The organism is Sporichthyaceae bacterium (genome assembly GCA_036269075.1).
Classification (GTDB): domain Bacteria; phylum Actinomycetota; class Actinomycetes; order Sporichthyales; family Sporichthyaceae; genus DASQPJ01.
Genome location: DATASX010000017.1, coordinates 1 through 41,046 on the forward strand (window position 1 = coordinate 1; position 41,046 = coordinate 41,046).

The 41,046-nt window shown below is 71.5% G+C and carries 39 protein-coding genes; 27 read left to right on the plus strand and 12 right to left on the minus strand.

Annotation, left to right across the window (positions count from 1 at the left end):
* Nucleotides 1-58: 58 nt before the first annotated feature.
* On the minus strand, nt 59-1,348 hold the full coding sequence (locus VHU88_03125; protein HEX3610655.1) for a coenzyme F420-0:L-glutamate ligase: 1,290 nt from the start codon (nt 1,346-1,348) through the stop codon (nt 59-61).
* On the minus strand, nt 1,345-2,337 hold the full coding sequence (gene cofD, locus VHU88_03130; protein HEX3610656.1) for a 2-phospho-L-lactate transferase: 993 nt from the start codon (nt 2,335-2,337) through the stop codon (nt 1,345-1,347). The genes VHU88_03125 and cofD overlap by 4 nt, the downstream gene beginning before the upstream one ends.
* Before the next feature lie 311 nt (nt 2,338-2,648).
* Between cofD and VHU88_03135 the strand changes: the two genes are divergently transcribed.
* The 3 genes from VHU88_03135 to VHU88_03145 all read left to right on the plus strand — a co-directional run bounded on the left by VHU88_03135 (nt 2,649) and on the right by VHU88_03145 (nt 7,851).
* Nucleotides 2,649-2,909: a WhiB family transcriptional regulator gene (locus tag VHU88_03135; protein ID HEX3610657.1), complete on the plus strand. Its 261-nt coding sequence runs from the start codon at nt 2,649-2,651 to the stop codon at nt 2,907-2,909.
* Nucleotides 2,910-3,145: 236 nt separating this feature from the next.
* Nucleotides 3,146-6,328, plus strand: coding sequence for a glycosyltransferase (locus VHU88_03140; GenBank protein ID HEX3610658.1), 3,183 nt, complete (start codon nt 3,146-3,148; stop codon nt 6,326-6,328).
* Complete coding sequence (locus VHU88_03145) at nt 6,325-7,851, plus strand: DUF5719 family protein (protein HEX3610659.1); 1,527 nt, start codon at nt 6,325-6,327, stop codon at nt 7,849-7,851. The genes VHU88_03140 and VHU88_03145 overlap by 4 nt, the downstream gene beginning before the upstream one ends.
* Here the strand turns inward: VHU88_03145 and VHU88_03150 are convergent.
* Nucleotides 7,836-8,207, minus strand: coding sequence for a metallopeptidase family protein (locus VHU88_03150; GenBank protein ID HEX3610660.1), 372 nt, complete (start codon nt 8,205-8,207; stop codon nt 7,836-7,838). The two genes, VHU88_03145 and VHU88_03150, sit on opposite strands and share 16 nt — an antisense overlap.
* Nucleotides 8,208-8,603: 396 nt before the next feature.
* Here VHU88_03150 and VHU88_03155 point away from each other — a divergent pair, with 396 nt between their 5' ends.
* The 8 genes from VHU88_03155 to VHU88_03190 all read left to right on the plus strand — a co-directional run bounded on the left by VHU88_03155 (nt 8,604) and on the right by VHU88_03190 (nt 16,627).
* Nucleotides 8,604-8,960: a DUF3499 domain-containing protein gene (locus VHU88_03155; GenBank protein HEX3610661.1), complete on the plus strand. Its 357-nt coding sequence runs from the start codon at nt 8,604-8,606 to the stop codon at nt 8,958-8,960.
* Nucleotides 8,961-9,098: 138 nt separating this feature from the next.
* Nucleotides 9,099-10,505: a phosphomannomutase/phosphoglucomutase gene (locus VHU88_03160; protein ID HEX3610662.1), complete on the plus strand. Its 1,407-nt coding sequence runs from the start codon at nt 9,099-9,101 to the stop codon at nt 10,503-10,505.
* A complete protein-coding gene (locus VHU88_03165; protein ID HEX3610663.1) occupies nt 10,502-10,690 on the plus strand; it encodes a Trm112 family protein in 189 nt (62 codons plus the stop codon). The genes VHU88_03160 and VHU88_03165 overlap by 4 nt, the downstream gene beginning before the upstream one ends.
* Nucleotides 10,683-11,804 (plus strand): SIS domain-containing protein, encoded by a 1,122-nt coding sequence (locus tag VHU88_03170; GenBank protein HEX3610664.1) that lies wholly within the window; start codon nt 10,683-10,685, stop codon nt 11,802-11,804. Before VHU88_03165 ends, VHU88_03170 begins: the two co-directional genes overlap by 8 nt.
* Before the next feature lie 261 nt (nt 11,805-12,065).
* Nucleotides 12,066-13,370, plus strand: coding sequence for an ABC transporter substrate-binding protein (locus VHU88_03175; GenBank protein HEX3610665.1), 1,305 nt, complete (start codon nt 12,066-12,068; stop codon nt 13,368-13,370).
* A gap of 35 nt (nt 13,371-13,405) precedes the next feature.
* Nucleotides 13,406-13,771 (plus strand): MerR family transcriptional regulator, encoded by a 366-nt coding sequence (locus VHU88_03180; protein HEX3610666.1) that lies wholly within the window; start codon nt 13,406-13,408, stop codon nt 13,769-13,771.
* Nucleotides 13,772-13,796: 25 nt separating this feature from the next.
* Nucleotides 13,797-15,275, plus strand: coding sequence for an adenosylhomocysteinase (ahcY, locus tag VHU88_03185; GenBank protein HEX3610667.1), 1,479 nt, complete (start codon nt 13,797-13,799; stop codon nt 15,273-15,275).
* A 77-nt stretch (nt 15,276-15,352) separates the two neighbouring features.
* Nucleotides 15,353-16,627 carry an adenosylhomocysteinase gene (locus VHU88_03190; protein HEX3610668.1) on the plus strand — a complete coding sequence of 425 codons (1,275 nt, stop codon included), beginning with the start codon at nt 15,353-15,355 and terminating at the stop codon, nt 16,625-16,627.
* Between the two features lie 26 nt (nt 16,628-16,653).
* Here the strand turns inward: VHU88_03190 and VHU88_03195 are convergent, their stop codons facing one another.
* Nucleotides 16,654-17,049, minus strand: coding sequence for a hypothetical protein (locus VHU88_03195; protein ID HEX3610669.1), 396 nt, complete (start codon nt 17,047-17,049; stop codon nt 16,654-16,656).
* Nucleotides 17,050-17,232: 183 nt separating this feature from the next.
* Between VHU88_03195 and proS the strand changes: the two genes are divergently transcribed.
* On the plus strand, nt 17,233-18,678 hold the full coding sequence (gene proS, locus VHU88_03200; GenBank protein ID HEX3610670.1) for a proline--tRNA ligase: 1,446 nt from the start codon (nt 17,233-17,235) through the stop codon (nt 18,676-18,678).
* 4 nt (nt 18,679-18,682) lie between these two features.
* On the opposite strand, the gene VHU88_03205 is transcribed toward proS, so the two are convergent.
* Both VHU88_03205 and VHU88_03210 read right to left on the minus strand, forming a co-directional pair.
* Nucleotides 18,683-19,501 carry a cupredoxin domain-containing protein gene (locus VHU88_03205; protein HEX3610671.1) on the minus strand — a complete coding sequence of 273 codons (819 nt, stop codon included), beginning with the start codon at nt 19,499-19,501 and terminating at the stop codon, nt 18,683-18,685.
* A gap of 130 nt (nt 19,502-19,631) precedes the next feature.
* Nucleotides 19,632-20,093 (minus strand): hypothetical protein, encoded by a 462-nt coding sequence (locus VHU88_03210; protein HEX3610672.1) that lies wholly within the window; start codon nt 20,091-20,093, stop codon nt 19,632-19,634.
* Between the two features lie 265 nt (nt 20,094-20,358).
* On the opposite strand from VHU88_03210, the gene mtnA reads away from it, so the two are divergent.
* The 7 genes from mtnA to VHU88_03245 all read left to right on the plus strand — a co-directional run bounded on the left by mtnA (nt 20,359) and on the right by VHU88_03245 (nt 28,147).
* Complete coding sequence (mtnA, locus tag VHU88_03215) at nt 20,359-21,408, plus strand: S-methyl-5-thioribose-1-phosphate isomerase (GenBank protein ID HEX3610673.1); 1,050 nt, start codon at nt 20,359-20,361, stop codon at nt 21,406-21,408.
* A gap of 70 nt (nt 21,409-21,478) precedes the next feature.
* Nucleotides 21,479-22,156 (plus strand): MtrAB system response regulator MtrA, encoded by a 678-nt coding sequence (gene mtrA, locus VHU88_03220; GenBank protein HEX3610674.1) that lies wholly within the window; start codon nt 21,479-21,481, stop codon nt 22,154-22,156.
* Between the two features lie 4 nt (nt 22,157-22,160).
* Entirely contained in the window at nt 22,161-23,819 is a 1,659-nt protein-coding gene (gene mtrB / locus VHU88_03225; GenBank protein ID HEX3610675.1) for an MtrAB system histidine kinase MtrB, read from the plus strand.
* Nucleotides 23,816-25,552, plus strand: a complete 1,737-nt coding sequence (locus VHU88_03230; protein ID HEX3610676.1) for an LpqB family beta-propeller domain-containing protein — start codon at nt 23,816-23,818, stop codon at nt 25,550-25,552. The genes mtrB and VHU88_03230 overlap by 4 nt, the downstream gene beginning before the upstream one ends.
* An 80-nt stretch (nt 25,553-25,632) precedes the next feature.
* Entirely contained in the window at nt 25,633-26,382 is a 750-nt protein-coding gene (locus tag VHU88_03235; GenBank protein HEX3610677.1) for a phosphoribosyltransferase family protein, read from the plus strand.
* A 345-nt stretch (nt 26,383-26,727) separates the two neighbouring features.
* Entirely contained in the window at nt 26,728-27,333 is a 606-nt protein-coding gene (gene raiA, locus VHU88_03240) for a ribosome-associated translation inhibitor RaiA (protein ID HEX3610678.1), read from the plus strand.
* A gap of 103 nt (nt 27,334-27,436) precedes the next feature.
* Nucleotides 27,437-28,147 carry a response regulator transcription factor gene (locus tag VHU88_03245; protein ID HEX3610679.1) on the plus strand — a complete coding sequence of 237 codons (711 nt, stop codon included), beginning with the start codon at nt 27,437-27,439 and terminating at the stop codon, nt 28,145-28,147.
* 58 nt (nt 28,148-28,205) lie between these two features.
* On the opposite strand, the gene VHU88_03250 is transcribed toward VHU88_03245, so the two are convergent.
* On the minus strand, nt 28,206-28,715 hold the full coding sequence (locus VHU88_03250; GenBank protein ID HEX3610680.1) for a DUF2505 domain-containing protein: 510 nt from the start codon (nt 28,713-28,715) through the stop codon (nt 28,206-28,208).
* Between the two features lie 306 nt (nt 28,716-29,021).
* Between VHU88_03250 and VHU88_03255 the strand changes: the two genes are divergently transcribed.
* A complete protein-coding gene (locus VHU88_03255) occupies nt 29,022-30,221 on the plus strand; it encodes a hypothetical protein (protein HEX3610681.1) in 1,200 nt (399 codons plus the stop codon).
* Nucleotides 30,222-30,301: 80 nt separating this feature from the next.
* Here the strand turns inward: VHU88_03255 and VHU88_03260 are convergent, their stop codons facing one another.
* From VHU88_03260 to VHU88_03270, 3 genes are all read right to left on the minus strand, one after another.
* Nucleotides 30,302-31,480, minus strand: coding sequence for a crosslink repair DNA glycosylase YcaQ family protein (locus tag VHU88_03260; GenBank protein HEX3610682.1), 1,179 nt, complete (start codon nt 31,478-31,480; stop codon nt 30,302-30,304).
* A gap of 21 nt (nt 31,481-31,501) precedes the next feature.
* Complete coding sequence (locus VHU88_03265) at nt 31,502-31,723, minus strand: HGxxPAAW family protein (protein ID HEX3610683.1); 222 nt, start codon at nt 31,721-31,723, stop codon at nt 31,502-31,504.
* 90 nt (nt 31,724-31,813) lie between these two features.
* On the minus strand, nt 31,814-32,356 hold the full coding sequence (locus VHU88_03270; protein ID HEX3610684.1) for a GNAT family N-acetyltransferase: 543 nt from the start codon (nt 32,354-32,356) through the stop codon (nt 31,814-31,816).
* Nucleotides 32,357-32,587: 231 nt separating this feature from the next.
* Here VHU88_03270 and secA point away from each other — a divergent pair, with 231 nt between their 5' ends.
* Together secA and VHU88_03280 are read left to right on the plus strand one after the other, a co-directional pair.
* Complete coding sequence (gene secA / locus VHU88_03275; protein HEX3610685.1) at nt 32,588-35,380, plus strand: preprotein translocase subunit SecA; 2,793 nt, start codon at nt 32,588-32,590, stop codon at nt 35,378-35,380.
* A gap of 135 nt (nt 35,381-35,515) precedes the next feature.
* Nucleotides 35,516-36,409 carry a pyridoxamine 5'-phosphate oxidase family protein gene (locus VHU88_03280; protein HEX3610686.1) on the plus strand — a complete coding sequence of 298 codons (894 nt, stop codon included), beginning with the start codon at nt 35,516-35,518 and terminating at the stop codon, nt 36,407-36,409.
* Between the two features lie 34 nt (nt 36,410-36,443).
* Here VHU88_03280 and VHU88_03285 read toward each other — a convergent pair whose 3' ends face one another.
* Together VHU88_03285 and VHU88_03290 are read right to left on the minus strand one after the other, a co-directional pair.
* Nucleotides 36,444-37,094 (minus strand): HAD family phosphatase, encoded by a 651-nt coding sequence (locus tag VHU88_03285; GenBank protein ID HEX3610687.1) that lies wholly within the window; start codon nt 37,092-37,094, stop codon nt 36,444-36,446.
* An 86-nt stretch (nt 37,095-37,180) separates the two neighbouring features.
* Entirely contained in the window at nt 37,181-37,705 is a 525-nt protein-coding gene (locus VHU88_03290) for an Rv3235 family protein (protein ID HEX3610688.1), read from the minus strand.
* A gap of 105 nt (nt 37,706-37,810) precedes the next feature.
* Here VHU88_03290 and VHU88_03295 point away from each other — a divergent pair, with 105 nt between their 5' ends.
* The 5 genes from VHU88_03295 (at nt 37,811) to VHU88_03315 (ending at nt 40,990) form a co-directional block, all read left to right on the plus strand.
* A complete protein-coding gene (locus VHU88_03295) occupies nt 37,811-38,296 on the plus strand; it encodes a hypothetical protein (GenBank protein ID HEX3610689.1) in 486 nt (161 codons plus the stop codon).
* Nucleotides 38,297-38,472: 176 nt separating this feature from the next.
* On the plus strand, nt 38,473-39,873 hold the full coding sequence (locus VHU88_03300) for an OFA family MFS transporter (protein ID HEX3610690.1): 1,401 nt from the start codon (nt 38,473-38,475) through the stop codon (nt 39,871-39,873).
* Nucleotides 39,870-40,007 (plus strand): hypothetical protein, encoded by a 138-nt coding sequence (locus tag VHU88_03305; protein HEX3610691.1) that lies wholly within the window; start codon nt 39,870-39,872, stop codon nt 40,005-40,007. Before VHU88_03300 ends, VHU88_03305 begins: the two co-directional genes overlap by 4 nt.
* Before the next feature lie 120 nt (nt 40,008-40,127).
* On the plus strand, nt 40,128-40,550 hold the full coding sequence (locus tag VHU88_03310) for a hypothetical protein (protein ID HEX3610692.1): 423 nt from the start codon (nt 40,128-40,130) through the stop codon (nt 40,548-40,550).
* Between the two features lie 62 nt (nt 40,551-40,612).
* Entirely contained in the window at nt 40,613-40,990 is a 378-nt protein-coding gene (locus tag VHU88_03315; protein HEX3610693.1) for a hypothetical protein, read from the plus strand.
* Nucleotides 40,991-41,046 lie beyond the last annotated feature (56 nt).

Below are 41,046 nucleotides of genomic sequence, written 5' to 3' on the forward strand. Positions count from 1 at the left end.
CTTCAACTCGTCGGTAGGGCGCGCGACACGACAGAAGATGGGGATTGGGCGGTGCCGCTCAGCGGTGGGACACGTAATCCGTGGGGTCCAGCGGGGGGCGGGGGCCGGCCGGTTCGGCCGGGACGCCGACGCCGACGGCGCCCATCGCCTGCCAGTGCTCCGGGACGCCGAGGGCGGCCGTGGCGAGCTCGGGGCAGAACAGGGTCGAGGAGACCCAGCACGAGCCCAGGCCCTCGGCTGACAGGGCGACCAGCAGGCTGCTCACCGCGGCCCCGGCGGCGGCAACGAACATGTCCCGCTCGGCCGCGCTGCGACGCTCGTCCGGGTAGGTGTGGGCGCCCTCGGTCACCAGGAACGGGACGATCACCAACGGGGCGTTGCGCAGCACGTCGCCGCGGGCCACCCGTCGATCGATCTGATCCGACGTCAGCTGATCAGCCGTCAGATCGGTGACCCAGGCCGCGCGCAGTTCGTCGAGGAACCCGGTGCGCGAGTCCGGCGACCACAGGCAGACGAACCGGAACGGGCGGGTGTGGTGCGGCGCCGGAGCCGTCAGTGCGGCCGCCAGCGCGCGGTCGACCGCGCCTCGGTCCACCGGCTCGGGCGAGAACTGCCGGACCGTGCGCCGGTTGGTGACCGCGGTGCGACGCGCCTCGGCGGTGCCCAACTCGAACATGTCCTCGGCCGCGGGGCGAACCAGCGCCCGGGCGCCGGGGCCGTCCGGGCCACCGACGCCCGCCAGCCCACGCACGATCGCCAGCGGCACCCCGGCCAGCTTGGTCTTCACGAGTTCCGCCGCGGCCGCGATCTCGTCGGCCACGGCCACCACGGTCACCTCCAACGGATTGCCGTAGTCGTCGGTGGTCCCCCGCAGATCGTGCATCGGCTCCAGCCCGGCGACGCCGATCGCCAGGTCCAGCACGCCCTGCCGCCAGGGCCGCCCCAGCGAGTCGCTGACGATCACGCCGACGTCGCGCCCGGTGCGCTCCCGGATCCCGGCCCGCAGTCGCCGGGCCGAGTCGTCCGGGTCGAGCGGCAGCAGCAGTACCGTGCCCGGCGCCACGTTGCTCGCGTCCACCCCGGCGGCGGCCAGCACCAGGCCGTGCCGGGTCTCCACGATCCGGGTACCGCGCCGGTACGCGACCACCCGGACGGCCTCCGCGTCGATGGCGGCCTCACGGTCCGGGGCCTGCATCGTCCGGCCCTCGGCCTTGCTGACGATCTTGCTGGAGACCACCAGCACGTCGCCGTCGAGAAGGTCCGCATGGGCTGCGGCCAGGTCGGCCAGGTCGGTGCCCGCGATCACCTCGCCGACGCCGCTCACCGGGATGATCTCGAGCCGATTCACCGGGCCGCGATCTCCGTGGCCAGGTCCAGGGCGGCCGCGGCCATCGCGGCGCTGTGCGCGACGTCGCGCATGAGCAGCGGCACGGCCCGGGTGGCGATCCCCGCCGCCTCCAGGCCCGGGACGGCAGCCGCGTCGACCGAGTCGACCAACCAGCCGTCGAGCAGCCCGCCGTGGCGCCGCGCCCCGTAGTGCAGCCCGACTGCCTCGGCCGAGGTCTCCACGCCGATCGCGGTCAGCATCCGGTCGGCCATCCCGCGCACCGGGGCGCCCCCCACGATCGGCGACAGCCCGACCACCGGGGCGTTGCGGTTCTGGCGCACCGCCTCGCGGATGCCCGGCACGGCCAGCACCGCGCCGATGCTGACCACCGGGTTCGACGGTGGCAACAGGATCACGTCGGCCTCGGCCACCGCCTCCAGTACCCCGGGCGCCGGGCTCGACTTGTCGGCGCCGGCCACGGTCACCGCCAGCGCGGGCGGTGCGCCCAGCCGCACCCAGTACTCCTGGAAGTGCAGCACCCGGACGCCGCCGGGCGCCGTCGCGTCGGCGATCGTCACCTGGGTGGCGATCGGGTCGTCGCTCATCGGCAGCAGCCGCACCCCCGGCTGCCATCGCGCGCACAGGGCGGCGGTCGCCTCGGACAGGGTCGCGCCGGCAGCCAGCAACTCGGTCCGCACCAGGTGCGTGGCGATGTCCCGGTCGCCGAGCGCGAACCATTCGGTGCCCGCCCCGTAGGCGGTCAGCTCGGCCTGCACGTTGCGGGTCTCGTCGGCCCGGCCCCAGCCCTGCACCGGGTGGATGCCCCCGCCGAGGGTGTACATGACCGTGTCGAGGTCGGGCGAGACATGCAGGCCGGACAAGGTGATGTCGTCGGCGGTGTTTCCGATGACGGTCACCTGGGACTCGACACCTGCCTGCGCGAGGTGCGCGAGCAGGCCGCGCAGGAACCTGGCGGCCCCGATCCCGCCGGCAGGCGCAACGATTCGCACGTCGGCATCGTCGCAAGTCGGGTTCCCGGAGCTGCGCGCGGGTCGGACCCGACGTCGACCCGCCGACCGCGCCCAGCCTGGCAAATCGCCCGAAATGCACAGACACACCGGCGGTTCATCTGATCTTAACGGCGTGTCGTCATCTGCTAGCACGCCCCGGGTTGACGGGAGCTGATTTTGACCGATGTAATTTCAATCGTGTCGTTTCGTTACAGTTCGTCCGGATCTGGCCGGGCTCGACGGAACGGCATGACGGGAAGTCAGGGGGCTCCCGTCAACGGGAAAGACAGAGCGGGTCGAGGAGGCAAGCGATGGGCGAGGTGTTCCTCCCCTTGCTGGGTGGCGTCGAACGCGAGTACATGTGGCAGGACCACGCGCTGTGCGCGGAAACCGATCCGGAGGCCTTTTTCCCTGAGAAGGGCGGTTCGACGCGAGAGGCCAAGCGGGTCTGCCTCTCGTGCAACGTCCGCGACGACTGCCTCGAGTACGCACTCGGCCATGACGAGCGCTTCGGTATCTGGGGCGGCATGTCCGAGCGTGAGCGGCGTCGACTGAAGAAGCGCGCAGTCTGACGCTGGCACGTCGCACAAACGGGGACGAAACAGGCGAAGCGCTCGGCGCTCACCGGTGTACCGGTGAGCGCCGGGAGTGGCTGACACGGTGACATTGGTTCACTCGCAAGCTCGCTCACATGGGGATTCCTCATCGGTGGTCCGCGAGGGAGCCGGGCGCGCCCGGTGCTTGGCCTAGGGTGACGAAAGCGCTGCGCAACCGCTGTGCGACCGCCGTCCCGCCCGAGGCGCCTTGCATGCCTGAACCAGACGAGCTTTCCGGGTCGGCCGTCCATCACGTGACCGCGGTACTGGTCACTCACGACGGTGAACGTTGGCTGCGGCCCGTGCTCGACGGGCTGTACGCGCAGAGCCGGCCCTGGCAGCAACTGGCGGTGGTCGACACCGGCAGCGCCGATTCGACCCCCGAGATCCTTCGCGAGCGGGTTCCGGACTCCTCGGTCACGCACCGGCCGCGGGACACCGGTTACGGCGCGGCCGTGAAGGCCGCGGTCGCGCAGGCCGGTCCGGCCGAGCCCGGCTCGCACGAGTGGCTGTGGCTGATTCACGACGACTCCCAGCCCGAGCCCGAGGTCCTGGAGCATCTGCTGGCGGCCGTGACCGCCGACCCGGGCCTGGGCGTGGTCGGGCCCAAGATCCGCGGTTGGTACGACCGCCGGGTGCTGCTCGAGATGGGCGTGAGCATCGACGGCGGCGGGCGGCGTGAAACGTCGCTGGAGCGCGGCGAGCAGGACCAGGGCCAGCACGACAACCGGCGCGAGACGCTGGCGGTGTCCAGCGCCGGGATGCTGATCCGGCGCGACGTGTGGGACGCGCTCGACGGGTTCGACCCGCATCTGCCGCTGCTGCGCGACGACGTGGACCTGTGCTGGCGGGCCTGGCTGGCCGGGCACCGAGTGGCGGTCGTGCCGGCAGCGGTGATGCACCACGCCGAGGCGGCGGCCCGGGAACGGCGGCGCATCGACACCGGCTCCGGTCGGCTGCACCTGCTGGATCGGGCCGGCGCGCTGCGGGTCCTGCTCGCGAACCTGTCCACGGCGGCGTTCGTGCTGGCGCTGCCGCGACTGCTGGTCGGCAGCCTGGTGCGGGCCGCGTTCTACCTGGCCGCCAAGGCCCCGCGCGACTCCGCCGACGAATTGCGCGCCGTCTGGACGGTGCTGCTGCGGCCCCGGGCGGTGCTGCGGATGCGTCGGGCCCGGCGCACCGACCACGCTGTCCTGGCCACTTCGCTGCGGCGGCTCTTCCCGCGGGCGGGCCACCAGTTCGGCCTGGCCGCGGAGGCGCTGACCCACGCCATCGGCGGTCGCCGCGTGGACCGCGAGTCGATCGGCCGCCACCGTGCCGCCGAGACCGGCGGCGATTCCGCGTTCGAGGACCTCGACACCGGGGCGGGCGGGATGATCCTGCGCCGGGTGATCCGCAGCCCGGCAACGATGCTCGTGCTGGGCCTGACGTTGCTCGCGGCCGTCGCCGAACGGCACCTCTTCGGCAGCGGCAAGCTTCTCGGCGGGGCGCTGCTGCCCGCCCCGGACTCGTTGCGGCAGCTGTGGTCCGCCTACACCTCGTCGTGGCATCCCGACGGCCTGGGCAGCCCGGCCGCGGCCCCGCCGTACCTGGGAATACTCGGCCTGGGTGGGATCCTGACGCTGGGTCAGGTAAGTCTGGTGGTCAGCTTCCTGCTGCTGGCGGCGATCCCGCTGGCCTCCTTCACCGCGTACTGGTCCAGTGGTGCGCTGTCGACCTCCCGGCCGTTCCGGCTCTGGGGCGCGGCGGCCTACGCGCTGGCCCCGGCCGCGACCGGCGCGATCGCAGCCGGTCGGTTGGGCTCGGCGGTGGTGGTGGTCCTGCTGCCGGTGGCCTGCCGGGTCGCGGTTCGGGTGGTGGGCACCGCGGGCCGCCCGCCCACCGACCGGGCGGCGTGGACCTTCGCGCTGCTGACCACCGTGATGATCGCCTTCGTCCCGCTGGTCTGGGTGCTGCTGCTGTTGCCGGGTGCGGTCGTGGCCGGGCGGGGCCGCTCGGACCCGGCGCTGCTGCGTCGGGTGGCGATCGCGGTCCTGGCGCCGATGGCCGTGCTGCTGCCCTGGTCGGCCCACGCGCTACGCCACCCGGCCCGGCTGTTCATCGAACCGGGCCCGACCGGCCCGGGCCTGTCCGACCGGGCGCACTCGGTGCTGCAGACGTTGGTCCTCAACCCCGGCGGCCCGGGGACCGGCCTCGGTTGGCTGGCCGTCGGCGTGGTCGGGGCCGGCCTGGTCGGGCTGGCCCTGGCCGCCGACCGGCGGACCGTGCTGCCGGCCTGGCTGCTGGCGCTCGACGCGTACCTGATCGCACTGGTCGCCTCGCGCGTCTCGGTGACCGCACCGGCGGGTGGACACCCGGCCGCTGCCTGGCCCGGGGTGGCCCTGGCGGCGGCGCAGCTCGCCGTCACCGTCGCGGCGGTCGTCGGCTGCCGCGACCTGCCGTCCCGGCTGAGCACCCGCGATTTCGGTATCGGCCAGCCGTTGGCCGCCGGCCTGGCCGCGGTGGCGATCGCGGCGCCGGTGCTGGCCGGGACGACGTGGTTGTGGCGCGGCGCGGACGACCCGGTGCGCCGGGGCTCGGCCGACACGGTGCCTGCCAACGTGGCCGCCGAGTCCGGCACCAGCGACCGGCCGCGGACGCTGGTGCTGCGCTCGCCCGGCAACGGCTCCGAACTTTCCTACGTGCTGGTCCGGGGCGCCGGTCCGCGACTCGGGGCGGTCGACGAGTCCGTGCCGGCCGACGCCTACGCCGAGCTGAAGGCGTTGGTCGGCGACCTGGTTTCCGGTCGCGGCGACGCCGTCGCACCCCGGCTGGCCGACTTCGCCATCCGCTACGTGGAGGTGCGCACGCCGGTGGCCGCCTCGGTGTCCGAAGCCCTGGACACCGTGGCCGGTCTGGAGCGGCTGGCCTCCTCCAGCGACCACGCGCTGTGGCGGCTGGCGCTGCCGACCGCTCGGCTGACCGTCGCAGTCCCGGGAAATCCGCCGACGACCGTCGCACTGGCCTCCGGGGCGACCTCGGCGACCGTCGCGTTGCCTGCCGGTCCGGCCGGGCGGGTGCTGCAACTGGCCGAACCCGCCGACTCGCACTGGTCGGCGCACCTGGCCGGCAGGCCCTTGCCCGGTACCGAACGTGCCGGTTGGGCGCAGTCGTGGGATTTGCCCAGCAGCGGTGGGGAACTGACGGTCCGTTACACCGATCATCTGCGTGGCCTCGGCCTGCTCTGGCAGGGCCTGGCGCTGCTGATCGTCACCGTGCTGGCCCTGCCCGCCGCGGCGGTCCGCGCGCCGGACGACGCCGAGCCGACCCCGGCCCCGGCCGGCGCCGGCCGGCACGCGCACGGCGAGGACCCGGCCACGGGCGAGTCGGCCGACGCCGTCGGTGCCGGGCGATGACGACTCCGAGCCGGTCGCACCGCCGGCGCCGCGCGCCGGCCGCGTCCAGTCGCCTGGCCCGGATCGTCGACCGGCTGCCCGCGAGCGGCCCGGCCCAGGCCGCTGTGATGGCCGGGGTGCTGCTGTTCGCCGCAGTCGTGGTCGGGTTGGCCGGCCACGCTGCCGACCCGGTTCGCGCCGGCACCGATGAGGTCAGCTCGGCCGACCTGGTCTGCCCCGGCGTGGTCGACCGACTGCCGGGCGCCCGGTCCACCCTGACGGTCGCGGCGCTGCCACCGGATTCCGCCGCGACCGGCGCGATGACGGTCACCGACCTGGCCGCCGGTGCCCCGGTGCGGGGAAGCTCGAGCAAGCCCGGAGTCAGCGTGATCGACACATCCAAGGACGGGGCACCGGCCGTCCTGATCCGCGGCCGTGACGGGCTGGCTCCGGGCCTGTCCGGGGAATCCGTCATCGAGCCGACGACGGGAGCCGGGAACGCGCTGTCGGCCACGACCTGCGCCCAGCCGGGCATCTCGCAGTGGTTCATCGGGGCCTCGACGGCGCTCGGCCGACGCGACCGACTGGTGCTGGCCAACCCGGCCCCGGTGCCCGCCTCGGTGGACCTGAGCTTTTGGGCCGACACCGGTCCGTTGTCGGTGCCGAACTCCGCCGACATCGCCGTCCCGGCGAACGGGGCGACGACGCTGCCGCTCGACGTGATGGCGCCGGGTCACGAACGGCTGGCGATCCAGGTGACGGCCTCGCGCGGCGCAGTGGCGGCCAGCCTGAACGACCTCGGCGCGGTCGGCGCAACCGTCAACGGCGACGACTGGCTGGCGCCGGTGGTCGGCCCGGACCGAAGCCTGGTGCTGCCCGGTCTGCCGGACCGGACCACCGCCCGCACGCTGTACCTGGCCACGCCGGGAGACCGGGACGCGATCGTCAAGGTGCGACTGCTGACCGCGGACAACGACGTCGCCCCGGCCGGTGCCGACACGGTCACCGTGCAGGCCGGTCGGGTCGGCGAGTACGACCTGTCCGCGGCCGCCGCCGGCCAGGCAGCCGCGGTGGTGGTCACCTCCGACCAACCGGTGCTCGCCTCGGTCCGCTCGACCCGGGCCGAGGGCGGCGGCACCGATTTCGCCTGGGCCGGTGCGGTACCGGCGTTGTCCGGGCCCGCGGTCCTGCCCGACGCGCGCAGCAACGCCGCCGGGGCGACCTCGCTGCTGCTGGCCGCGCCGCGGGGCGGCACGATCCACGTCGCCCTCCGGTTGCCCAACGGCACCACCCGGAGCACGGATGTGCGGATCCCGGCGGACCGAGCCGTCGCGCTCCCCGAGGCGACGGGTGGGACCGGGCGGTTCTCGGTGATCGTGACCCCGGCCGCCGGGTCCGGCCCGGTCTACGCGGCGAGCGTGCTGCGCCTGGGGCCCTCCGGCATCACGGTGGTCCCGCTGCTGCCGGAACGGGTCTCGGTGGTGGTCCCGGCCGTGGTGCCGGACGTCACGGTGGTCACTGCCGGTAATCAGTCCAGGCCGTAGTCCGGGTCGATCTCCTCGGGCTCGACCTCCAGCAATTCGGCAAGCCGTTCGGTGATCAGGTCGTGGACCAGCGCGGCCAACTCCGGGCCGCCGGTGGCCCGGGCCTCGACCGGGCGGCGGTAGAGCACGACGCGGGCGTTGTGCCCGGCGCCGCCGCGGTACAGCCGGCTCAGCGGCACGGTCTCGGAGTTGCGGGCCGCCTCGATCGCATCGACCGGGGGGACCGTCTCGACCGCGAACTCGACATCGGCCAACTCCCGGCGCCAGCGGCCCTCGAGGCGTTCCACCGCGTCGAGCACCAGGTCGGCGAAGCGGTCGGCCCGGGTCCGGCGCAGCGGGACCTCGGGCGGTGCCAACGGACCGCGCAGGCCGCGTCCCCGACGGTCGCGCCGGGGCCTACGACGGGCTGCTCCAGGCGTCGGTGCGCCTGCTCGGGAACTCGCGGCAAGTGGAGCTGAGGGCGCGTCGGAGCCGGTCGGGTCGGCCGCCCGACGCGGGTCCCGACCCTTTCGGCGGCTCAGTCGCACGCCGGAAGTGTATTCACGTCGCGACGGTTGCCAGCGTGGTCGCCAGATCATCGATGATCGGGCGGGGCTCTCTCATACGCGGGGCGGGGCTCTCTCATACGCGGAACGGGCAGGACACGCCGGGGCGGCGCGATCGGTGAATGGGCCTGCGGATGGGCGGCGCGGAGTAGCGTCCGGATCCGAGGCTCGCGTGGTCGCAGCGCGGCGGGTGAGGAGTGTCGTCGGGTGCTTAATTCGAGACGGTGTTCGCGTAACGCCTGCACGCGTGCCGCGGCGGCGACTCTGACATACGTCTACGCCGACTCCACTGCCGTGCTCGGACCGTTGGCCACCTACGCCGAACCGCACTGCTACGACCTCTGCTCCGAGCACGCCGAGCGGCTGACCGCCCCGCGCGGTTGGGACGTCGTCCGACTGGCTCCGGACCCGGGTTGGGCCGGCCCGTCCCCGGACGATCTCGAGGCGCTGGCCGAGGCCGTCCGCGAGGTCGGCCGGCAGCGGGCCGAGTCCGACGAGCCGGAGCCCGCGGGCACCGGCGGCCGTCGCGGCCACCTGCGGATCCTGCGCCCCCCGGTCGACTGACGCCCGCTCAGATCGCTCGGACACCGGTGCCCCCCGCGGAGGGCACCGGTGTCGCCCGGGCGGTCGGTGAACCGGTCGGCTAACGTCACTGTCGCCAGGGCCCGAGGTACCGGGGGAGTCCGCGGCGAAGGACGGGTCATGGACGAGCGAGTGGCTTCACGGGCGGTGGCACCAGGCGTCGACCTGACCCGGATCGTGCACGCCTACGACGTGCGCGGTCTGGTCCCCGAGCAGTTGGGCCCGGCCACGGCTGCCGCGCTCGGCGCGGCCTTCGCAGAGTTCTGCGCACCGGCGCCGGGCATCGTGGTCGGCCGCGACATGCGGACCTCCTCGCCGGAACTGGCCGCGGCCTTCGCGGCCGGCGCGTCCGCCGCCGGCGTCGACGTCCTCGACATCGGCCTGGCCTGCACCGACGCGGTCTACTACGCCAGCGGCAGCCTGGGCATGCCCGGCGCGATGTTCACCGCCAGCCACAACCCGGCCCGCTGGAACGGCATCAAGATGTGCCGGACCGGTGCCGCGCCGATCAGCCGGAACAGCGGGCTGGACCGCATCCGCGACCGGGCCGCCGAACTGCTGGCCGCACCGCCGACGCCGGTCGCGCGGCCCGGACGGGTCGAGCAGCGCGACCTGCTCGACGACTACGCGGCCCACCTGCACAAGCTGGTCGACACCTCGGCCTCGCGGTCGCTACGGGTCGCCGTGGATGCCGGCAACGGCATGGCCGGGCACGTGGTCCCGCGGGTCTTCGCGGGGCTGCCGTTCCAGGTCCTCCCGTTGTACTTCGAGCTCGACGGGTCGTTCCCCAACCACGAGCCGAACCCGATCGACCCGGCCAACCTGGCCGACCTGTCCGCCGCGGTGCTCGCCCAGGGCGCCGACCTCGGCCTGGCCTTCGACGGCGACGCGGACCGATGCTTCGTCGTCGACGAGCAGGGCCGGCCGATCTCCCCGTCGGCTGTCTCCGGCCTGATTGCCGTCCGCGAACTGGCCAAGCACCCCGGCTCGGCCGTCGTCCACAACCTGATCACGTCCCGCGCGCTGCCGGAGCTGATCACCGAGCACGGCGGGCAACCGGTCCGAACCCGGGTGGGCCACTCGTTCATCAAGGCTGTGATGGCCGAGCACGACGCGGTGTTCGGCGGCGAGCACTCCGGGCACTACTACTTCCGTGATTTCTGGTTCGCCGACTCGGGCATGCTCGCTGCGCTGCACGTGCTGGCCGCGCTCGGGTCGAGCCCGGCGGACACCACGTGCTCGCAACTGCTCAGCCGGTTCGAGCGCTACGCCGCCTCCGGCGAGATCAACAGCACTGTGGCGGACCCGGCGGCGGCGTTGGCCGACCTGCACCGGACCTGGGCCGGGCACGGGCGGCTGGACGACCTGGACGGCCTGACCGTGAGCCTGGCGGACGGCTCGTGGTTCAACGTGCGTCCGTCGAACACCGAACCGTTGCTGCGGTTGAACGTCGAGGCCGCCGACCGGGCCGCGATGGCGGCGCTGCGCGACCGGGTGCTGACCCAGATAAGGAAGGTTTCGTCGTGACCGACATCGACCCAGCGCTGCTCGCCGTGCTGGCCTGCCCGCAGTCCCGCGACCCGCTGCGCCACGACAGCGCGGCAGACGAGCTGGTCTGCACCGGAACGAGTTGCGGGTTGGCGTTCCCGATCCGCGACGGGATTCCGGTGCTGCTGATCGACGAAGCGCGCCCACCGCGGTCCGGTGGGTGACGTGCTGGCGCGGCCGGCGGTCCTGGACGACCCGGACGGGCTGGCCGCCGGCGACCCGGAGGACATGCTCGGCGCCGTAGCCGGCGCAGGAACCCAGTTGCGCGACGGCGCCGATGCGGCGACCCGGGCCCGGTGCCGCGCCCTGGCCGGGCTGCCCAGCCCGCGGGCGGTGGTGGTCGCCGGCATGGGCGGCTCCGCCGCGGCCGGCGACGTGCTCACCGCGGTGGCCGCGGCCGGTTCGCGGATCCCGGTGGTGGTGCATCGCGGCTACGGACTGCCGTCCTGGGTCGGGCCGGACGACCTACTTGTCGCGGTCTCCTGCTCGGGGCAGACCGAGGAGACGTTGAGCGCCGTCGGCGAGGCGGTGCGCCGGGGCATGCGGCCGGTCACGATCGGCTCGATCGGCTCGGCGTTGTCGGCCGCCGCGGCCAACTGCGGCGGCGTGCACCTGCCGGTGGACTCAGCCGGACGGCAACCCCGCGCTTGTCTGTGGGCGCTGGCCGCCCCGTTACTGTGTGTGGCCGACGCGGTGGGCGTCGTCCCGGTGCCGGCCGAGGCGACCGACGCGGCGGCGTTGGCGTTGGACGACGTCGCCCGGCGCTGCCGCCCGCAAAGCAGCGTGGCCGACAACCCGGCGAAGTCGTTGGCGCAGCACCTGGCCGACGGGCTGCCGATGGTGTGGGGCTTCTCCGAAGTGGCCGCCGTCGCCGCCGCCCGGTTCGGCAACCAGTTGGCCGAGAACGCCAAGATCCCCTCGGTCGTCGGCGCGTTGTCCGAGCCGCACCACAACCAGGTGGTCTCCTTCGACACCGCCGATCGCGGCCTGTCGGCCCGGCTGCGGTTGCTGGTGCTGCGCGACTGTGTCGAGGACGCCCGCCTCGGCCGGCGCGCCGCCGAGTCGCTGCGGCTAGCCGACGAGGCGGGCCTGACGGCCCATCAGGTCCGCGCCGAGGGTGAGCATCCGCTGGTCCGCCTGGCCGGACTGACCGGCCTGCTGGACTTCACCAGCGTCTACGTCGCGCTTGCGCTGGGCGTCGACCCGACCCCGGTCGCCCCGATCGTCACGCTCAAGGGCAGGCTGGCAACGCCGGCCGATGAGCGAGCTTGCGAGTGAATCAGTGTCACAGTGCCAGCCACGTTCGGCCGCGAACCGGCGGTCGATGGGGCGCCGATGAGCGAGCTTGCGAGTGAATCAGTGTCACAGTGCCAGCCACGTTCGGCCGCGAACCGGCGGTCGATGGGGCACCGACGAGCGCTCGACATCGTGACGAACCGATCACGTCTTCGCCGCGATCACCCCCCGGTGCTTCCAGGCTCGAGGTGGGACCTCGAAACTGATCGTCGTCCCGCCCATCCGAAACAGGACGGTTTCACCATGCGCAGCTCGTGCCGGGCCGCCCGCACCACCGCAATCGGTCTGGTGCTCGCGCTCATCCTGACGGCGCTCGCGGCCTGCGGGCTGGACAGCTCCACGCACGTGGCCTCCTCGCCGACCCCGACGAGCACGACCGTCGCCCCGCTGTACCCGGTCGAGCCGAACGCGTACCCGGCCTACGTAAAGCACAAGTGGGGCGTCACCAAGATCACCACGGAGCCGAAGCGGATCGTCGCGCTCGGGTTCCGCGACCAGGAGTCGATGGTCGCCCTCGGCGTGACGCCGGTCGCGGTCCAGAACTACTTCGGCGCGGCCAACCCGTGGGCGAAGTCGCCGTGGCTGTCGCCGACCGCGCAGAACGCCAACTACGTCGTGGTCACCGCGGATGTCCGCGACCCGAAGAACGGGCACGTCACCCCTGGCAACGACGGCCCGATCATGCCTTCGGGCTTCCCGCAGGCCGCGAACACCCCGCCGCTCAAGCAGGTCTACAACCTCGACGACCTGCGGGCGCTGAAGCCCGACCTGATCACCGCGATGTTCTCCGGGGTCACCCAGGAGGACTTCCAGAAGCTGCAGTCGGTCGCCCCGACCATCACCGGGGTCTCCGACGACAGCCGCGACTACTTCTCCTCGTGGGAGGAGGAGATGCAGGCGACGGGTGCGGCGCTGGGCCGCCCGGCGGCAGCCTCGCGGATCGTGGCGCAGGCGGAGAATCAGTTCGCCGCGTTGGCCACGGCGCACCCGGAGATCCGCAACGCCCGCGTCGTCGTGGCCGCGCCCGGGCCGAACGGCGAGTTCCGGATCATCAACCCCTACGGCGAGCTGTCCCGCTTCTTCACCTCGCTGCACATGAGCTTCCCGGCCGACATCCAGTCGGTGACGACCCCGCAGGGCAAGGCGGCCTACGCCAAGGCGATCTACAGCGTCGACTTCGACGACGGTGAGCTGAACCTGCTCAACGGCGTCGACGTTCTGGTGATGGTCGTCGGCCCGGACGGCGGGGCGCTGATGAACTCGCTGAGGCAGACGGCGGGCTACCAGAACCTCGGTCCGGTGCAGAAGGGCCATGTGCTCGTGCTCGACGGTGAACTGGCCGAGGCGCTGTACTACGAGAGTCCGAACAGCATCCCGTGGGCGATCGCGCAACTGACCCCGATGCTGGCCGAGATGCTGTCCGGACGGGCCGCGAAGGTGCAGTCCAACTCCGGCTCCGACGACTCCGGCGGCCTGCCGACCATCACCTACAAGGGGGCTCCGACGAGCACCCCGACCCCGACCCCGAGTTCGACGCGTACTCCCTGAGCAGGTTGACACGATCGTGCTAACCTTCTGCCGCGATGGAGGGGCTGACGATCACCGAGGCAGCGGCCACGACCGGTTGGTCGGCCCGGATGCTGAGGTACATCGAGAGCCTGGACCTGGTCGCGCCGACCCGGTCCCGGGGCGGGTACCGGATCTACGGCCCGGAGTCCCTGCAACGGCTGCGCACGCTGCGCGCGCTGCTCGCGGAGCACGAACTCGGGCTCGGCGACGTCGGTCTGGCGTTGCGCCTGCGTCGCGATCCAGAGTTGTGCCGGGCCGTGGACGAGTGGCTCGACTCCCGGGCACAGCGCCCCGCCGAGGTCGACTCGGTGGACTGGCTGTGCTGGGAGCAGGACAAGCACCAAGCACTGCTGGCCCGCACCGCCGCGGGCCGGAGTTGACTCGACGTTGTCAAGGAGAGACAGGATGACTGGCCGGCCCGTGTTGAGCACTGACGATTTCGCTGTCGCGGATCTGTCCCTGGCCGAGTTCGGCCGCAAGGAGATCCGGCTCGCCGAGCACGAGATGCCCGGCCTGATGTCGGTACGCGCGGAGTTTGCACAGTCGCGACCGCTGGCCGGCGCCCGGATCATGGGCTCGCTGCACATGACCATCCAGACCGCGGTGCTGATCGAGACCCTGGTCGCGCTCGGCGCCGACGTCCGTTGGGTTTCGTGCAACATCTTCTCCACCCAGGACCACGCCGCCGCCGCGATCGTGGTCGGCGAGGGCACCGCTGACGAGCCCCGCGGCGTGCCGGTCTTCGCCTGGAAGGGTGAGACCCTCGAGGAGTACTGGGAGTGCACTCGCCGGGCCCTGCTGTGGCCTGCGGCCTCCGCCGATGGAAATGTCACAGTCGCCGGGCCGAACATGATCCTCGACGACGGCGGCGACGCCACGATGCTCGTCCACAAGGGGACCGAGTTCGAGAAGGCCGGCGCCGTGCCGTCGGTGGACTCCACGGACAACGAGGAGTTCAAGGTCGTCCTGGCGCTGCTGGCTGAGTCGCTGGAGTCCGACGGCAACCGCTGGACCGCGATCGGTAGCGAGATCAAGGGCGTCACCGAGGAGACCACCACCGGGGTGCACCGCCTGTACGAGATGTTCAAGACCGGCGCGCTGCTGTTCCCGGCGATCAACGTCAACGACTCGGTCACCAAGTCCAAGTTCGACAACAAGTACGGCTGCCGGCACTCGGTGATCGACGGCCTGAACCGGGCCACCGACGTGTTGATCGGCGGCAAGGTCGCGGTCGTCTGCGGCTACGGCGACGTCGGCAAGGGCTGCGCGGACGCGCTGCGCGGCCAGGGCGCCCGGGTCATCGTCACCGAGATCGACCCGATCTGCGCACTGCAGGCGGCGATGGACGGCTTCCAGGTCGCCACGCTCGAGGACGTGGTCGGCACCGCCGACATCTTCGTCACCACGACCGGCAACTTCCGGATCATCACCGCGGCCCACATGGCCGCGATGAAGCACCAGGCGATCGTGTCCAACATCGGGCACTTCGACAACGAGATCGACATGTCCGGCCTGCAGAAGACCCCGGGCATCACGCGGATCAACATCAAGCCGCAGGTCGACGAGTGGACCTTCCCCGACGGTCACTCGATCCTCGTGCTGGCCGAGGGTCGGCTGATGAACCTGGGCTGCGCCACCGGGCACCCCAGCTTCGTGATGTCGAACTCGTTCACCAACCAGGTGATCGCCCAGATCGAACTGTTCACCAAGTCCGCCGAGTACCCGCTGGGCGTCTACACGCTGCCCAAGCACCTGGACGAGAAGGTGGCCCGGCTGCACCTGGACGCCCTCGGCGTCCGGCTGACCAGGCTGTCCGCCGAGCAGGCCGCCTACATCGGCGTCCCGGTCGAAGGCCCGTACAAGCCCGACCACTACCGGTACTGATTCGCACTTCTGCGGCCTGTCCCACGTATCGAAGGCCTCGGATACGTGGGACAGGCACCAGAAGTCGAGGAGATCGGGTGAGGGTGGGGCACGACGTCGCCGACCTGGGGTTGGCCGGCGCCGGGGCCGACCGGATCGAGTGGGCCGGCCGCGGGATGCCGGTGCTGGCCGAGGTGGGCGAGCGCTTCGCGGCGCGGCGGCCGTTGGCTGGGTTCGCGGTGGCGGCCTGCCTGCACGTGACCGCCGAGACCGCGAACCTGCTGCGGGTGCTGCGGGCCGGTGGCGCCCGGGTGGCGCTGGCGGCTTCCAACCCGTTGTCGACGCAGGACGACACCGCGGCCGCGCTGGTCGAGCACGAACAGGTCGCGGTGTTCGCCCGCCGCGGGGTCGACCGTTCCGGCTACTACAAGCACCTGGGTGCGGTCCTGGACGCCGCGTTGGCCGGCCCGGGCGAGTGCTTCGTGCTCGACGACGGCTGCGACCTGGTCACCACCCTGCACACCGAGCGGCCCGCGGACCTGACGCGGATCCGGGCCGGGATCGAGGACACCACGACCGGGGTGCTGCGCCTGCGGGAGATGTCCCGGGCCGGGTGGCTGCGGGTTCCGATGGTCGCGGTCAACGACACCGGCGCCCGACGGATGTTCGACAACCGCTACGGGACCGGCCAGTCATGCCTGGACGCGATCGTGCGCGCCACCGGGGTGCTGGTCGCCGGCAGCACGTTCGTGGTGGCCGGGTTCGGTCCGTGCGGGCACGGCATTGCAGACCGGGCCCGTGGGCTGGGTGCCCGGGTCCTGGTCACCGAGGTCGACCCGGCGCGGGCGCTGGAGGCGGTGATGGAGGGCTTCGCGGTGGTCCCGATGTCGGTGGCGGCAGCGGTCGGCGACGTGTTCGTCACCGCGACCGGCAGTCGCGACGTGTTGCGCGCCGAGCACTACGCGGTGATGCGCGACGGGGCCGTGCTGGCCAACGCCGGACACTTCGACGTCGAGCTCGACCTGGCCGGACTGTCGGCGGCCGCGCTGACGCGGCGTCAGGTTCGTGGGCAGGTGGAGGAGTTGCGCCTGGCCGGCGACCGGTGTGTGCTGCTGCTGGCCCAGGGCCGCGTGGTCAACCTGGCCGCCGCCGAGGGCCACCCTGCCGCGGTGATGGACATGACCTGCGCAGGCACCGCACTGACGCTGGCCTGGCTCGCCGCCAACCCGGCCCCGCCGCCCGGCGTGCACGAGGTTCCGCCGGAGATCGATACCGAACTTGCCGCGCTGAAGTTGGCTGCCTTGGGCGTGGACCTGGACGTGGCCTCACCGGCCCAGGTCGCCTACCGGAACTCCTGGGCCCACGGCTCCTGACCCTCCAGCGATGCGGGATTCGGGGCTCAGCCGGCCTTCGGATAGGTGCTGGCGATGAGGGTGCGCGCCCAACGCATGCGCGAACAGGTCGTCTCCGGGTCTCGCCCGTAGCTGTCCGCGAGTTCGGCGGCGCAGGCGCGCAGTCGGCCGGAATTCAAGTGCAAGCTCTGGGCCAGCGCCGCGATCACTGTCTGGGTGTCGACCACCTGCGAGGGCTGCAGGGTCGAGCAGAACAGCAGCTCGGACAGCTCGCAGGCGCTCATCGCGGACGGCAGGTCGCAGTCGGGCATGGCGGTGGACAGGTCCGTGTACGACAGGTCGGTCCGCGGCAGCACAGCGGGCAGGTCGCTGTTCGGAACGTGACCAGGACTTCCCCGATCGGCCGACCCGTCGTGCATCTGCATCGCCCCCACCGTGCCCACTTACCCCTTGTGGGAGCTAAGACGCGGATCAGCCGTTTTGCGATCCGGGTGGTTCCCGGAATCCACCTTTCGGGTTGCCAGCATCATCCGTTCGACGCGACGATCGAGGCCTGTCTGACGGCGCGTCAGGGATGGCCCGCTACAAGGCCGGGAACGCTCCGCGCCGCTGGATAGGGTTGCCCTATGGGACGTGACGAACGCGCGGTGATTCCGCAGAGCGAGGACTTCTCCGGCTGGTACAACGACATTGTCCTGCGCGCGCAGCTGGTCGATCGCGGCCCGGTCAAGGGCACGATGGTCATCCGCCCCTACGGATACCGGGTGTGGGAACTGCTGCAGGCGGCGCTGGATGCGCGGATCAAGGAGACCGGGCACGACAACGCCTACTTCCCGCTGTTCATCCCCGAGTCCTACCTCAAGCGCGAGGCCCAGCACGTCGAGGGGTTCGCCCCGGAGCTGGCCGTGGTGACCCACGCGGGCGGCAAGGAGCTCGAGGAGCCACTGATCGTCCGGCCCACCTCGGAGACGATCATCGGCGAGATGATGGCGAAGTGGATCTCCTCGCACCGGGATCTGCCGCTGTTGCTCAACCAGTGGGCGAACGTGGTTCGGTGGGAGCTGCGGCCGCGGATGTTCCTGCGCACCACGGAGTTCCTCTGGCAGGAAGGGCACACCGCGCACGCCGACGAGGCCGACGCGATGCGCGAGACCCTGCAGATGGTCGAGGTCTACGCGGAGGTCGCACGAGGTCTTGCGGCAATCCCTGTCGTGGTGGGCGAGAAGACTGCGGGGGAGCGGTTCGCGGGCGCGCTGCGGACGTTCACGATCGAAGGCATGATGCGCGACGGCAAGGCCCTGCAGTCCGGGACGTCGCACTACATGGGTACGAACTTCGCCAAGGCGTTCGACATCAAGTTCGCTGACGCCACATCAGGTGGCCAGCAGTACTGCCACACCACGTCCTGGGGCATGTCCACCCGGATGATCGGCGCGATCATCATGGCCCACGGCGACGACCAGGGCCTGGTGCTCCCGCCCCGGCTGGCGCCCTACCAGGTGGTCATCGTCCCGGTGATGCGCAAGGGCGAGGCCGCACCCGAGGTCATGGCAGCGGTCGACACCCTCGCCGCCCAGTGCAAGGCGGCGGGCGTGCGGGCCCACGTCGATGACCGGCCCCAGGTCTCGCAGGGCTTCAAGTTCAACGACTGGGAGATGCGCGGGGTGCCGCTGCGCGTCGCCATCGGCCCGCGCGACCTGGAGAACGGCGTCGCCGAGGTTGCCCGCCGGGTCGGTGGGGAGAAGGAGTCCATGCCGTTGGCCGGCCTGGCCGCGGCGCTGCCGGGGATCCTCGAGGAGATCCAGGCCGCGATGTTGACCCGGGCGACCGACTTCCGCGACTCCAACACGAGGACCGTCGACGACTGGGACGCCTTCGCGGCCGCGGTGGCGACCGGCTGGGCCCTGGCGTTCCACTGCGGCAGGCCGGCCTGCGAGGACGACATCAAGGCCGCCACCGCCGCCACGCCGCGGTGCGTGCCGAACGACGCCCCGGCCGAGACCGGGGCGTGCGTGCGGTGCGGGAACCCGTCGGCCTACGGCAAGCGGGTCTTGTTCGGTCGCTCCTACTAGCCGATCACCCGGCCGGGTACGCCGCGCAGATCCCCGGGTGCGTCTCCCGGAAGTGCGGCTTCGTGCAGTTGTGCGCGCGCTTCACCGGGTCGAAGGTCGGGGCCGAACTTGACGTGCCGCCCGGCCCGTCGGAGATCGTGTCGCCGCCGCCGGAGTCGCCGTTGTCCGACCCGCCGGTGTTGCCCCCGCCGCCGGTGTTGCCCCCGCCGCTGGTCGACCCGCCGGTGTCGCTGCCACCTGAGGTGCTCCCGCCAGTGCTCGACGCAGGCGGGGTCGCGCCCGCCGTCGGGGCCCCGGTCGGGGTCGGCGAGGCCGTGACCGGCTCCGCGCTGCTGGGGGTGGTGACGTCCTTGGACACGATCAACGTTCCCTTCATCGTGTCCGGGTAGTACGTGCACTTGTAGTTGTAGGTGCCTGGGGTGTCCGGCGCGATCACGTGCGTCGTGGCCCCCGGCCCGATGTCGTTGCTGTTCAGGCCGTGCTCCGGGTCGCTCAGGTTGCAGACCTCGCCGTTGCCGGTGCCCTCGTTGATCACCGTGATGTTCGTGCCCGGGGCCACCGTCAGCGTCGCCGGCGAGAACGGATGGTCGATGTACATCCGGATCGTCGCGGTCGCGGGGGTCGGGGCCAGCCCGTTGGCCAGCTGGATCGGCGTGACGGTCGGGATCACCCCGATGGTCGGGGCAGCCGTCGGCGCAACGGTCGGCGCCGGCGGCTGGGCGGCGGTGGAGCTGCCCCCACCGCACCCGGCGAGGCCGGTCAGCAGGACGATCGAGCCGAAGACGGCAGCGGAGAGCCTCTTCGGGCGGGGGGTGGTGATCATGTCAACCATTGTCCATGCGCAAGGGGCACGCCGAACGAGATTCGACGCGCCCCTTACGGGAGTGTTACACCCTTTCGCCGCAGGTGGGCCTCAGGCAAAGCCCACGTGGTGCCCGCGAGGGGTGTTCGGGCTACTTGACGACGATCGTCAGCACCATGTTCTGGTGGTAGAAGCAGACCGCCTTGTAGGTGCCTGGCTTGGTCGGCATCTTGAAGGTCTTCTTCTGGTGCGACATGACGTCCGGCGCGATGTCGCCGCCGGTGTCGGCCTTGCTCTTCGGGTGGTCGGCGCGCTTCTGCGTGGTGATGTTGTGCGTGGCGATGTCCTCGTTGTCCTCGGTCCAGACCTCACCGGGCTTGCCGATGACGGTGGCCGGCAGGAACGAGAAGTTGGTCATGACGACGGTCTTCGGCGCAGCCTTGGTGACCTGGCCGCCACCGACGTACGGGTCGTCCGAGTGGTACTTGTCGCAGCTGCCCGGAGCGTTGGGGTCGCAGCCCGGAGGGTTGGCGGACGGGGCGTAGGTAAAACCGCTCAGGCCGGCGAACAGCACGAGCGCGCCGATTCCGGCAGCTGCCCTGGAGGTCCTCATCTGTCGATATCCTCTCGTGCGTCGCCTTCGCGACCCTAATTAATCCCTGATTGGGCATTCGATCCGGAGAATCTTCGGTGTCATCGGTGTCATCGGTGTCATCGGTGTCGACCCGGGGCCGGTCGGGACAGACCGCTCCGACTCAGGTGTCGAAGCCATAATCAATACGTTTCCGACATCTCACACGGATTGGTGCAAATACCCCCCGGCGGTTTCCGGGCACCCCCAGCGGCCCCGGGGCCGCGTGGACGGGCAGGATCGGTCCGTGGCGACACCCCTGCCGTTGCGTTGGAGCGAGGACCCCGCGCTGGGCCCGGCGGTCGTCCTGCTCGACCAGACGCGCCTGCCGGGCGCCGTCGAGGAGCTGGTCTGCGCCGACCCGGACGCCTTGATCGAGGCCATCCGACGCCTGGCGGTGCGTGGCGCCCCGCTGTTGGGCGTCGCCGGCGGCTACGGGGTGGCGCTGGCCGCCGCCCGTGGGCTGGACGTCGCCGCCGCCGCGGCCGCGCTGGCTGCCGCCCGCCCGACCGCGGTCAACCTGGCCGCCGGCGTGGCCCGGGTACTGGCCGCGCACGAGGCCGACCCGGCCACCACCCTGGCCGAGGCTCGGGCGTTGCACGCGCAGGAGGAGGCCGCCAGCGCCGCGATGGCCGCCCACGGCCTCGAACTGGTGCCGGTCGGCGGCCGGGTGCTGACCCACTGCAACACCGGCGCGCTGGCGGTGGGCGGGACGGGCTCCGCCTTCGGCGTCGCACTGGCGGCGCACCGGGCCGGGCGCCTGGCCCACCTGTGGATCGGCGAGACCCGGCCGCTGCTGCAGGGCGCCCGGCTCACCGCGTGGGAGGCGACGGTGCACGGCCTGCCGCACACCGTGCTGCCGGACGCCGCCGCGGCCGCCCTGATGGCGGCCGGACAGGTCGACCTGGTCCTCGTCGGAGCCGACCGGATCGCCGCCGACGGGTCGGTGGCCAACAAGATCGGCACCTACGGTCTGGCAGTGGCCGCCCGGCACCACGGGATTCCGTTCGTGGTCGTCGCCCCGCGCACCACCGTCGACCCGAGCACGCCCGACGGCGCCGCGATCGTCATCGAACAGCGCGCCGCCACCGAGGTGACCACGATCGCCGGGGTCCGAATCGCCCCGGAATCCTCGGCCGTGTTCAACCCCGCCTTCGACGTCACCCCGCCCGGCCTGGTCACTGCGCTGGTCACTGAGGTCGGCGTGCTGGCGCTCCCGAACACGGACTCGATCGCCGACTTGCTCACCGTCGCGCCATCCTCGTGCGGTGCGCGTCGGGATGTGGCGACACTGTGAAATCGGTTTGCTCGCAGGCTCGCTCACGCCGCTGACCTCCTCGAACGCGCGGAAGTGCAACGATGACCCCATGACTACGCGGGTCCTGGTGGTCGACGACGACACCGCCCTGGCCGAGATGCTCACGATCGTGCTGCGCAGCGAGGGCTTCGAACCGATCGTGTGCAGCGACGGCGACTCGGCGCTGGTCGCGTTCCGGGAGCGCCGACCCGACCTGGTGCTGCTCGACCTGATGCTGCCCGGTCGCAACGGCATCGACGTGTGCCGGGCGATCCGCGCCGAGTCCGGTGTCCCGATCGTCATGCTCACTGCCAAGTCCGACACCATCGACGTCGTGCTCGGCCTGGAGTCCGGCGCCGACGACTACGTCGTGAAGCCGTTCAAGCCCAAGGAACTCGTGGCCCGGGTGCGGGCCCGGTTGCGGCGGCAGGACGACCAGACCCCGGTCAGCCTGACGATCGCCGACCTGGAGATCGACGTGGCCGGGCACTCGGTCAAGCGCGCCGGAGAGCCGATCGCGCTGACCCCGCTGGAGTTCGACCTGCTGGTCGCGCTGGCCCGCAAGCCGTGGCAGGTGTTCGGCCGCGAGGAACTGCTCAAGCAGGTCTGGGGCTACCAGCACGTCGCCGACACCCGACTGGTGAACGTCCACGTGCAGCGGTTGCGCTCGAAGATCGAGCACGACCCGGAGCGGCCGGAGATCGTGGTGACCGTGCGCGGCGTCGGTTACAAGGCCGGACCGGCCTGAGCCGGTGAGCTACCGCAGCGGCCTGCGCGCGGTGGGCCGAGTGGCCGGGCGGCCGGGCCGGGCGTTACTGGGCTACTGGCGCCGCTCGATCACGTTCCGGGTCGTCGGCGCCACGCTCGCGCTCTCGGTGACCGTGCTGATCCTGCTCGGTCAACTGGTGATGGGCGGGGTCCGCGACGGTCTGGTCCGGGCGAAGGTGTCCTCGTCGCTGGCCCAGGCCGACGTCGGTTTCGCGGCCGCGCAGGCCAAGCTCGACGCGGCCGGCGCCCCGCAGCGCCCGGACATCGGCCAGTTGCTGACCCAGGTGGTCAGCGGGCTGCGCGACGCGGCCGGGTCGTCGAGCCTCTACGAGATCGCGCTGATCCCGTCGCCGAACTCGGTCGCGAACGTGCCCGCCGCCCGGGTCCGGGTGGCGACCGGCGGGGTGCTGCCGGACAGCGTCACCCCGGCGCTGGTCAAGGCTGTGGCCGAATCCGGCGGCGGGGCGATCCAGCAGTTCCTCGGGCTTTGCTACGGCACCACCGACGACCCGTGCCCGCAGCAGGCCGCGCGGGTCCCGGCGTTGGCCGTCGGGAAGCAGTTCGCGGTCGCCGGGGCGGGCAACTACCAGCTGTACTTCGTGTTCCCGATGACCGGTGAGCAGAAGACGTTGGACCTGGTGCGCTCCCGGCTCGCGGTGGCCGGCGGCTCCCTTCTCGTGTTGCTGGGCGCGATCGCGTTCCTCGTCACCCGAAGCACGGTCAAGCCGGTGCGCTCGGCCGCGCGGGTCGCCGAGCGGCTGGCGGCCGGGCAGCTGGCCGAGCGGATGGTCGAGCAGGGCGAGGACGACCTGGCGCGGCTGGCCTCGTCGTTCAACGGCATGGCCTCGGCCCTGCAACGCCAGATCCGGCAGCTGGAGGAACTGTCCCGGGTGCAGCAGCAGTTCGTCTCGGACGTCTCGCACGAGCTGCGCACCCCGATGACGACGATCCGGATGGCCGCCGACGTCCTGTACGAGGAACGTGAGGAATTCAGCGCCCCCGTCGCCCGATCCGCGGAACTGATGCACGATCAGTTGGACCGCTTCGAGTCGATGCTGACCGAGCTGCTCGAGATCAGCCGCTTCGACGCCGGCGCCGCGGTACTGGACCCGGAGCCGACCGACCTGGGCGACCTGGTGCGCCGGGTGGTGGAGGGCGTCGAGCCGTTGGCGTCCGGCGAGTACGGCTGTCACATCCAGGTGGTCGTGCCGGACCGCGAGTGCGTGGCCGACATCGACTCCCGCCGGATCGAACGGGTCGTCCGCAACCTGCTGCTCAACGCGCTCGAGCACGGTGAGGGGCGCGACGTGCAGGTGCTGGTCGGTGCCGATGCCCGGGCCGTGGCCGTCGCAGTCCGCGACCAGGGGATCGGGCTGCGCGAAGGGGAAGCCGCGTTGGTCTTCAACCGGTTCTGGCGGGCCGACCCGGCGCGGGCCCGGCGCACCGGCGGCACGGGGCTGGGCCTGTCGATCGCCCAGGGCGACGCGGAACTGCACAACGGCTGGCTCCAGGCCTGGGGCGAGCCGCACGCCGGTGCGGTGTTCCGGCTGACCCTGCCGCGTACGGTCGGCGGGGTGCTCACCACCTCGCCGCTGCCGTTGGAGCCGACTGACCGGCGCGAGCAGGTCGGGTGGGACGCATGAGATTCCGCACGGGCAAACGATCTGACGGTGGGTCAGTTCTGCGCGTGCTGTGCTGCGGGCTGGTGCTTGCCGGCTGTGCGCAGATCCCGGAGAGCGGGTCGCCCGGCGGTGCGAACGTCGCGCAGGCGCAGGACCGGCCCGGTGGCGATCCGGCGGTCCGGGTCTTCGCGGAGGGACCGCAACCCGGCGACAGCGTCTCCTCGATCGTCGCCGGATTCCTCGAGGCCTCCGGCGCCGTGCAGGACGACGGTCTGCGGACCGCGCGGGAGTACCTGACCTCGTCGGCCTCGGCGAGGTGGACGCCCAACAGCGGGGTCACCGTCTACGACCACACCCAGGAGAAGGTCACGGCCAAGGCCGCGGACCGCCTGGAGTTCACCGCCCCGGTCGCCGCGACCGTCGACGACCAGGGCGTCTACCTGGACGCCGAACCCGGGCGCGCGGTGGCCGCCGATTTCACGCTGGTCCAGGTCGACGGGGACTGGCGGATCGACTCGCTCCCCGACGGATTGTTCGTGTCCCACCAGGACTTCGACCTGGAGTACGCGCAACTGGACCTGCAGTTCCTGGCCACCGGCCGGCAGACACCCGTGCTGGTCCCGGACCCGGTCTACCTGCGCCGCGACACCGACGTGCCCACCGCACTGGCCACCGCGCTGCTGCGCGGACCGTCGCGCTGGCTCGGCCCGGTCGTCACCTCCGCGGCCCCGGCCAACTCGGGGTTGGAGGCACCGGTCCAGGTCGTCTCCGGCGAGGCGCAGGTCCACCTCAGCCCGGCCTCGGTCCCAGCCGTCGTGGCCGATCGGGACAACCTGATCGCCCAGTTGGTCACGACGATCACCGCCGACCCGGACGTCACCTCGGTGGACGTCTCGGCCGGCGGCCGACCGGTCCTGCTAAGTGGCAAGAACAACGCCGATCTGACCCTGGCGGACGTGGCCAAGTGGTCGCAGGCCTCGCTGCGACCGCCGCCGCCCTCGGCCTACTTCGTCCGGGACGGCGTCACCTACGTGGCCACCACCCCGGCCAAGCAGGGCCCGTTCAGCGTGACGACGAGCGTCGCCGAGATGGCGGTCTCGCCGGGGAACGCGATGTTCGCGGGCGTCTCCAAGGACCGCAAGACGCTGTGGACCTCGAACTCGGAGACTCCCGACCATCTGACGACCACGATGACCGGAACCGATCTGTCCTCGATCACTTTCGACCAGGACGGCAACCTTTGGGTGCTGGACGGCAGCGGCAACACCCGAGCGCTGCGCCGGCTGGCGCCCACCGGGACGATCACCACGGCGGATCTGGTCGGCTTCACCGCCGGGCAGGTCAGCCGGATGCGGGTCGCCGCGGACGGGGTGCGGCTGGCGTTGGTGATCAACGAGGTGGCCGGCCCCGAGGTCGAGGTCGGCCTGGTTTCCACCTCCGGTTCGACGATCGCGGTTGGTTCCCTGCGCCGGTTGGCCTTCGGCCTGGGCGACGTCGCCGACGTGGGATGGTCCGAGCCGGACCGGCTGACCGTGCTGGCGACCGAGCACAACGCGGCGCCCCAACCGTTCTCGGTCGACATGGGCGGCGAAGCCGCGGAGTCCGGCCCGTCGTTGGCCGATGTGGCCGGCATCGCGGTGGCGCCCGGGCAGCCGATGATCGCGACGACGAGCAAGAAACAGGTCTACCGACTGCGCAGCGGCGGCGGCTGGCTGCCGATCGGCACCGGGACCTTCGCCACCTACCCCGGCTGAGCCGTCCACAGCCTCCGATCCGTCCACAGGCCCGCCTGCGCGGGAGCCGAGGGGCCCGCGTCCGCGGCACGCTGCCCGGCATGACGACGTCCGATCGCCGCCGCGTCGGCGGTGTGCCGTCCGGGCCTCGTGGGCTCTGGTTGGCGGCGCTCGACCTGGTCGCGCCCGGCCCGTGCGCGGGGTGCGGGGGTTCGGCTCGGGTGGCGGCCTGCCCGGTGTGCCTGGCCGGGCTGGGTCCGGCGCGGTCGGCCACCGCGCCGCCGGGCTGCGGTCGGGTTGCCACCTGCGCCACGTGGTCCGGGCCGGCCCGGCAGCTGGTGCTGGCCCACAAGGAGCGCGGCCGCACCGACCTGGCCGCGCCGCTGGGTCGCGCGCTGGCCGCCGCGGTGGCAATCGTGTCCGGCCCGGGAGCGGTGACGCTGGTTCCGGTGCCGAGCACCCGCGCGGCTCGGCGGGAACGTGGCCACGACCCGACCGCGCGGGTTGCCCGGGCGGCCGCGCGTACGCTGCGATCGGCCGGTCGTGAGGTCCGGGTCGCCGCCGTGCTGGTGCATCGGCGCCCGGTCGCGGACCAGGCCGGCTTGAGTGCCGCGCAACGTGCGACGAACCTCGCCGGTGCGTTCGGGCTGCGGCGGGCCCGCCGGCTGGCCGGGTCGGGCACGTTGTCCGGGCAGGTGGTCGTGGTCGACGACGTGCTGACCACCGGGGCCACCGCCGCCGAGGCATGTCGGGCGCTTCGGGCGAGCGGTGTCGTGGTTGTGGGGGTTGCGGTACTGGCCGTCGCAGGTGATCCGGCCTCGGCTCTGTTCGCGCGCCGGGACAGCCGTTAGCGTCTTTCCATGGCACCTGCCCGGGTCCGTGGTTGCGCCGGGACGCGATTGGTCGCGTGTCGGCAAGCCGATGCCAGCCGCAGGCGAAACGGTCCACGTAAGGCGACTTTTCGTCGTCCGATCACGGTGCGGTTTAGAGGTAAGTCCTGCCCTGCCGAGGGTCCAGATGGCCTTCGTAACGGGAGAAGGGCAGTAGTGGCGCCCTGCGCTGCGAGCCCCTCAGCAGGCGGATGTGGGGACGAAGACCAGGTCGGCCGGGCAGGTGTCGCCTTTGTCGGGAGAGGAGCCGCCCCACAAATATGACGCACCGACAGATCCCATTCCCGCACTTCCAGGGAGGAACGCGTGGAGATCGTCGTCAAGGGCCGACGTACCGAGGTGTCCGACCGTTTCCGTCAGCACGCCATCGAGAAGCTCGCCAAGCTCGAGAAGTGGGACGGGAAGATCATCAGCCTCGACGTCGAAGTCTCGAAGGAACGCAATCCGAGACAGTCCGACGTGTGCGAACGGATCGAGATCACCTGCCGCACCCGCGGCCCGGTGATCCGGGCCGAAGCCGCGGCCGCCGATCCCTACGCCGCGCTCGACCTCGCGCACTCGAAGCTGGAGGTCCGGCTGAGAAAGTCCGCCGACCGCCGACGGGTCCACCACGGGGCGCGCACCCCGGTCTCCGTCGCCGCGGCGACAGCCTCACTGGGCACCTCGAACGGCTCGGCGCCGGTGGTCGAGGCCGTGTTGGACGAGCCGTTCGCCGATCCCGAGCACGACGGTCCGTTCATCGTCCGGGAGAAGAGCCACCAGGCCGATCCGATGAGCCTTGACCAGGCCCTCTACGAGATGGAACTGGTCGGTCACGACTTCTACCTGTTCGTCGACGCCGACGCGGGCCGCCCCTCGGTGGTCTATCGACGCCGCGGCTACGACTACGGGGTCATCCGCCTGATGACCTGATCGGGTCACTCCCGGGTCGCGGCCCGCCTGCGCTCGGGTCGCGATCCGAGTACGTCTTCGCTTTCCCCGGGCCAGATGAGCCGGTACGAGTTAGCTTGGTCGGGTGACCCAATCAGGCCATGAGGCCATTCCCCGCCAGCCGGGGCCGCCGAGCGAGCCGATCCGGGTCCTGGTCGCGGACGACCATGCGCTGTTCCGGCGTGGTCTGGAGATGGTGCTGGCGCAGGAGCCCGACCTGGTCCTGGTGGGCGAGGCCGGCGACGGCGCGGCGGCGGTCGAGGCGGCGCGTGAACTGGCCCCGGACGTGGTCCTGCTCGACATCCGCATGCCCCGGCTGTCCGGGATCGAGGCCGCCGCGGCGATCAAGAGCGCGGTGCCCGGCGTACGCATTGTGATGCTCACGATCAGCGACGACGAGGCCGACCTCTACGAGGCGATCAAGGCCGGCGCGACCGGGTACCTGCTCAAGGAGATCTCGGTCGACGAACTGGCCGGCGGCATCCGCGCCGTGCATGCGGGCCAATCGCTGATCAGCCCGTCGATGGCCTCCAAGCTGCTGACCGAGTTCGCCGCGATGGTCACCAAGCAGTCCGGCCGCGAACGCCTGCCGAGCCCCACGCTGACCGACCGCGAACTCGAGGTGCTGCGCCTGGTCGCCCGCGGCCGGAACAACCGGGAGATCGCCGCCGACTTGTTCATCAGTGAGAACACCGTCAAGAACCACATCCGCAACATCCTGGAGAAGCTCCAACTGCACTCCCGGATGGAGGCGGTCTTCTACGCGGTCCGCGAGAAGCTGCTCGACATCAGCTGACGCCCCGCGTATGAGAGAACAACGCTCCGATCATCGATGATCGGAGCGTTGTGGCCTACTAGCGCTTGTCGCCGCCCCCGCCCAGCCAGGCGCGGCCGATTTCCTCCTCCTTGGTGAGGAACTTGATCAGCATCTCGGCGATGAAGCCCTCGATCTTGCCGCCCACCAGCGGCACGTTGACCTTGATCTCCGCGTCGACCACGACGTCCGTCGAGTGCTGGTCGCCTGCCAGGTGCAGCGTCCCCTCGACCCCACCGGGCTGCCCGGTCAACCCCGCTTGGAGCCGACCGGTCTGCTCGTCGGCCTCCAGGTCGGACGGGTGCCAGGTCTGCGTCTCGACGATCCGGATCTTGTCCCCGGTCAGCCTCTGCAGCATGCCCGGCAACTGGACTGCCATCAGTCGGTGGACCGTAATGATCACCTCGCCGTCGGGGGCGACCACCACGGACGAGTCGGCCTGCTCCGGGTTGCCCGCCTTCGCGCGCTGGGCCTGGAAGTCCGGGTCGGTGAGCATCCGGAACACCGCAGGGGCGGGGGCGTCGTAGTTCATCTCGTGGTGGAACTTCATGCAGGGATTCTGCCGTGACGGGGACTCCGGACCCGAGACCTGGGTCTCATACGCAGACGGATTGAGCGTCTTTCGGCGAAAGTCACGATTAATTCTGATGTTTGCGGCATGTCGTGTGTCCAATGTGACAGTTGGGGCTAAATCATCTTCGTTACGTCTTGCTTCCGGCGCGCGCGCCCGGAATCCGGACACCCCACGAACACGACCGGGCGGCTCAGCCGGAGAACTCCGGCCCCTCTCGGGCAGCCGACGAAGGGATTGAAGATGCGCAGGATGTCCGTCCTAACGGGCGCGGTCGCAATCGTCATGACGGCAGGAGCGTTCCTCGCCCCCGCCGCCGGCGCCGCGACGCACACCGACACGCCGGACCCGGGCGGCGACCCGGGTGTGAGCGCTCCGGCCAAGCCGGCCCAGGCCAGCAAGCACTCCACCCAGCCGGCCGTTCGGCCGGACAGCGACAACGACGACTCCGGCGCCGCCGGCTCGCAGCCCGGCAAGGCCGAGCCCAAGCTCGGTGCGCACCAGACCCGCACCTCCCACCAACTCGGCGACGCCTCGGGCGAGCAGGCAGGCAGCACCGGTCGGACCGGCAAGGGCCTGGGCGACGAGGACTCCGAGTACAGCCAGCCGCAGTCCACCCACCCGCGGCACACCCGTCCGGTGAAGCCGGTGGGCGACTCCGCCGAGACCGGCACCCCGCGCGGCGATGCCAAGGGCGCGGACACCGGCGCGGCCGAGGGTGGCCATGCCACCAGCCACAACCCCGTAACCAGCCATAACCCCGTCACGAGCCACAACCCCGCAACCGGGGGCGCAGGTGCCGGCAAGTCCGCCGGTGTCGACGGCCAGGGCTCGACCCCGGGCATCACCAACGAGTCGCCCGACGGACCCGGCCCGGTCAAGCCGAGCCACTCGGTCAAGCCCGCCGCCGGCGAGCAGACCGACGACCCGTCGGTCGCGCCGAACTCGACGACCCGTCCGCACCGCCCGCTCATGCACCGCCCGCTCATGCACCGCCCGCTCATGCACCGCCCGTTCGGCCCCCGCATGCACCGCATGCACCGCATCCACCGGATCCCGGGCCTGCGCCACGGCTACTACCGTCCGGGTCGCCACCTCGGCGAGATGACCCCGGCCGACCCGACCACCCCGACCACTCCGGGTGGTACGACCGGGGCCCCGCGCGCGCACGGCACGACCGGCAACCCGAGCACCATGGGCGAGCACCCGACGACCGGCACCCCCGGCACGATGGGCGAGCACGCCACCGGCGAGCACGCGACGACCGGCACCCCCGGCACGCTGGACGAGCGGAGCACGCCGGGCGAGCCCGGCACCGCGATGGCTCCGCGCCGCACGCACCGTCTGCACACCCTGCGCCACCACGCGCGGCCGATGCACCGCACCGCCGACTCGGACAGCGCCGACTCGATCAAGGCCCAGAACATCGGTGAGGGCCCGGCTCCGACGACCTCGAACTCCTCGACCACCCCCGACCCGCGTTGATCTGACCAGCTTCACCGCTTTGGGGTGCCGGCCCGCCAGGGTCGGCACCCCGTCGTCGTTCCGAGGGACCTGACGGGGGATCAGATCGCGGCCAACGCGGCTGCCAACGACGCGGCGGACTCCGGCGGTTCGACGCGTGCCAGCCGGATCTCGTCGCACCCGACCCAGGCCGCCGCCTCGTGCAGCGCGACGGCCATCGGCGCCACGGCCCGGGGGGAGTTCAGGAACACCGCGGGCGGGGCCAGGACCCGGCCGTCCCGTCTCGGGTCGACCCGGCCGATCAGCCGCCCACCGGCCAGCAACGGCATCGCGAAGTACCCGTAGTCGCGCTTGGCGGCGGGCTTGTACGCCTCGAGTGCATGGGTGAACCCGAAGACCCGCCGGGTGCGCGCCCGGTCCCAGATCAACGAGTCGAACGGCGAGAGCAGGGTCGTGCGATGGCGGCCGCGGGTGTCCAACGCCGCCAGCGCCGCCGGGTCCGCCCAGGCCGGGTCGCGCCAGCCGGCGACGCTCACCGGAACCAGCCCGGACGCGGGCAGCGCCGCGGTGACGGCCTCGCGCGAGATACGCGGGTAGTCCGCCAGATCGGCGACGGTGGCCACGCCCAGGGCCGCCCCGCCCAGCGCCACCAGGCCACGGAAGCAGGCGGCGTCGTCGAGGGTGTCCGCGGCCCGTACCTCGGTTGCCAGGGCACGCTCCGGCAGGTCGTAGACCCGTCGCCAGCCCGCCCGGCGGGTGCACACGACCTCGCCGAGGTCGAGCATGAACTCGATCGCGATCTTGCGCGGACCCCACGACCACCACTCGCCGGCGGTCTTGGCGCCGCCTAGTTCCTTGGTGGTGATCGGCCCCTCCGCCGCCAGGACGGCCCGGACGTCGGCGAACACCGAGTCGGCCGGGCGGTCGTGCCAGCGCATGCCGCGCTCGGCGAAGTGTCGGCGCCGGAAGGCGTACAACGGCCAGTCCGCGGCGGGGATCACGCAGGCGGCGTGCGACCAGTACTCGACGGCGCCCCCGTCCCACAGGGCCGCCTCGACCGCGGGCCGACCGACCGGACCGAGCCGGGCGTACGGGACAAGCTGGTGCGAACGGGCCAGCACCGAGATCGTGTCCAGCTGGACGGCACCCAGCCGACGGTGCACCGAGCGCACCGCGGCGGCGCCGCGGCCGGCCCTGGGCGCGCCCAGGAAGCCTTGGGCGCGCAGCGTGATCCGGCGTGCCTCGTCGGCGGAAAGGGTGTCGCGCGTCGGCGTGGTCACCGGGCGGGGCTCAGGGAGCGGTCAGTGCTCCTCGGTGGTGAAGTCGGCCATCATGTCGCAGGCGAACCCGAGCGCGGCCCCGGCGGCCGTGATTCCGCACCCGACCCAGAAGATCCACCAGATCGGGGGGTTCATGCAGAGGCCCACGCCGCCGATGGTGAAACCGACGACGATGATGAAGACGGCCAACCAGGAGATCGGTCGGCCGTTCGCGCCGTGGCCGGTGAACTGCGCCTGGGCCATCACGCCGCTCCTACCGTTGCTTGCCGCGAAACCGATCAGTCACAGCAAACTCTACCGATCCGCCGATCGACCCCTGCACGTGGCCGGTCGTCACGGGGCCGGGTCGTCGGAGGAACGAAGGTGGTGCCCGGTGGGGCAGGTGTTCCCCGTGAGGTCCGGCGGACCGACAGCGAAGCCGCTGCGGCGGGCGAACGCGCACGCGACGGCGTCCCCGACCACATGGTCGAGCCGGATCCGTTCCAGGCCGAGAGCGCCGAAGCCCCAGCGCGTCAGCGTGGCCGCGGCGGCCGTTGCGATGCCCCGCCGGCGGGCGCCGGGGGCCACCCAGCCGACCAGCCGGGCCTCGTCCTCGACCAGCTCGCGCAGGTCGAACCCGCCGAGCAGTACCGCCGTGGTGGGCTCCTGCACAGCGAATGCCAGCTGCGCGCCCCGCTGCCACGCCTGCGCCCGGCCGCCGATCCACGCCCGGGCGCCCTCGAGGGTCGCGGCGGGCGGCCCGCCCGGCAGCCGACCCAGATCCGGGTCCCGGCAGGCCTCGAGCAGCTCGGCGGCGAGCCGTTCCTCCCACGGGCGCAGCTGGATCCGCCCGGCGGAGATCTCGACCGGTTCGGGCGGCAGGTCGCAGCTCGTCACGGGGCGGGACCCCGGCGCGCCGACGGCACGAAAGAACCCCCGGGCGCGCAACGCCCGGCTCGAACGTTGTCCCCATACGATGGCCAGTACGGCTGAACTGAGCTGTACCGAGGGCCTGCCCGAGGCACAGCCAGGAAGCCGAGCAATGGACACAGCGGCTCTCGCTGCGCTCGCTCACAGCCGCGCGCGATGCGCCGCATCGGTGCCGGAACAATCAGGGAGTTCGTCAGCGTGCCCAATCTCCTCGACAAGATGTTGCGCACCGGCGAGGGCAAGACGCTGCGCAAGCTGCACGGCATCGCCGACCAGGTAAACGCCCTCGAGGCCGACTTCGAGAAAATGTCGGACGCCGAACTGCGCGAGATGACCGACGAGTTCCGCAAGCGGCTGACCGAAGGCAAGGAAACCCTCGACGACATCCTGCCGGAGGCCTTCGCGACAGTCCGCGAGGCCGCCAAGCGGACACTCGGGCAGCGGCACTACGACGTCCAGATCATGGGTGGCGCGGCGCTGCACCTGGGCAACATCGCCGAGATGCGCACCGGTGAGGGCAAGACCCTGGTCGCGACCTGCCCGACCTACCTCAACGCGCTCACCGGCAATGGCGTCCACGTCATCACCGTCAACGACTACCTGGCCGAGTACCAGGCCGACCTGATGGGTCGGGTGCACCGGTTCCTCGGCCTGACCGTCGGCACGATCATCGCCCAGCAGCCGCCGGACGTCCGCCGCGCGCAGTACCACTGTGACGTCACCTACGGCACGAACAACGAGTTCGGCTTCGACTACCTGCGCGACAACATGGCGTGGTCGGAAGAGGAGATGGTCCAGCGCGGGCACCACTACGCGATCGTCGACGAGGTCGACTCGATCCTGATCGACGAGGCCCGGACCCCGCTGATCATCTCCGGCCCGGCGGACCAGGCCACGAAGTGGTACACCGAGTTCGCCCGCCTGGTGCTGATGCTGCGCGCCGGTGAGCCGGCCAAGGACTCGATCCGCGAGGGCAAGGTCGCCGAGACCAACGACTACTCCTTCGACGAGAAGAAGCGCACGGTCGCCGTCCACGAGCAGGGCATCAGCAAGGTCGAGGACTGGCTGGGCATCGACAACCTCTACGAGTCGGTGCACACCCCGCTCATCGGTTACCTGAACAACGCGATCCGGGCGAAGGAACTCTTCAAGCGCGACAAGGACTACATCGTCGTCGAGGGCGAAGTCCTGATCGTCGACGAGCACACCGGCCGCGTGCTGGCCGGCCGTCGGTACAACGAGGGCATGCACCAGGCCATCGAGGCCAAGGAGGGCGTGGAGATCAAGGACGAGAACCAGACTCTCGCCACGATCACCCTGCAGAACTTCTTCCGGCTCTACGAGAAGTTGTCCGGCATGACCGGTACCGCCATGACCGAGGCCGCCGAGTTCGACAAGATCTACAAGCTCGGCGTCGTCAACATGCCGACCAACAAGCCGATGATCCGCAAGGACCAGGCCGACCTCGTCTACAAGACCGAGGCCGCGAAGTACAACGCGGTCGTCGAGGACATCGCCAAGCGCCACGACCGGGGCCAGCCGATCCTGGTCGGCACCGTCTCGGTGGAGAAGTCCGAGCACCTGTCGTCGCTGTTGAAGAAGCGGGGCATCCGGCACGAGGTGCTGAACGCCAAGCAGCACGCGCGGGAGGCCGCGGTCGTCGCTCAGGCGGGGCGGCTCAACGCTGTCACCGTCGCCACCAACATGGCCGGTCGAGGCACCGACATCATGCTCGGCGGCAACGTGGAGTTCCTCGCGCACGCCGAACTCGAGGCCCGTGGGCTGAGCGCCGAGGAGAACCCCGAGGACTACGAGGCCGCGTGGCCGGCCGCGCTTTCCGCGGCCACCGAGGGCGCCATGGCCGAGCACGACGCGGTCGTGGGCGTCGGCGGGTTGTACGTGCTGGGCACGGAGCGCCACGAGTCCCGACGGATCGACAACCAGTTGCGTGGTCGGTCCGGCCGGCAGGGCGACCCGGGTGAGTCGCGGTTCTACCTGTCGCTCGGCGACGACCTGATGCGGCTGTTCAAGTCGCAGATGGTCGAGCAGGTGCTGACCCGGCTCAACGTGCCGGAGGACGTGCCGATCGAGTCGAAGATGGTCTCCCGGGCGATCCAGTCCGCGCAGTCGCAGGTCGAGCAGCAGAACTTCGAGATCCGCAAGAACGTCCTGAAGTACGACGAGGTCCTGAACAAGCAGCGCATGGTCATCTACGAGGAGCGCCGCCGGGTGCTGCACGGGGAGAACCTCCGCGACCAGGTCCTCAGCTTCCTCGAGGACACGTGCGACGCCTACATCACGGCCGAGACCGGCGACACCTTCGCCGAGGAGTGGGACCTCGACAAGCTCTGGGCCGCGTTCAAGCAGCTGTACCCGATCCAGCTGATGCCGTCCGAAGTGCTGGAGAAGGTCAACGGCGACAAGGCCAGCCTCGAGGACGAGGAACTGCGTGAGGCCATCAAGGACGACGCGTTCGACCGCTACGACGACCGCGAGTCGGCCCTCGGCGAGGAGGTCATGCGCGAGCTCGAGCGGCGGGTCGTGCTGTCGGTCCTCGACCGCAAGTGGCGCGAGCACCTCTACGAGATGGACTACCTCCGGGAGGGAATCGGCTTGCGGGCAATGGCGTCCCGCGACCCGCTCGTGGAGTACCAGCGGGAGGGCTTCGAGCTGTTCAGCGCGATGATGGAGGCGATCCGCGAGGAGTCGATCGGCTACATCTTCAACGTCGAGGTCCAGGTCGACGAGGACCAGCAGGTCGACGAGACCGACGACCAGCACGAGCACCCGGTGATCATGGCCCGCGGCCTGGAGGCCCCGGACCGGCCGACCGAGCTGCACTACAGCGCCCCGACCATCGACGGCGACCAGGCCGAGATCCACTTCGACGAGCACATCGACCTCGAATTCTCCGAGGACGATGACGGCGGCGGCTACGAGGCCCGGATGAGCCGGGCTGAACGCCGCGCGGCCCGCCGCGACCAGGGCTGACGACCACCCCCGGCCCCGCGTGCACCCCGACTTCTGCTGCCTGTCCCACCTATCGGCCCCGGCTGATACGTGGGACACGCAGCAGAAGTTGCTGTTCGGGGAAGGCTTTCGGGGACGGCGGTTGTTGCCGGCGGCATGACCGATCAGTTGGGTTTCCACGAGGGCGAGGTCGCGGTCCAGCGCCGGGCCGGGTTGCACAGTGCGGCGATGGAACTGGTCGGCATGCTCGCCCCGCCGGTCCCCAGTCCCGGCCGGGCCCGGTTCCTGGCCGAGCGGAACTTCGCGGTGCTCGCCGCCCGCGACAGTGCCGCCCGGTTGTGGACCGCTCCGCTGTCCGGACCGCCGGGTTTCCTCGACCTGCGTGGCGATCGCCTGGCCGTGTACACCTTGCCGGCCGGCCGCCCCGAACCCCTGCCCGCCGGGCAACGGGTCGGGATGATCGTGATCGACCTGGTGACCCGCCGCCGGCTGCGGGTCAACGGCCGGCTGATCCAGGTGGGTCCGGACTGGTTCGGGATCGTCGTCGACCAGGCGTTCGGCAACTGCCAGAAATACATCCAGGCTCGGGAGTTGCGGCTCGTGCCCACCGACACCGCGGCGGCGCCGCGGCCGTCCACCGCCGCCGAGATCGCCGAGTTCGCCCGGTCGACCGACACGTTCTTCCTCGGAACCAGTCATCCCGAACTCGGCCCGGACGCCTCGCACCGTGGCGGCCGGCCGGGATTCCTGCGGGTCGACGAAGCGGGCCTGTGGTGGCCGGACTACCGGGGCAACAACATGTTCAACAGCTTCGGGAACCTGGCCGTCGACGACTCGGCCGCGCTGCTGGTCCCGGATTTCGCGGCCGGTCGGATGCTGCAACTGAGCGGCACCGCGGTGCTGGAATGGGGCGAGCCGGGGGAGCCCGGCGACGACGGCGGGACCGGCCGGCGCGTGCGTCTGGAGGTCGCCGACGCGGTCGTCGGGGGACTGCCGGTCCGCGCGGAGGCGGTGGAGGCCTCCCCGGCCAACCCGTCGGTCCGGAACTGACGCTGACGTTACGGGAGGTTGGGGGGTGCGCCGGTCAGGCGGAGCGGGAGCCGGCCTCGCGCAGCTTGCCGAGGTCGGCGGCCGTCCAGCCGGTCAACGTGTCGACGACCGTGCGCCCCGGACCGGATTCCAACCCGAGGACGTGCCTCACCGCCAACGTCGGAACCCCGGCGGCCACGGCCGAGGTGACCCCACGCGGGGAGTCCTCGATCGCCACGCAGTCCTGCGGCCGGGCGCCCAGCATCCGCGCGGCCAACAGGTACGGCTCCGGGTGGGGTTTCGGCCGGTCGACCTCGTCGCCGGTCACCAGGGCGGAAAACGTGCCTGCCGGCAGGCCGTCGAGAACGGCCTCGGCGAACCGCCGCCACGACATCGTCACCAGCGCGCAGGGGATGCGCAGGGTGGCCAGTTCGGTCAGCAGTTCCTGCGCCCCGGGCCGCCACGGGATGTGCTCGCGGACGCGCGCCACGACCCCGTCGAGCAGGACCCGAACGATCTCCTGCGGCGGCAGCGGCACGCGGCCGTGCTCGGCGATGTAGGCCGCGGACTCCAACAGGTCGCCGCCGACCAACTGATGCGCGTGATCCTCCGACCACGACCCGCCGTAGGACTCCACGAGCGCGAACTCGCACTCGATCCAGTAGGGCTCGGTGTCGACCAGCGTCCCGTCCATGTCCCACAGCACCGCGGCGGGCAGTTTCGAACTCGACAGGGCAGGTCTCCAGACACTCGACGGACCCCCGGGACGCTACCGGTGCCGCCCACAGCAGCTCAGCCAAGTTCCAGCGCGGTGCACACCCAGCGCCCGCCGCGGCTCTCGAGCCGGAAGGCCAGGGCCCGGGCGTGGTCGGCCCAGTGGATGGCCGCGGCGACCTCGACCACCAGAGCTGAGGGCCGGCACAGATGCAGCCTGCCCAGCCGGGCGTTGTGCCCACCCGGCTCCTCGCGACCGCGCGCCGCGGCCAGCGCCGCCCGACGTTCGATCAACCCGTGCACCGGGCGCGTTGTCCAGGTCGCCAGTTGCGCGACCGGGCGGGCACCGCTCAGCGTCTCCAGCAAGGCCTGCGCGAAGGTCGCGGACCATCGCCGGGGGTCACGGTCCAGCGGCTCCGGCCGCGCCGACGGGAGCGCGGCGCAGCGGGGCAGGGGCAACATGGGGATCGCGTCGGGCAGGTCGAACGCCAGTTGCAGGGGCTGGTGCCGCCGCGGGGCCGGCAGCCAGTCGGGAGCTGTGTCGAAGGGCGGCTCGACGGAGGGGGCGGGCACCAGTCGAGGGCGGGCGGCGAAGGTCGGCATCCAGGCTCCTGAGTCTGCGGATCGCGATCATCGACATGGAGTCCGTGGGCCGGGCCGCTGATACGTTCTGGTCCGGTCGGTTTGCGGTGCGGCGACGGGGGCTGGATGCGGGTCTACGTGCCGCTCACGTTGGTGCTGCTGCGGGCGGCGGTGGCTGCGGGCGGCCTGTCCACCGCGACGGCCTTCGCGGTGACCCCGGCGCTGCGCGAGTGGTACGCCTCGGGCGACACCGAGGAGCTGGAGTTCGCCGCGATGACCGACGCCGCCGAGGCCTCCCTGCGCCTGTTGGCTACCGATCCGGACGCGCCGCGGCAGCGGGTGGTGATCGCCGCCGACGTCGTCGACGGGGTGGTCCGCCTCGACCCGGACCAGCACCCGGCGGCTCTGTCGGTACTCGAACCGATCCCGGTGGCCGACTTCGCCTCGGTCCACGTCGACGACCCCGGGGTCGCCGAGCAGATCCGGGACGCGGCCGCGTCGATCGCCGCCGCCGACGCCGGGGACGAGGACGCGGCCTTCGTTGTCTCCGGCATCGAGGACCACCAGCTCCAGTGGTACGGCGTCCAGGAATTACCCGCGCTGCTGGGGTAGAAGTGACCCATGGGTCGGCGCAAGCCGGCACCGGCATGGGGTCTTTCCGGCCAACACCCACCCGTCTGTCGCACGGAACCCCCCTTTCGGCGCACCGGACGTTTCGGCTGTTACATGCATCTCACACCGGGCCGTCGACGCCGTTAGTGTCCGGCCACCGTCGGAGGAGGTTCGCCATGAGCGTCGGGATCCTCGATCGTGAACGCAGCATCGCGCCGCCCGGTTGGAGCCGCTGGCTCATTCCGCCGGCAGCGCTCTCCATCCATCTGGCGATCGGCCAGGTCTATGCGTGGAGCGTGTTCAAGAAGCCGCTCCAGGCGACGCTGCTGCACGGGAGCCACAGCCCGGGGACGCTGAGCGCGCTGCCGTTCCAGGTGGCGATCGTGATGCTGGGGCTCTCGGCCGCGCTGTTCGGGCGACAGGTGGAGAGCCGGGGCCCCCGGTGGGCCATGGCGGTGTCCGCCGCGTTCTTCGTCGCCGGCCTGTCCATCACCTCGTTGGCCGTGGAGACCGACCAGTTCTGGCTGGTCGTGGTCGGGTACGGCTTCATCGGCGGAATCGGTCTGGGCATCGGCTACATCTCGCCGGTCTCGACCCTGATCAAGTGGTTCCCGGACCGGCCCGGGCTGGCCACCGGAATCGCGATCTGTGGGTTCGGTGGCGGCGCGCTGATCGCGTCACCGCTGAGCAACAACCTCCTGCAGCACTACCACGGGATCGCGCCCGCCGCGACCAAGGAAGGAATCGCGAAGACCTTCCTGGTGCTCGCGGTCTGCTACGCGGTGTTCATGACGATGGGCTGGGTGCTTGTCCGGGTCCCCGCCGACGACTGGCAGGCGCCCGCCGCCGCGGTGAAGCGGGTGGCGCCCAGCATGACGGACGTGTCCGCGGCCAACGCGATCAAGACCCCGCAGTTCTGGCTGCTCTGGGTGGTGCTGTGCTTCAACGTCACCGCGGGCATCGGGATCCTGGAGCGGGCCGCACCGATCTACCAGGACTTCTTCCCGCATGCCGCCTCGCCCAAGGCGCTGACCGCGGCTGCGGCCGGGTTCGTGGCGATCCTGTCGCTGTCCAACGCGATCGGTCGGATCCTGTGGTCGACCGCGTCGGACTACGTCGGCCGCAAGAACATGTACCGGTTCTACCTGGGCGGCGGTGCGTTGCTGTACCTGTTCGTGCTGACCGCGAAGGACAACAACAAGGCGCTGTTCCTGGTCGCCTGCATGCTGATCCTGTCCTTCTACGGGTCCGGGTTCTCCACCGTCCCGGCCTATCTGCGCGACCTGTTCGGTACCTACCAGGTCGGTGCGATCCATGGGCGCCTACTCACGGCCTGGTCGGTCGCCGGGGTCCTCGGGCCGCTGATCGTCAACCGGATCGCCGACGACCGGATCAACAGCGGCCACAAGGGCCCGTCCATCTACACCCCGGCTTTCGGGATGATGATCGGGCTGCTGGTGATCGCATTCCTCTGCAACGAACTGATCCGCCCGGTCAACCCGCGGTTCCACAGAACCTCGGACGCGGGCCAGATCGCGGAAGTCACTGTCCCGCCGGCGATCGGAACGCCCGCATGAGCCACGAATCCGCACCCCGACGGCCCGTCGACCCGCGGTTGCTGGTGCTGGTGACCTGGATCTGGGTCGGTGTGCCCTTCGGCTACGGCATCTACCAACTCGTGCAGAAGATCCATCCCCTGTTCTCGACCTGATCGCGGCGCCTGCGCATCCTCCGAACGACGGCCGGGAATGCCCGAAAGGACGAGCCCGGGCGATTTCGCCATACGTCCAACCTCTATATCCCGGGTCGACCGACATCGGGACACCGAGGTGTGGGGGACGACGTGGGCATCGAGGCCTGGACCGAGCAGGAGAAGGCGGAGCGGTTCGCGCGGCAGTTCGACGCGGCAACCGCCGAGGTCCTGGACGGGCGTCCCAACTGGGTGATCAGCGCCCGGGTCGCCGTCTCCTGTTACGTCGCCTTCATGGACGACGTCCAGGCCCTGGTCGCGGCCGCCGACGCGGAGAACCAGCCCGCCTGCCAGGAGATCCTGGCGCGGCTGGACAAGAGTCTGTCCGACGTCGCGCTGCTGGTCGCCGATCTCCCGGTGCCGGGCGCCGGATCCATTCGGGCCGGTGTCGATTCGATGGCCGAGGACTTCCGGGCAAACAGCTTCCCGGACCTGGGGCTGATGGTGGAGATCGCCAAGTGGCTCGACCAGGCCCGCTCGATCGCTGAGGTCTCGACCAACTAGGGGCTACCCCGACGGCGCAGCGTCGTTGCGCCCGTTTTGCACGGACCCGCACCGTTGGGGGCATGAAGCGTTCCTGCTCGCTCCTGCTCTGCGGTGCCGCCATGTTCGGTGCCGCCGTCCTCGCGACCGGCGCGGCCTCGTCCGCACCGGCTTCGGCCGTCGTGGCGTTCGACCCTGGGCCCGGTGGCTTCCACCCCGGTGGACCGGACCGGCCCGGGGATCGGGACGACGGCTTCCGGGACGATGGTTTCCGGGACCACGGCGGTCCGGACCACGGCTCCCGGGACCATGACTTCCGGGACCATGACTTCCGGGACCACGGCGGTCCGGACAACGCCCGCGGCATCGGGTCGGAGATGCGGCACGAGTGGAGCTCGCACTCCGGCGACGGTGTCGGGGACAACCGGGACGACCGGACGCCCCGTCCGCACGTCGCCTGAGTGATCGCTGCGCACGTTTCTCCCTTGCATGTCACCATGAACGTGGGCGCGATCTT

Bases quoted from the DNA above. Each gene is read 5' to 3' on its own strand.
- VHU88_03135 (HEX3610657.1), top strand. From the start codon at position 2,649: ATGGGCGAGGTGTTCCTCCCCTTGCTGGGTGGCGTCGAACGCGAGTAC.
- VHU88_03140 (HEX3610658.1), top strand. From the start codon at position 3,146: ATGCCTGAACCAGACGAGCTTTCCGGGTCGGCCGTCCATCACGTGACC.
- VHU88_03145 (HEX3610659.1), top strand. From the start codon at position 6,325: ATGACGACTCCGAGCCGGTCGCACCGCCGGCGCCGCGCGCCGGCCGCG.
- VHU88_03160 (HEX3610662.1), top strand. From the start codon at position 9,099: ATGGACGAGCGAGTGGCTTCACGGGCGGTGGCACCAGGCGTCGACCTG.
- VHU88_03175 (HEX3610665.1), top strand. From the start codon at position 12,066: ATGCGCAGCTCGTGCCGGGCCGCCCGCACCACCGCAATCGGTCTGGTG.
- VHU88_03180 (HEX3610666.1), top strand. From the start codon at position 13,406: ATGGAGGGGCTGACGATCACCGAGGCAGCGGCCACGACCGGTTGGTCG.
- ahcY (HEX3610667.1), top strand. From the start codon at position 13,797: ATGACTGGCCGGCCCGTGTTGAGCACTGACGATTTCGCTGTCGCGGAT.
- proS (HEX3610670.1), top strand. From the start codon at position 17,233: ATGGGACGTGACGAACGCGCGGTGATTCCGCAGAGCGAGGACTTCTCC.
- VHU88_03205 (HEX3610671.1), bottom strand. From the start codon at position 19,501: ATGATCACCACCCCCCGCCCGAAGAGGCTCTCCGCTGCCGTCTTCGGC.
- VHU88_03210 (HEX3610672.1), bottom strand. From the start codon at position 20,093: ATGAGGACCTCCAGGGCAGCTGCCGGAATCGGCGCGCTCGTGCTGTTC.
- mtrA (HEX3610674.1), top strand. From the start codon at position 21,479: ATGACTACGCGGGTCCTGGTGGTCGACGACGACACCGCCCTGGCCGAG.
- VHU88_03230 (HEX3610676.1), top strand. From the start codon at position 23,816: ATGAGATTCCGCACGGGCAAACGATCTGACGGTGGGTCAGTTCTGCGC.
- VHU88_03235 (HEX3610677.1), top strand. From the start codon at position 25,633: ATGACGACGTCCGATCGCCGCCGCGTCGGCGGTGTGCCGTCCGGGCCT.
- VHU88_03250 (HEX3610680.1), bottom strand. From the start codon at position 28,715: ATGAAGTTCCACCACGAGATGAACTACGACGCCCCCGCCCCTGCGGTG.
- VHU88_03255 (HEX3610681.1), top strand. From the start codon at position 29,022: ATGACGGCAGGAGCGTTCCTCGCCCCCGCCGCCGGCGCCGCGACGCAC.
- VHU88_03265 (HEX3610683.1), bottom strand. From the start codon at position 31,723: ATGGCCCAGGCGCAGTTCACCGGCCACGGCGCGAACGGCCGACCGATC.
- VHU88_03280 (HEX3610686.1), top strand. From the start codon at position 35,516: ATGACCGATCAGTTGGGTTTCCACGAGGGCGAGGTCGCGGTCCAGCGC.
- VHU88_03290 (HEX3610688.1), bottom strand. From the start codon at position 37,705: ATGCCGACCTTCGCCGCCCGCCCTCGACTGGTGCCCGCCCCCTCCGTC.
- VHU88_03295 (HEX3610689.1), top strand. From the start codon at position 37,811: ATGCGGGTCTACGTGCCGCTCACGTTGGTGCTGCTGCGGGCGGCGGTG.
- VHU88_03300 (HEX3610690.1), top strand. From the start codon at position 38,473: ATGAGCGTCGGGATCCTCGATCGTGAACGCAGCATCGCGCCGCCCGGT.
- VHU88_03305 (HEX3610691.1), top strand. From the start codon at position 39,870: ATGAGCCACGAATCCGCACCCCGACGGCCCGTCGACCCGCGGTTGCTG.
- VHU88_03315 (HEX3610693.1), top strand. From the start codon at position 40,613: ATGAAGCGTTCCTGCTCGCTCCTGCTCTGCGGTGCCGCCATGTTCGGT.